The sequence below is a fragment of the Streptomyces sp. PsTaAH-124 genome, from assembly GCF_000373685.1.
GTDB lineage: Bacteria > Actinomycetota > Actinomycetes > Streptomycetales > Streptomycetaceae > Streptomyces > Streptomyces andamanensis.
Genome location: NZ_KB892184.1, coordinates 1 through 55,402, shown reverse-complemented (window position 1 = coordinate 55,402; position 55,402 = coordinate 1). Strand labels below are relative to the sequence as shown.

53 protein-coding genes and 2 pseudogenes (1 of these 55 cut by a window edge) are annotated in these 55,402 nt (G+C 73.1%); 34 read left to right on the top strand and 21 right to left on the bottom strand.

Translation table 11 applies throughout. The features are described from left to right. Positions 1-1,068, top strand: partial view of a TniQ family protein gene (locus B086_RS44705; RefSeq protein ID WP_324604697.1) — the 3' portion only. The gene continues 231 nt to the left of window position 1, outside the view; the window shows 1,068 of its 1,299 coding nt (coding positions 232-1,299); its start codon lies beyond the left edge, outside the window; it ends in the stop codon at positions 1,066-1,068. A 135-nt stretch (positions 1,069-1,203) separates the two neighbouring features. On the opposite strand, the gene B086_RS0126430 is transcribed toward B086_RS44705, so the two are convergent. Genes B086_RS0126430 through B086_RS45650 form a run of 4 tightly spaced genes read right to left on the bottom strand, consistent with a single transcriptional unit; the run spans position 1,204 to position 4,518 of the window. After that, positions 1,204-3,072 carry an ATP-binding protein gene (locus B086_RS0126430; RefSeq protein ID WP_018569453.1) on the bottom strand — a complete coding sequence of 623 codons (1,869 nt, stop codon included), beginning with the start codon at positions 3,070-3,072 and terminating at the stop codon, positions 1,204-1,206. Next, complete coding sequence (locus tag B086_RS0126425) at positions 3,065-3,526, bottom strand: ABC-three component system middle component 2 (protein ID WP_018569452.1); 462 nt, start codon at positions 3,524-3,526, stop codon at positions 3,065-3,067. Before B086_RS0126425 ends, B086_RS0126430 begins: the two co-directional genes overlap by 8 nt. Further along, positions 3,523-4,296 (bottom strand): ABC-three component system protein, encoded by a 774-nt coding sequence (locus tag B086_RS40825; RefSeq protein ID WP_018569451.1) that lies wholly within the window; start codon positions 4,294-4,296, stop codon positions 3,523-3,525. The genes B086_RS0126425 and B086_RS40825 overlap by 4 nt, the downstream gene beginning before the upstream one ends. Before the next feature lie 18 nt (positions 4,297-4,314). Continuing rightward, positions 4,315-4,518 carry a restriction endonuclease gene (locus B086_RS45650; protein ID WP_234029368.1) on the bottom strand — a complete coding sequence of 68 codons (204 nt, stop codon included), beginning with the start codon at positions 4,516-4,518 and terminating at the stop codon, positions 4,315-4,317. A gap of 608 nt (positions 4,519-5,126) precedes the next feature. Here B086_RS45650 and B086_RS0126415 point away from each other — a divergent pair. Continuing rightward, the gene (locus B086_RS0126415; RefSeq protein WP_018569449.1) at positions 5,127-8,249 is read left to right on the top strand and encodes a restriction endonuclease; all 3,123 of its coding nucleotides are present in this window, start codon (positions 5,127-5,129) and stop codon (positions 8,247-8,249) included. 138 nt (positions 8,250-8,387) lie between these two features. On the opposite strand, the pseudogene B086_RS0126410 reads toward B086_RS0126415, so the two are convergent. Next, positions 8,388-8,594 (bottom strand): annotated as a pseudogene (locus B086_RS0126410) (hypothetical protein); the annotation flags it as partial. A 400-nt stretch (positions 8,595-8,994) separates the two neighbouring features. Between B086_RS0126410 and B086_RS44700 the strand changes: the two are divergent. From B086_RS44700 to B086_RS0126385, 5 genes are all read left to right on the top strand, one after another. Next, on the top strand, positions 8,995-9,378 hold the full coding sequence (locus B086_RS44700) for a hypothetical protein (RefSeq protein WP_158690421.1): 384 nt from the start codon (positions 8,995-8,997) through the stop codon (positions 9,376-9,378). Between the two features lie 488 nt (positions 9,379-9,866). Continuing rightward, positions 9,867-10,076 (top strand): hypothetical protein, encoded by a 210-nt coding sequence (locus B086_RS0126400; RefSeq protein ID WP_018569446.1) that lies wholly within the window; start codon positions 9,867-9,869, stop codon positions 10,074-10,076. Between the two features lie 77 nt (positions 10,077-10,153). After that, on the top strand, positions 10,154-10,843 hold the full coding sequence (locus B086_RS0126395) for a restriction endonuclease (RefSeq protein ID WP_051115923.1): 690 nt from the start codon (positions 10,154-10,156) through the stop codon (positions 10,841-10,843). A 246-nt stretch (positions 10,844-11,089) separates the two neighbouring features. Beyond that, entirely contained in the window at positions 11,090-11,410 is a 321-nt protein-coding gene (locus B086_RS0126390; RefSeq protein WP_018569444.1) for a hypothetical protein, read from the top strand. Positions 11,411-11,895: 485 nt separating this feature from the next. Continuing rightward, positions 11,896-12,450: an RICIN domain-containing protein gene (locus B086_RS0126385; RefSeq protein ID WP_018569443.1), complete on the top strand. Its 555-nt coding sequence runs from the start codon at positions 11,896-11,898 to the stop codon at positions 12,448-12,450. Positions 12,451-12,636: 186 nt separating this feature from the next. Here B086_RS0126385 and B086_RS0126380 read toward each other — a convergent pair. After that, positions 12,637-13,349 (bottom strand): annotated as a pseudogene (locus tag B086_RS0126380) (penicillin acylase family protein); the annotation flags it as partial. 139 nt (positions 13,350-13,488) lie between these two features. Between B086_RS0126380 and B086_RS0126375 the strand changes: the two are divergent. Then, complete coding sequence (locus tag B086_RS0126375; protein WP_018569442.1) at positions 13,489-14,997, top strand: fatty acyl-CoA synthetase; 1,509 nt, start codon at positions 13,489-13,491, stop codon at positions 14,995-14,997. A 15-nt stretch (positions 14,998-15,012) separates the two neighbouring features. Continuing rightward, on the top strand, positions 15,013-15,612 hold the full coding sequence (locus B086_RS0126370; protein WP_018569441.1) for a GNAT family N-acetyltransferase: 600 nt from the start codon (positions 15,013-15,015) through the stop codon (positions 15,610-15,612). On the opposite strand, the gene paaK is transcribed toward B086_RS0126370, so the two are convergent. Then, on the bottom strand, positions 15,584-16,876 hold the full coding sequence (gene paaK / locus B086_RS0126365) for a phenylacetate--CoA ligase PaaK (protein ID WP_018569440.1): 1,293 nt from the start codon (positions 16,874-16,876) through the stop codon (positions 15,584-15,586). The two genes, B086_RS0126370 and paaK, sit on opposite strands and share 29 nt — an antisense overlap. Positions 16,877-17,045: 169 nt before the next feature. On the opposite strand from paaK, the gene B086_RS0126360 reads away from it, so the two are divergent. The 5 genes from B086_RS0126360 to B086_RS0126340 all read left to right on the top strand — a co-directional run bounded on the left by B086_RS0126360 (position 17,046) and on the right by B086_RS0126340 (position 21,779). Beyond that, a complete protein-coding gene (locus B086_RS0126360; RefSeq protein WP_018569439.1) occupies positions 17,046-17,912 on the top strand; it encodes an alpha/beta fold hydrolase in 867 nt (288 codons plus the stop codon). 37 nt (positions 17,913-17,949) lie between these two features. Beyond that, positions 17,950-18,672 (top strand): alpha/beta fold hydrolase, encoded by a 723-nt coding sequence (locus tag B086_RS0126355; RefSeq protein ID WP_018569438.1) that lies wholly within the window; start codon positions 17,950-17,952, stop codon positions 18,670-18,672. Positions 18,673-18,781: 109 nt separating this feature from the next. Continuing rightward, positions 18,782-19,024, top strand: a complete 243-nt coding sequence (locus B086_RS0126350) for a DUF397 domain-containing protein (protein WP_018569437.1) — start codon at positions 18,782-18,784, stop codon at positions 19,022-19,024. A 135-nt stretch (positions 19,025-19,159) separates the two neighbouring features. Beyond that, entirely contained in the window at positions 19,160-20,074 is a 915-nt protein-coding gene (locus tag B086_RS0126345; RefSeq protein ID WP_018569436.1) for a universal stress protein, read from the top strand. A gap of 1,207 nt (positions 20,075-21,281) precedes the next feature. Next, positions 21,282-21,779: a hypothetical protein gene (locus B086_RS0126340; protein WP_018569435.1), complete on the top strand. Its 498-nt coding sequence runs from the start codon at positions 21,282-21,284 to the stop codon at positions 21,777-21,779. Between the two features lie 67 nt (positions 21,780-21,846). Here the strand turns inward: B086_RS0126340 and B086_RS0126335 are convergent, their stop codons facing one another. Then, positions 21,847-23,847, bottom strand: a complete 2,001-nt coding sequence (locus B086_RS0126335; RefSeq protein ID WP_018569434.1) for an N-acetylmuramoyl-L-alanine amidase — start codon at positions 23,845-23,847, stop codon at positions 21,847-21,849. 278 nt (positions 23,848-24,125) lie between these two features. Continuing rightward, a complete protein-coding gene (locus B086_RS0126330) occupies positions 24,126-25,265 on the bottom strand; it encodes an aminoglycoside phosphotransferase family protein (protein WP_018569433.1) in 1,140 nt (379 codons plus the stop codon). Between the two features lie 234 nt (positions 25,266-25,499). Here B086_RS0126330 and B086_RS0126325 point away from each other — a divergent pair, with 234 nt between their 5' ends. Together B086_RS0126325 and B086_RS0126320 are read left to right on the top strand one after the other, a co-directional pair. Continuing rightward, positions 25,500-26,993, top strand: a complete 1,494-nt coding sequence (locus tag B086_RS0126325; protein ID WP_018569432.1) for a hypothetical protein — start codon at positions 25,500-25,502, stop codon at positions 26,991-26,993. 849 nt (positions 26,994-27,842) lie between these two features. Further along, complete coding sequence (locus B086_RS0126320; RefSeq protein WP_018569431.1) at positions 27,843-28,256, top strand: SsgA family sporulation/cell division regulator; 414 nt, start codon at positions 27,843-27,845, stop codon at positions 28,254-28,256. A 61-nt stretch (positions 28,257-28,317) separates the two neighbouring features. Here the strand turns inward: B086_RS0126320 and B086_RS0126315 are convergent, their stop codons facing one another. Both B086_RS0126315 and B086_RS0126310 read right to left on the bottom strand, forming a co-directional pair. Beyond that, positions 28,318-29,343, bottom strand: coding sequence for a Gfo/Idh/MocA family protein (locus B086_RS0126315; RefSeq protein ID WP_018569430.1), 1,026 nt, complete (start codon positions 29,341-29,343; stop codon positions 28,318-28,320). A 124-nt stretch (positions 29,344-29,467) separates the two neighbouring features. Then, the gene (locus B086_RS0126310; protein WP_018569429.1) at positions 29,468-30,568 is read right to left on the bottom strand and encodes a hypothetical protein; all 1,101 of its coding nucleotides are present in this window, start codon (positions 30,566-30,568) and stop codon (positions 29,468-29,470) included. Between the two features lie 342 nt (positions 30,569-30,910). On the opposite strand from B086_RS0126310, the gene asnB reads away from it, so the two are divergent. Continuing rightward, a complete protein-coding gene (gene asnB, locus B086_RS0126305) occupies positions 30,911-32,752 on the top strand; it encodes an asparagine synthase (glutamine-hydrolyzing) (RefSeq protein WP_018569428.1) in 1,842 nt (613 codons plus the stop codon). Here the strand turns inward: asnB and B086_RS0126300 are convergent. After that, positions 32,742-33,257 carry a DUF4232 domain-containing protein gene (locus B086_RS0126300; RefSeq protein WP_018569427.1) on the bottom strand — a complete coding sequence of 172 codons (516 nt, stop codon included), beginning with the start codon at positions 33,255-33,257 and terminating at the stop codon, positions 32,742-32,744. The genes asnB and B086_RS0126300 overlap by 11 nt on opposite strands. 157 nt (positions 33,258-33,414) lie before the next feature. Next, complete coding sequence (locus tag B086_RS0126295; RefSeq protein WP_026252782.1) at positions 33,415-35,040, bottom strand: alpha/beta hydrolase; 1,626 nt, start codon at positions 35,038-35,040, stop codon at positions 33,415-33,417. Between the two features lie 264 nt (positions 35,041-35,304). Here B086_RS0126295 and B086_RS0126290 point away from each other — a divergent pair, with 264 nt between their 5' ends. From B086_RS0126290 to B086_RS0126280, 3 genes are all read left to right on the top strand, one after another. Beyond that, the gene (locus B086_RS0126290; protein ID WP_086024275.1) at positions 35,305-35,982 is read left to right on the top strand and encodes a chaplin; all 678 of its coding nucleotides are present in this window, start codon (positions 35,305-35,307) and stop codon (positions 35,980-35,982) included. Positions 35,983-36,179: 197 nt separating this feature from the next. Then, positions 36,180-37,034, top strand: a complete 855-nt coding sequence (locus B086_RS0126285; RefSeq protein WP_018569424.1) for a GNAT family N-acetyltransferase — start codon at positions 36,180-36,182, stop codon at positions 37,032-37,034. 83 nt (positions 37,035-37,117) lie between these two features. Beyond that, on the top strand, positions 37,118-37,897 hold the full coding sequence (locus B086_RS0126280) for a GNAT family N-acetyltransferase (RefSeq protein ID WP_018569423.1): 780 nt from the start codon (positions 37,118-37,120) through the stop codon (positions 37,895-37,897). 107 nt (positions 37,898-38,004) lie between these two features. On the opposite strand, the gene B086_RS0126275 is transcribed toward B086_RS0126280, so the two are convergent. Continuing rightward, on the bottom strand, positions 38,005-38,271 hold the full coding sequence (locus B086_RS0126275) for a hypothetical protein (protein ID WP_018569422.1): 267 nt from the start codon (positions 38,269-38,271) through the stop codon (positions 38,005-38,007). Between the two features lie 188 nt (positions 38,272-38,459). Between B086_RS0126275 and B086_RS45100 the strand changes: the two genes are divergently transcribed. The 8 genes from B086_RS45100 to B086_RS0126235 all read left to right on the top strand — a co-directional run bounded on the left by B086_RS45100 (position 38,460) and on the right by B086_RS0126235 (position 44,125). After that, on the top strand, positions 38,460-38,627 hold the full coding sequence (locus tag B086_RS45100; protein WP_018569421.1) for a hypothetical protein: 168 nt from the start codon (positions 38,460-38,462) through the stop codon (positions 38,625-38,627). Between the two features lie 126 nt (positions 38,628-38,753). Beyond that, positions 38,754-38,837: a putative leader peptide gene (locus B086_RS46280; protein ID WP_381738261.1), complete on the top strand. Its 84-nt coding sequence runs from the start codon at positions 38,754-38,756 to the stop codon at positions 38,835-38,837. Positions 38,838-39,196: 359 nt separating this feature from the next. After that, entirely contained in the window at positions 39,197-39,751 is a 555-nt protein-coding gene (ssuE, locus tag B086_RS0126260; protein WP_018569419.1) for an NADPH-dependent FMN reductase, read from the top strand. 102 nt (positions 39,752-39,853) lie between these two features. After that, positions 39,854-40,996: an LLM class flavin-dependent oxidoreductase gene (locus B086_RS0126255; protein ID WP_018569418.1), complete on the top strand. Its 1,143-nt coding sequence runs from the start codon at positions 39,854-39,856 to the stop codon at positions 40,994-40,996. Between the two features lie 140 nt (positions 40,997-41,136). Then, on the top strand, positions 41,137-41,508 hold the full coding sequence (locus tag B086_RS0126250) for a BlaI/MecI/CopY family transcriptional regulator (RefSeq protein ID WP_018569417.1): 372 nt from the start codon (positions 41,137-41,139) through the stop codon (positions 41,506-41,508). Continuing rightward, the gene (locus B086_RS0126245; protein ID WP_018569416.1) at positions 41,505-42,440 is read left to right on the top strand and encodes a M48 family metalloprotease; all 936 of its coding nucleotides are present in this window, start codon (positions 41,505-41,507) and stop codon (positions 42,438-42,440) included. The genes B086_RS0126250 and B086_RS0126245 overlap by 4 nt, the downstream gene beginning before the upstream one ends. Before the next feature lie 148 nt (positions 42,441-42,588). Continuing rightward, entirely contained in the window at positions 42,589-42,984 is a 396-nt protein-coding gene (locus B086_RS0126240) for a VOC family protein (RefSeq protein ID WP_018569415.1), read from the top strand. A gap of 70 nt (positions 42,985-43,054) precedes the next feature. Continuing rightward, on the top strand, positions 43,055-44,125 hold the full coding sequence (locus B086_RS0126235) for an adenosine deaminase (RefSeq protein ID WP_018569414.1): 1,071 nt from the start codon (positions 43,055-43,057) through the stop codon (positions 44,123-44,125). On the opposite strand, the gene B086_RS0126230 is transcribed toward B086_RS0126235, so the two are convergent. From B086_RS0126230 to B086_RS0126220, 3 genes are all read right to left on the bottom strand, one after another. Further along, positions 44,107-44,622 (bottom strand): mycothiol transferase, encoded by a 516-nt coding sequence (locus tag B086_RS0126230; protein ID WP_018569413.1) that lies wholly within the window; start codon positions 44,620-44,622, stop codon positions 44,107-44,109. The two genes, B086_RS0126235 and B086_RS0126230, sit on opposite strands and share 19 nt — an antisense overlap. A 27-nt stretch (positions 44,623-44,649) precedes the next feature. Beyond that, positions 44,650-46,155: a carotenoid oxygenase family protein gene (locus tag B086_RS0126225; protein ID WP_018569412.1), complete on the bottom strand. Its 1,506-nt coding sequence runs from the start codon at positions 46,153-46,155 to the stop codon at positions 44,650-44,652. 68 nt (positions 46,156-46,223) lie between these two features. Further along, positions 46,224-47,147 carry a LysR family transcriptional regulator gene (locus tag B086_RS0126220; RefSeq protein WP_018569411.1) on the bottom strand — a complete coding sequence of 308 codons (924 nt, stop codon included), beginning with the start codon at positions 47,145-47,147 and terminating at the stop codon, positions 46,224-46,226. 153 nt (positions 47,148-47,300) lie between these two features. On the opposite strand from B086_RS0126220, the gene mgrA reads away from it, so the two are divergent. Next, on the top strand, positions 47,301-48,293 hold the full coding sequence (mgrA, locus tag B086_RS0126215; RefSeq protein ID WP_018569410.1) for an L-glyceraldehyde 3-phosphate reductase: 993 nt from the start codon (positions 47,301-47,303) through the stop codon (positions 48,291-48,293). Positions 48,294-48,399: 106 nt separating this feature from the next. Here mgrA and B086_RS0126210 read toward each other — a convergent pair whose 3' ends face one another. Next, complete coding sequence (locus B086_RS0126210; protein ID WP_018569409.1) at positions 48,400-48,783, bottom strand: nuclear transport factor 2 family protein; 384 nt, start codon at positions 48,781-48,783, stop codon at positions 48,400-48,402. A 312-nt stretch (positions 48,784-49,095) separates the two neighbouring features. On the opposite strand from B086_RS0126210, the gene B086_RS0126205 reads away from it, so the two are divergent. Beyond that, entirely contained in the window at positions 49,096-49,509 is a 414-nt protein-coding gene (locus B086_RS0126205; RefSeq protein ID WP_018569408.1) for a hypothetical protein, read from the top strand. Positions 49,510-49,558: 49 nt separating this feature from the next. Here B086_RS0126205 and B086_RS0126200 read toward each other — a convergent pair whose 3' ends face one another. Beyond that, positions 49,559-50,854: a streptophobe family protein gene (locus tag B086_RS0126200; RefSeq protein WP_018569407.1), complete on the bottom strand. Its 1,296-nt coding sequence runs from the start codon at positions 50,852-50,854 to the stop codon at positions 49,559-49,561. 160 nt (positions 50,855-51,014) lie between these two features. On the opposite strand from B086_RS0126200, the gene B086_RS0126195 reads away from it, so the two are divergent. Both B086_RS0126195 and B086_RS46135 read left to right on the top strand, forming a co-directional pair. Continuing rightward, positions 51,015-51,470 carry an ATP-binding protein gene (locus B086_RS0126195; protein ID WP_026252781.1) on the top strand — a complete coding sequence of 152 codons (456 nt, stop codon included), beginning with the start codon at positions 51,015-51,017 and terminating at the stop codon, positions 51,468-51,470. A gap of 129 nt (positions 51,471-51,599) precedes the next feature. Continuing rightward, positions 51,600-52,211 carry a helix-turn-helix domain-containing protein gene (locus tag B086_RS46135; protein WP_018569405.1) on the top strand — a complete coding sequence of 204 codons (612 nt, stop codon included), beginning with the start codon at positions 51,600-51,602 and terminating at the stop codon, positions 52,209-52,211. A 30-nt stretch (positions 52,212-52,241) separates the two neighbouring features. On the opposite strand, the gene B086_RS0126185 is transcribed toward B086_RS46135, so the two are convergent. Together B086_RS0126185 and B086_RS0126180 are read right to left on the bottom strand one after the other, a co-directional pair. Beyond that, positions 52,242-52,844, bottom strand: a complete 603-nt coding sequence (locus B086_RS0126185; protein WP_018569404.1) for a ClpP family protease — start codon at positions 52,842-52,844, stop codon at positions 52,242-52,244. A 2-nt stretch (positions 52,845-52,846) separates the two neighbouring features. Next, positions 52,847-53,482 (bottom strand): ClpP family protease, encoded by a 636-nt coding sequence (locus tag B086_RS0126180; RefSeq protein ID WP_018569403.1) that lies wholly within the window; start codon positions 53,480-53,482, stop codon positions 52,847-52,849. 238 nt (positions 53,483-53,720) lie between these two features. Between B086_RS0126180 and B086_RS0126175 the strand changes: the two genes are divergently transcribed. Then, entirely contained in the window at positions 53,721-54,203 is a 483-nt protein-coding gene (locus B086_RS0126175; RefSeq protein ID WP_018569402.1) for a VOC family protein, read from the top strand. A gap of 145 nt (positions 54,204-54,348) precedes the next feature. Further along, positions 54,349-55,146: a VOC family protein gene (locus tag B086_RS0126170; RefSeq protein WP_037873951.1), complete on the top strand. Its 798-nt coding sequence runs from the start codon at positions 54,349-54,351 to the stop codon at positions 55,144-55,146. The last annotated feature ends 256 nt before the right edge of the window (positions 55,147-55,402 follow it).

The following is a 55,402-nucleotide window of genomic DNA, read 5'->3' as shown; positions in this document are numbered from 1 at the left end:
CTCGGTCTGAAACCGAAGACCGCCCACGCGTTTCGTCTCGCACGCCACACCGCTGAACTGACGGTTACCGCCGCCACGTCGCTGCACGCCGGAACGGGACTGAGCCCGGAGGCCCTGCGCGACATGACGCTGTTCGGCTTCGTCAAGGAGAGCGAAGGCCGGCTCAGGCGTCACCCCGAGTACGACTGGGCTCCGGAAGAAACCTGGTCCTTCTGCCCACCCTGCCTCGAACCCCCCGCCCGATGGCCGTTGCGGTGGTATCAGTCGTGGGCAGTGATGTGTCCCGACCACGGTCGCTATATGGCGTCCCACTGCCCCGGCTGCGGCTCTCCGTTCTCTCCGTCGATCCTGCGCTCGGACGCGCCGGGACGGTGCCCGGGGTTCCTCGACCGCGACGATGAACCGTCCAGGATCCCGTCGAACGCCAAGCGCCGTTCCAAGCGCAAGCGCTGCGGCCGGCCCCTGTGGGAGATGGATACGCCGCCGGTCACCGACCCCGTGGTGCAGCGCACCCATCAGCGGCTGACACGGCTCATCGCCCCCGGCTCACCCACTGACGAGGACGAGCAGTGGTACACCGACCTGCGGGCCCTGCGGACGCTTCTCGAAGACCCAAACGCTCTGCGGGTCCGGGACTTCACCTGCCCGGACCCGGCCCTTCAGGAACGCTTCACCACCGCCGAGGAGGACATTCCGCCCCGGGAATGGGGTGAGACCGACCCCGTGATCACCTGGCAGCCGTCCGGATCGGGATTCCTCTCACCGATGCGTCGCACGACATCCGACCCAAGGTTCGGAATCGTCTGGGAGGGGCAGCGTGATCCGGTGACCCAGGCGGCCAAGCTCCATGTGATCGGCACGGTCCTGGAAAGCCAGGATGTGGCCGCTACCGTGCAGGAGGTCTTCTCCGTGGTCAGCCAGGCACGCCTTCGGGACTTCGGCGAGCGTGTGCCGTCGTACCTGGGCGAAGTCAGCCCTCAGCTGCACGAGCTCATCGAACGAGCGCTAGCCCCAGACGCGTTGGCCCGGCTCCACGGCACCCATCCAGACGGTCACATCCGTGGCTGACACTGTTCTCTACCCCCTGGCGGGTGCGAGAGATTGCGGCGGCGAGGCCTCTTCCGCCCAGACGATCACGTCTCGTCGTCGGCCGGGGCTTCGGAGGTGACGATCAGGGTGAGGGGGACTCGCGCGGCGGTCTGTTCAGAGCGAGAGCGTGTCAGCCTCTGTCTCCTGGAGGTTTGCGGGGAAGAAGCCATGTCTGCCTGGCCCTGTTCCGGTGAAGCGGTAGACGCGAGCTTCGGACAGGACATTTAGAGGCGGGTCACCGTTCTCGATGATGACGACCTGGCCGGGAAAGTCGAGCATGTCTGCATAGAAGTGGTCGACGACGTGCGAGGTGAGGTCCACGTCCTCGCCGACCGGTTCGTCGTCCAGGATGGGGTCCCGATAGGTGACCACCGGTGAGTCGAGAACGATGAAGCCCGGGTGCGGTCTGCCGTTGTCCAGACAGAACTGGGCCAGCGCGGTGGTGAATGCGGAGTGCAGGACGGAGCGCACCCCCTTGCCTCGGCTGGACCGAGCGCGGCCGCCGGCTCGGATATCCATGGCGTACTGGTCGTACTCGGCGAAGTCCACCGAGGGGACCTTCCAGGCTTCCAGAGTGCGGCGCAGTGCCTGGTCGAACGCCGTCAGGATCCGGTTGGGGACGTAGTCCGCCGGCCGCGGGGCCCCTCCTATCGTTTCTCCGTCCAGATGTGAGCGTCGCTGTTCCAGTTCGTCGATCCGCTCGTGGAGTTCGAGGTTTCGCTCGATCTCGGAGCGGGCGTGCAGATGCTCTTCCATGCGGGCGCGCATGGGGGCGAGCTGCTCCTGAGTGGCGGAGATCTCCTGGTCCATGCGGGCGGTGTCGTGCAGCAGGGATACCCGGCGCTGAGTGAGCGTCTCGAACTGGCCGAGCAGATCCTCGATCGTGGGCAGCAGGTCGGCGAGCAGGCTGGTGGTCTTGACGGTCTCGTTCTGGACGGCGAGGTGAAGCTGCGTCGTCTCGTGCTCGCTGTGCCCGGGGTGCTGGTGCTCGGGCTCGGCGCCGCAGAACACGCAGGTTCCCACCCGGAAGTAGCCCAACAGGCTGCCGGCCTCGGCCACCATCTCAAGGCGGTCCAGGTCGGAGCGGTACTGGTCCTCCAGCAGGCGGAACCGAGTCACCAGATCGCCGGTCTCCGCGAGGCGGGATTCCACCGTGGCCAGTTCTTCGGCTGCCTTCATTCGGGTGGTGACGGCCGTCAGGTGCCGGTCGGTGATCACTCTTAAGGTCGTGGAGTGCTCGTCGATGGATGCCTGCAGACGCACCTGGCGGTCCCGCAGATCCCTGACGTTCTCGTTCGTGGTCAGCTTGCTCTGCAAATCGAGGATGATCTGGTCGAGCAGAGTGATCTTGCCTTTATTGACCCGGCGCTGTCCCGCGTTAAGGCCGGTGTCCACATCCGGATCGCTCTCACCGGTCAGCAGCAGCCGCATGACCGACGCTGCTGCGGTCTTGCCGCTGGCCGCGGCCGAGGACAGGACCGGGGACAGCGGGGCGACCATCCGTGTTTCGGGGATGACGGCGAGGTGGATGAGATCGCGCAGGGTCAGGGTGCGGCTGGCGCCGGCTTCGTTCTTACGGATCCGCAGGTCGGCCAGCGCGAGTTCGTTCAGGAGGAACAGCGACAGGCTGTTCTTGCTGCGTGCGGTGTGAGCGGCTGTGACCTGGGTGTCGGCAGGAGCTGTCACCATCGAGCGGTGATCGCTGCGGTAGAGGTGGATGGTGCCGCCGTGAGGAGCCCTGAGCAAGGTCAGCGGGGAGCCGCCCGGAAGCTGCAGTCCCAGGAGGATCTGGCTGTAGCCGTCGGCTTCCGGCACCTCGGGGGCCTGGCTGCCGCCGAGCATGTAGTCGATGGATTCAGCGATGAACGACTTGCCGGTGTCGGACGCCCCGTAGATCACGGTGAGGTCCGGGCCGAATTCTACGCTCGCGGTGGGCTTGTTCATGCCCGCATAGGTGAGGTGGACCAGACGCAGTTCACTCATGGCAGGCTCCGCTGCGGGCGAGTTCAGCAGAGGCCCGTTCGATGATCTCCTGTGTCACGGCCCGGGCGTCCGACCGCGCCGCGAAGCGGTGCACCGCCCACTCGGCGCGCTCCCGCAGGGACTCGACGTAGGAGGCCTCCAGCACGTCGACGAAGACCGGCCCTCGGTCGGTGGCCCGGTACATGAGACCTCCACTGTCGTCGACGATGCCGGCCAGGCCGGCACGGATCAGCACGAGCAGCGCCTCTTCCAGGACAGCCCGTTTCATCCCGAGCTCGCCCCCACGCGCCGGCAGGGTGGGATGAAGGCTGGGCGGTCCGTCGAATTCGCCGCTGTGGAGCACCACGTGGTCCAGGGCGACCAGTCGCGCCACGTCCATGGGCTCGGGATGGCTCTCGGCCAGAAGGACGAGCGCGCGGACACCGACTTCGAGGGGGCTGTTGAGCGGGTTCACTTCTCTCCTTCCCGGCACCATGTCAGACGGTCCTCGTTCGCCAGGTGATGACATACCCCTTTGCGGGCCTTTGTTTCGACGAAGGGGGTGAGGACGGTCGGGGTCAGCTGGACGGTGCCAGCCACGCCCATGACCGCACCGTGCCGCTCCCAGCCGTCCGGATAGGAGCGGGCTGCGACCTCCACGACGATGTCGTAAACGTCCTTCTTCACCTGTTCGAAGTACGCCGGCTGCGTGGCATCGCGAGCGAACACGCGCACCGCCTCGGCGGCGTAGAAGGCCTCGCGCTGCCGCTTAAGGTGCTCATCCGCCTCCTCGATAGCGGGCACGTCCTCCAGGCCGCCGATCGCACCCGGGAAACGCTCGCGGTACACGTCCACGAGGCGCTGAACGTAGCGGGCTTCGTCCTCATGGTGCTGTGACGGCGGAAGGAGCTGCTGGGGCCCTCCTTCGAAGGGCGCGTAGGGGAAGCGGTCCACGTAGTGCGAGGTCGTCTTGTGCAGCTCGAGCATCTCGTCCAGGTCCACGCACTCGAACAGGGAGAAATCAGTGTCTGCCGCCAACTTCTCGACGGCTTGCCGCTGTTCATCGCCGAGCTCGGTCACGAGCTTGTCCCGGGTGGTGGACAGCTCCTGCAGGAACTTCGTCCGGCACTCGGTGGGCTTTGCGAATTGCCGGGGCAGGCTGCGCGAGATCCTCGGGGCGACGAAGACGTACCGGGTGGGGACGGTGAACTCACCGGCTGCCGCGGCCACGAACATCTTGCGCATCTCCCCGGCCGCCGTGCCTCAGGACAAGGCAGCGGCATACCGCTTGCACTGGTAGTTGTGCCACGGCCCCTCCAGCCTCTGCTGCGACAGGTAGCCAGCCACGTCAACCCCGTGGTCGCCCGAGCCGCCGTGGCGTTCGACCAGGACGTACCTGGAGTCCAGCGCCGGAACCCACTCCTTGACGAACTCCTCGAACTGGTCGGGATCGTAGAAGGACACCATCTGCTTGGGTGAGGGCATCGGCGCCATGCGCAACGAAGGAGCCAGCACGGTCAGCAGCAGCGGCGGCTCTGCGCCCGCGGACCCAGCACTGTACGAATTAGACACCCCGTTATCCCCCCATTGCTCCAGGTGACAGCACGACCGCGTCCGTCCTGAGCAGACGCGATTCATACCCCTGGCCCCACCCACCAAACGACGCGTCCGGTCCGCCGTGTGCGTGCCTTGGGAAATGGCTGACGGGCGAGGGTCCATGGCGAAAAAGGGTGCGCGTGGCAGGGTGCGCCGTGCGCCCGCCGCCCGTCCCGGCTAGCCAGGTCCGGACCCGTTCGCAGCCTGGGGCCAGAAGGCTTCACGGGCCCCGACACCGTCCGTAGGGCAGCTGACCGGCGCGCTGTGCCCTGCGTCGGCGGCAGGCGACGACTTGGCGTCGACCAGGCTGCCTTGACCTGCCCAGCTTGCCGGAACTGAGGTGTCAGCTCATCGCTGCTATGCCGCGTGGTGTGGGCGTGCTGCAGGGTGAAATCCCCTAAGCGCGCCGTCGTGCCGTGTGACGGGCTGCACAATGAGGTCCCGGGCCGGGAGCAGCGTCGAGCCGGAGGAGATCCAAGGTGGCCGATATCGAGCACGACGTTTGGGTCGGTGAGCCCGGCTGGGAGCTGATTTATGGCAGCCATGAGCTGTCCGGCCCGCCGCCCAAGATCGCCAGAACTCTCCCGGCAACAGCCCCTCTTGCACTGCCGACGGAGTACCTAACGTGGGAGTCGTTCGAGCATCTCGTGGCCGCGATCACCCGAGAGGTAGAGGGGGCCTACGAGGCCCACGTCTACGGACGGCGCGGACAGAAACAGCACGGAATCGACGTCGTCGGCTTCTTCGACAGCGAAAAGCCCCGGGTCTACCAGGCCAAGCACTACAAGACCTACTCGGCTGCCAAGCTGACGAAGGCGGTCCAGACGTTCTTGGACGGCAAAAGGCCCTTTGGATCGTCGTACCTAGTCGTGATGACAACGGCCGACGTCAGCGACACAACGATCAAAGACGAGCTTCACACGCTACGAGAGGCCAACCCGGACCTCACGATTCGCCTGTGGGGAAAGCAGGAGCTGTCCGACAAGCTCCAGGAGCACCCGCTCATCGTCACCCGCTTCTTCGGCCCAGAGACCGCCCGCCTGGTCTGCCCCAAGCTCCAACAGCCGAGTGCTGAGGCAAAGACGGCGGCCGTCGCCTCCGACGCGATGGTCCGGGGACCAGTCCAGCACCTCGACTTGCACAACGATCTGGAAGCAGCCCGCGCACTGCGCCCAGAACAGCCCGCGCGAGCGGCAGCAGAGTTTCAGCGCGTGGCCAAGGCTCTGGAGAAAGCCGGCTTCGCTGCCCACGCCCTGCAGGTTCGCCGTTCCCAGTCCGAAGCCCTCCACGAGGCCAAGGACACCGCCGCGGCCGTAGCCGTAGATCTGACGATTATGGCTGGTGAGCTGGAGAGCGGAGAACCTGGCCTAGCCCTGTCCGTGGCCCGCCGCCTGGAGATACAAGACACGGACGTACCCGAGACGTTCGCTCGTGGGCTACAGGCCCTGGGCGCACTCGCGGCGTACGAGCACGATCACGACGTCACCCTCGATGACGTCGCCGACGCGGTCGACGCCCTCCAGGACGGGGATGCGGGACTCGCTTCGGCCTTCATGATGTTCGCTGAATGCGCGGTGGCCGAGAACCGGCTCGAGCTGATCACCGATCGCGCTGAACGGTTCGAAGCCGCCTGCCGCTCGACGTCTTCCGGATCCCAGGAACACGCCCGCCTGCGCGCCTGCCTGGCCGACGCGGGTGTCGATGAAGGCTGGGAAGACCTGCAGCACACCATCCGATCCAGTTGGAAGCCGCAGCTCGCCGCGCTACTCATGGCCCGGCTCGGACGGAGTCTGGTCTTGCGTCAGAAGGCCCCTGCGGCTCTCGCCCGCTACGACGACGCCATTGCCCTTGCCACCGAGGCGGGTGCCATCGACGACGCGGTGAACTGGTTGCAGACGCAGAGCCTCATCCGTGTCCGCTTCGGCCTGACCCAGCCCCTGAGCATGAATGAGGGCTATCGCCGCATCCTGACCCTGCGTGCTGCCGGTGACGGCGGCAGCGTCCTGCCCACCGGTGTGCGCTTCAGGGAGCGGGCGCTGTCCCGCATGCACAAAAAGCGGCTTGCCGATGCCTCTCAAGCTCTCATCGCCTACCGGTCGCGCTCTGCCGTCACCGCCGACTGGTCCGGGGAACACGAGGCCGAACACCTCCTCGGGCTGCTGCACCAGAAGGCACAGCAGCCCGAACAGGCTCTGCGCCACCACTTGGCCGCCGGCGATGTGGACGAGCTGGCCGATGTGGCGGAGCTCCTGCCGGAGGAGTCTCTGTCGTTCGCGCCCGACCCCGACCTCGTCAGCATGCCCAACTGGTACCGCGTCAGTGCCCTGCGCGCGGCGGCGGCAGCAGCCGATCTCGTGCCCGACGACCAGGCCAGGAAATGGCTGGACGCAGCCCTGAAGGAAATCGGCCTCGACCTCCCCGCCCCGCCACGTACGGCAAGTGCCGTCCATGCGGCCTTCGCCGCGGCGGCCGCCTTTCTGCGGGCCTCCACGGCCGAGCAGGCCCAGCAGTTCCTCTCCCTGAGCGACTCGCGCCTGGACCGTGCTCCTGGTACCCATCGCCGGACCGACCGTGAACACATGCAGGCCCTGATCGCCATTGCGCACACCCACCCGACCGTGCGCCAGGCGGCCGTCCGCTCAATGTGCCGGGCACTGTTGTGTGCCGAGCACCTCGCGGCGTCGATCCTCAACCAGGGTGTCGATGCCCTGGCCCTGTGCCCGGACATCGTCGCCGAGCAGTGCGTGCAACCAGCCCGGGACAGCAACATCTACGCGGCCCTGGCACTCGTCCTTACCGGCACGCACACCGCTGACGCCGCGCCTGCGGCCCGAAGCCAACTGCCGCTTCCGCTGCCGGGAGAAGAGACCACAGAGCACCCGCGCACAAGCCCCGGCACACTCGCGCTGCTGGCTGCCGCCGTGGACATGCCGGACCGGCAGGCTTTGGCCGACAGCCTCATCGCTCACGCCCTCAACCGTGAGGACGCCGCCTTCCAGCGCCGCGACGCCCTGCACGCCATAGCCACCCTTGCACCACACTTGGACCACGGCACGCGGGCACGGCACTTCACGACCGCGATGGAATTCGCTCAAGGCGACCATGACGGCAGCGCCGACGACGACCTCCCCCACACGTCCTTCGACCGCATCAGCTTTGGGTTCGGCCCGGCCACGCTGCGTCATGATGGCCTTCTGGCTGCGGCATGCCTGGCAGACACCAGCCCGCAGGCAGCCGATGTAACCGCACGTGCCCTTCACCTCCTCCTGTCCGATCCCGACGCGGACCGGGCCACTCTGGTGCGCGCGTTGTTCCAGCTATCCCCATCGGATGTGAATCTGGATCCGATGCTGCTGGCCATTCATCCAGATCACCTCATCCGCCTCCTCGCAGCGGCCCTGTGGTGCGCCAGCAAGGACGCCGACCCGGTCACCGGCCAGTCCCTCATCACGGACCGGCACAGGCTGGTGCGCCAATACATGGCGTCTCACGCATGCAAGGCAGACCTCGTACAAGCCCTGGCGACCGACCCGCGCCGCTCCGTCCGTTGCCGCGCCCAACAAGACCAAAGGCCCGACAGCGAGACCGGCTACACACAGTAATCGCACTGAAGCCTTTGATGCGCCACTGAAGTCTCTACTGAAATGAATACTGCGCTACTGAAATCTCCAGAGCCACCCGACAACGGCGGCCAGGCGGCCCCCGCCCCGCACGCGGACGTCACCCACTTATGCGCCGAGCACAGCCGCGTGGCCGCCGTGCGCCGGGTACCACGCCGACTCGGCCTTGTTCCACACGCCCAGCGCCTCGGTGCCGCCCGGCACCGGGACGCGCTCGCCGTCGCGCACGACGAACTGGTGCTCCCCGAGCGGCGTGCCGAGCGCGCCCCGGCTGCCGGTGCGCACCGTGCGGTCCCAGCGCGCGAGCACCCGGCAGGCGTCCCGCACGGCGAAATGCTGCCGCGGGAGGTCCGCCCGGAACGCGCTGCACTCAGGTGACGGCAGCGCAGTCGTGCCGTGCGACGTTTCGGCCATGGGCAGCAGCACTGCACAGTAGTCGGGAGGGAGTCGAACAAAGGGTGAGCGGGCTTCGCCGCGAAGACCGGTCCATCAGGTGGAACATCCTCTGAGCTCGGCGTTTGCCGCCTCCGGGCGGATGGCTCTCGGACTTGATCGCTTCGGAGCGATGTGACAGGGGAGTCGTTCCGGGGCCCGGGGGTTTTTCCGCTGGCGTCGAAAGGGGTAGAAACGGTTGGTGGCACCGGGCCGACCGACCATCGGCGCGCTCGCACGCGCGGGCATCAGGTGCCTCTCGGACCACCAGCAGGTCGCCTACAAGGGGGATTTCATGCGTCAGTGGAACAAGGCAGCCGTCACAACGGCGGCGTTCCTTGCCGTCGGCTTCACTGTCACTGCCGCGGCCGAGCCTGTGTCAGCGACACCTGGGCCCGCCGCGTCCGCCCGTCCGGCTTCGGCAGGCACCATCTACTGCCCGCACGACGCCGACTTCACCGGAACGGGCATCCGTATCCGGTCAGCCCCGGACCTGGGCTCCTCCACCAGGGGCTATGGGAACCATCACGACTGCTTCACCGGGGGCTTCCAGACCACCGGCGCGAGTGTGAACTGCGGGACGAACTCGACCAACCAGTGGCAGTACGGAACGAACCGCCGCACCGGGGTCACCGGATACGTCAGCTGGTGCTACCTGGAAGTCGATGGGACCGGCTGACCTGTCGCCCAGCCAACGCCCCAGGCACAGGAACTGGTGTGCAACACGGCTACGGTTCCCAGGAGGTGCTGAGGGCCGCCAACTCCGTCCGTCTCGCGGCCCTGGTCCTGGCCCTGTGCCCAGCCGCCAACGCTTACCGTAGGGGCGGGTGTCGGTGACCCCGACAGCCTGCTCCGCACGCCAGGTGGTGGGGCCGCCGAAGACGGACTCCCCGCCGCGCCTGGGTATCCGGCCCACCCATCGGGGGCCAGGCAGACCGCCTGTCGCCGTGTCAGCGAGATGATCAGCCAGCCGCGGAGCGCGCCGACAGCAGCACCGTGCATGTCCACGACTGATCCACTGCGCGGGATCCGGCCAGGTCCGATGGCTTTGTGCCATTCGTCAGCAACCCGTCTCCAACATCACCAAGACGCCGCTACACAAGAAGACTGGACGGCGTTCCGCCGTGCCGGTGTGGTGGTGGCTGGTCGGTGGGGAGGTCTGGACGGTTGCTGACCATCGACGTGGCGGTGCTGCTCGCGGTCATCGTCGTCTGGCGACTGCGGCGGCGTACGGAAGCCCGCAGTCGCTTCGACGAGAAGATGACCGGCGTCATCGTCCTGGTGCTGGGCGTCCTGATCGCCCCCACCCCGGCAGGCCATGGGATCTTGAACATTCTGGGGCAGCTCGCGAGCGGCGTCACCCAGGCCAGCCGGTGAACCCCCGCCACGCGCACGGGACGGACGGAGCCCACGGGCACCCACCGCGGGCCACTCTCCGTAGAAGTGGGGGAGCGATGGCAACACGCCGACGGCGGCGACGCCTGAAGAAGCGGACCCGCAGGCAGTTGCAGAGCTGGGGCGCGGTGGTGGCACTGGCCACCGTGGTGTGGGCGGCCGGGCACTGGTCGGTGGTGTGGCCGGTCCTGGTGGCCATGGTCGCCGCGGTCGTGGTGGGCGCGGCCGGATGGGCGCTGTGGCGGGCGCACCGATCGGCGGTCGGCCGGGACCGCGCGTGGCGGGCGCAGGAGGAGGCCCGAGCCCGCGAGTTGTCGATGACCGAGGTCGACGCGCTGTCGTGGCAGGAGTTCGAGACGTACGTCGCCGAGTTGTGCCGGCGGGACGGCTGCACGAAGGTTGTCGTCAGCGGCAAGAGCGGCGACCTGGGCGCGGACGTCGTCGGCTACCTGGCCGACGGCCGCAAGCTGGTCATCCAATGCAAGAAGTACGCGCCGCACCGGAGCGTGTCCTCACAGGACATGCAGAAGTTCGTCGGCACCGCCCGCCTCGAACATGGCGCCGACGTCGCCTTGTTCGTCACCACCTGCCGCACGTTCACGAAGGCCGCACTCGGCCTGGCGCTGCGCCAGGACATCGTGGCCCTGCACCGCGATCTGCTCGGCTCCTGGGTCAAGGGCGCTCACCTGGAGACCCTGATCCCGCTGAACGGCAGCGGCGGCGGTACCAGGCGACGCCCCTCTGCCTGACTGAACAGGCAGACCGGCCCCGGCGGGTCAGCGCGAGTACGGTTCGACTCACTCGTCCTGGGCGCTCGAAGGTGGCCGTGGATCGGCTCATCGGCCGCCGCGATGTCCATCTGCGGGGAAAGACGCGCCAACCAGGTTCCTTTCAAGTCAACTTGTAGCAGTCTTGTCGCCGCTGTTCCTCCCTGCAAAACAGACTGGCACCGGTCACCACGGGGGTGGCCGGGGTAGTCCGGACGGAGCTGGGCAATGGTGTTCCTGGATGTGTCGGGGATCGATCGTCGGGTGCGGAACGAGGTGACAAAGCGGGGCCTGTTCCTCGTCTCGCCCGAGGAGGACGACAGGGATGTCTATGTCTTCGTGTGTACCGATCCGAACCCGAACGACTGTGGGTTCACCAGGGTGGGACAGGTGGTCGGGACGGGGACGTCGGGCGAGCTCTGCAAGCCTTATGTGATGGACGGCAGGGACACGGAGCCGCCGGTGTCGCTCACGATGCTCCGGGGGGTCTTCAGGAACTGGGAGGACGGGATCAAGGCCGTGTTCGATGCGTACGACACGCGGACGTGAACCACGTGCCGTAATCGCCCGAGCTGGCCGGGACCTACACGAGTAGCGCCACTCGGGGCTGACCAGACTCCTCGCGCCCGGTGACGCCCAGCGCTGAGTCACCAGCCTCGGCCGAACGGGCGACCCGGCTCGGTCTGCCGCCGACGCCCCGGCTCCATCCCCGTTCGACCTCAGGGGTGACCCGGGCTGCCGGACGGGTCACCCGCCTGTGCGAATCCGGCCGTATTTCTCCTCCTCCGGTGCGGGTGACCGGGGTCTGCATGCCGAAACGATTCCCTCCGTGCCGGACCTGTGTCGCGGAGCGGAGGGAGAGCGGCTGAGCGTCTGTTCCGTCGCCTCCTCGGCCTCACACGGTGCCCGGTCGCGGGCTCCATGCTGAGCAAGTGGCGCTGGCCGGTACGACCACGGTTCGTTCCTGGCCGACTCCAAGCCGACGCCGTGAAACGTGATTGCCGAAATGCTGCCTTTTGAGGAGAACGACGCCCATGTTCCGCCCCCTCCGGACCCTCACCGCGGCCGCAGCCGCGGCCACCCTCCTCGCCACCTTCGGCGCGGGAAGCGCCTCGGCGGCCAACCGCACAGGCCAGGATCTGATCAACCGGACTGACGGGAGCCGCCTCGCGCTGTACGGCGACTCCACGGCGGACGGCGCCACCGCAGTCTCCCTCCGCGACCCGGGGTGGAAGCACAAGACCGAGGCCTGGGACGAAGTAGACGGCAGGTGGGAGGGCAGCCGCTACACACTGACCTTCAAGAACAAGGCCGCCGACAAGTGCCTCCAGCCGGCCGACGCGAAGCCCGCCCGCGGCACCACGATCGTCGTACGGACCTGTGACGGGTCCGACCTCCAGCGCTGGGTCCTGCGTCCCGAGGGCGACAACAACTCCCGCTGGTGGATCTGGCAGCCCAAGATCGACACCGACCTCGCCATGACCCTCAACCGCTACAACGACGGCAGCTGGAACACCCTCTACCTGGACACCTCCTACCCAAGCGCCGACCGCCTCTGGCACCTCGCGGACGACAACACCAGCTGGTGACGACAACCCCCAAGTTGTCCGGCGATCGCCGACGACGCCGGTGCGTGGGGCACATGACGACTTAGCAGGGGGAAGACACGGCGGCCAGCCCCGCCGTCGACGAGGAAGAGACGACCCGGCGCGCGGTGGCGGCCCAGATGTCCTGGGACGCCCTGGATCAGGAGCCGGGCAAGCCGTGTCCGTGCGGCCCTGCCACGGGTAGTGCGGGTTGCCCAGCAGCAGCCCACGCCCACCGGCGGTTCTCGCGCCGCTGAAGGCGACCGGGTTGGAGCCCATGTCCGCGTCCTCGGGCGAGAACGACGCGCGGGCCGCCCCGCCGAGCACCGCGAAGGCCAACAGCCGTGCCGCCACGTCGAGTTCGCTCACCGGGCGTACCCAGGCGGCGCCCCGGCAGGCCGGGTCGTTGACGCGGTGCTGCTGCCGCAGCCAGGCGTTGTACCCGACGGCGAAGCCGCGGTGGAGAAGTCCTTGGCCGCGCGGCTCGGCCCGCGCGGCGGCGGGTCCGCCGAGTAGCGCTCCACGGTTCCCGACTGCCGCACCTCGCGGAAGAACAGGTCGCTGGAGCGGTTGGCGGAGACCGAGGAGAGCGAGAAGTCGGGCGCCGCCTTCGCGCCGGACCAGCGGGAGCGTTCGCCGTGCACGGTAACGAACCCGTCGGCCAGGGTGCACCCCTGGTCCGCGGCCTGTGCCCGGCCGGTGCCGAACCCGAGGTGCGCGCAGTCCCCGGCGACGATGTGCGGGATGCCGTACTCGGTGTACCGGATCACGGCGGACAGCCCGCCGTGCGAGGTGTGTTCCTGGCGGCCGTGCTGCGAAGCCGCGGCGGCCGGCGACGCCGCGGATCCGGTGAGCAGGGCGACGGCCGCGACGAGGAGTCTTCTGATGCGGGTGGTACGCATCGTGCCTCCCGGCGTCAGGGTCGGACGAAGCGGGCGGGCGAGCACGCCGACCGGGCGGGTGGCCGCGCCGAGCACCCCGGCGGAGCGGGGAGCGCGCGATGCTTGACCTCCTCCGGCGGCGGACCCAGGATCATGTGCCATGACGCCTGGACACCGCAGCACGGTCGACGGGGTCCTGCGGCGCAGCGCCCGGCGCACGCCCGCGCGGACCGCCGTCGAGTACGGCGACCGCTCCTGGTCGTACGCCGCACTCGACGACGCCGTCTCCCGGGCGGCCTCCCTGCTGCGCGCCCGCGGCCTCGTCCCCGGCGACCGGGTCGCCGCCTACGGGCACAACTCCGACGCGTATCTGATCGCCTTCCTCGCCTGCGCCCGCGCGGGCCTGGTCCATGTGCCCGTCAACCAGAACCTCACCGGCGACGATCTGGCCCACCCCGTCCGGCAGTCGGGCAGCGCGCTGGTCCTGACCGACCCGGACCTCGCCCACCGGCTGCCCGGCGGCACACCGTCCTGGGCGCTGCGCGACACCGACGGCTCGCTGCTCGCCGCGCTCCCGTCCGCACCGCCCTACGACGGCCCCGTGCCGCACGCCGAGGACCTGGTCCAACTGCTCTACACCTCGGGCACCACCGCCCTGCCCAAGGGCGCGATGATGACCCACCGGGCCCTCGTCCACGCCTATCTGAGCGCGATCACCGCCCTCGACCTGTCGGCGGAGGACCGGCCCGCGCACGCGCTGCCGCTCTACCACTCGGCGCAGATGCACGTGTTCCTGCTGCCCTACCTCGCCGTGGGCGCGACCAACACCGTCCTGGACGCGCCCGACGGCGACCGCGTCCTCGATCTGGTGGAGGCCGGGCTCGTCGACAGCCTGTTCGCCCCGCCCACGGTCTGGATCGCCCTGGCGGGCCGACCCGACTTCGCCGACCGGGACCTCACCGGTCTGCGCAAGGTCTACTACGGCGCCTCCGTCATGCCGGTGCCCGTCCTGGAACGGCTGCGCGCGCGTCTGCCGCACCTCGCCTTCTACAACTGCTTCGGCCAGAGCGAGATCGGCCCGCTGGCCATGGTGCTCGGCCCCGGCGAGCACGAGGGGCGGCTGGACTCCTGCGGCCGGCCGGTGCTCTTCGTGGAGGCCCGCCTCGCCGACGAGCACGGACAGGACGTGCCGGACGGCACACCCGGTGAGATCCTCTACCGCTCACCGCAGTTGTGCGAGGGCTACTGGGACCGGCCCGAGGAGAGCGCCGAGGCGTTCCGGGACGGCTGGTTCCGCTCCGGCGACCTGGCGGTGCGCGACGCCGACGGCTTCCACACGGTCGTCGACCGGGTGAAGGACGTCATCAACTCCGGGGGAGTGCTGGTGGCCTCCCGCCAGGTCGAGGACGCGCTGCACACCCACCCCGCCGTCGCCGAGGCCGCCGTCGTCGGCCTGCCCGACGCGCAGTGGATCGAGGCCGTCACCGCCGTCGTCGTCGCGCGCGGCGAGGTCACCGAGGCCGAGCTGATCGCCCACGCCCGCGCACGCCTCTCGCCGTTCAAGGCGCCGAAGCGGGTGGTCCTCGTGGACGCCCTGCCGCGCAACGCCAGCGGGAAGATCCTCAAACGCGAACTGCGCGACCGGCTTCGCGACGACGCACCGCTGTAGGGCACGATGAGCCGTATGCCGACGCGCCCGCCCTCCCCCGAGTCCACCGGCCGTCCGGAGGCACCGGCGACCGCCACGGCGCCCGCGCTCCTGCTGCGCCCCTGGCGCGCGGCGGACGCCGCCGAACTGGCCGTGCTGTACCGCGACCCGCTCCTGCGCCGCTTCCTCAGCCACTCCATCCCCGACGAGGCGGGCGCGCTGCGCTGGATCGACGGGCAGCGGTGGCGGGAGAGCGGTGACCGGTTCGCCTTCGCCGTCGTGGAACGCTCCGGGGCGGCGGAGCGTCTGGCGGGGCACGTGGTCCTCAAGGGCCTCGCCCCCGGCTCCCCGTCCGCCGAGGTCGGCTACTGGACCGCCTTCCACGCGCGCGGCCGGGGCGTGGCGCCCCGGGCGCTCGACGCGCTCACCGGCTGGGCCTTCACGGCGTTCGCCGCCCGGGGACCGGCCCGGCTCGTCCTGCGGCACCAGGAGGACAACGCGGCGTCCTGCCGGGTCGCGGCCAAGTGCGGCTACGAGCTGACCGGGACGCTGCCCGCCGCGCCACCGGCGTACCCGCACGCGGGACATGTGCACACCCGCGTCCGGGTCACGGACGCAGGTCCACGATCCGCCTGATCTTGCCCACCGACCGCTCCAGGGACTCCGGTTCCACGATCTCCACCCCGACCGACACCCCGACACCGTCCTTGACGGCCGCCGCGATCGAGCGGGCCGCGGCCTCCCGCGCCTCGGGCCCGGCACCGGGGCGTGCCTCGGCACGGACCGTGAGGGCGTCCAGCCGGTCCTCGCGGGTGAGCCGGAGCTGGAAGTGCGGCGCGACGCCCGGGGTGCGCAGCACGATCTCCTCGATCTGCGTCGGGAACACGTTCACCCCGCGCAGGATCACCAGGTCGTCGCTGCGGCCGGTGATGCGCTCCATCCGCCGGAAGGCCCGCGCGGTGCCCGGCAGCAGCCGGGTCAGATCCCGGGTGCGGTAGCGGATCACCGGCATCGCCTCCTTGGTGAGCGAGGTGAACACCAGCTCGCCCGCCTCGCCCTCGGGCAGCACCTCGCCGGTGAGCGGGTCCACGATCTCCGGGAAGAAGTGGTCCTCCCAGATGTGCAGGCCGTCCTTGGTCTCCACGCACTCCTGCGCCACCCCCGGCCCGATCACCTCCGAGAGGCCGTAGATGTCGACCGCGTCGATCCCGAGCCGCTCCTCGATCTCCCGCCGCATCTCCTCGCTCCACGGCTCCGCCCCGAACACCCCCACGCGCAGCGAGGTGCCGCGCGGATCGACGCCCTGCCGCTCGAACTCGTCGAGCAGCGTGAGCATGTACGACGGGGTGACCATGATGATCCGGGGCTCCAGGTCCTGGATCAGCTGCACCTGACGGGCCGTCATGCCGCCCGAGGCGGGCACGACGGTGCAGCCGAGCCGTTCGGCGCCGTAGTGCGCGCCCAGGCCGCCGGTGAACAGCCCGTAGCCGTACGCCACATGGACGATGTCGCCGGGCCGGGCGCCCGCTGCCCGCAGCGAACGGGCGATCATGTCCGCCCACATCGACAGATCGCCGTCCGTGTAGCCCACGACGGTCGGGTGCCCGGTGGTGCCGCTGGAGGCGTGCAGGCGGCGCACCCGCTCCCGGGGCACGGCGAACATCCCGTACGGGTAGTGCGCGCGCAGGTCCTCCTTGGCCGTGAGGGGGAAACGGGCCAGGTCGGCGAGCGAACGGCAGTCGTCGGGGTGCACCCCGGCCGCGGCGAAGGACTCCCGGTGGAAGGGGACGTTCTCGTACGCGTGCCGCAGCGAGGCGCGCAGCCGCTCCAGCTGGAGCGCGCGCAGTTCCGCCACGCCGAGCCGTTCCCCCGCGTCCAGCAGACATGCCGCATCCGCCATCGGGTCTCTCCCTCACCTACTACGAAAAGCATGACAATCGGGTCAACTGAACGACCGATCATTCGGTCGAGATGTTGGAGATCAGTAATCCAGGCCGGGGCGCCGCAGGCAAGAGCCCGGCGGGGAAAATCCCTGGCGGCCCGCCCTTCCCACCGGCCAGGATCGGCCCATGCCGACCTTCACCGCGCCCGACGGAACCCGCCTCGCCTACCGGCTGCGCGGTCAGGGCGACCCTCTGGTGGTGCTGCCCGGCGGGCCGATGCGGGCCTCCGCCTACCTCGGGGACCTGGGCGGGCTCACCGCACACCGCCGATTGGTCCTGCTCGACCTGCGCGGCACCGGCGCCTCGTCGGCCCCGGCCGACCCGGCGACGTACCGCTGCGACCGGCAGACCGACGACGTCGAGGCACTCCGCGTCCATCTGGGCCTGGAGCGGCTGGACCTGCTCGCGCACTCGGCCGGCGGCAGCCTCGCCGCGCTCTACGCCGCCCGGCGGCCCCGGCGCGTCGGCCGCCTCGCCCTGATCAGCGCCGCCCTGCGCCCGCTCGGACTGAGCCCGGCCCCCGCCGACCGGCTCGCCGCCGCCCGGCTGCGCAGCGGCGAACCGTGGTTCGAGCGGGCGTACCCCGCGCTGGCGGCCTGGCTCGCGGGCGAAGGACCGTACGACGACGTGTTCACCCCCTTCTTCCACGGCCGCTGGGACGAGCAGATCCGCGCGCACGCCGACACCGAGGAGGCGCAGACCAACGAGGAGGCCGCCGACCGCTACTTCGCCGACGCCCGGTTCGACCCGGACGCCACCCGCGCGGCCCTCGCCGCGCTGACCGCGCCCGTCCTCGTCCTCGCCGGGGAGCTCGACGGCGGCCCCCGCCCGGACCTGGCCCGCCGCGCCGCCGCCGCGTTCGCGCACGCCGAGTTCGCCCTCCAGCCGGGCGCCGGGCACTACCCGTGGCTGGACGACCCGCGGTGGTTCGTACGGCGCGTGGCCGCCTTCCTTGCCGGAGAGCGGGCCGCCGCTTCGCCGTCGGCAGAATGACGGCGCCGCCGCCGTCCGTCCCGGCTACCGTCCCCGCATGGACACCGGACCGCACACCGCCGACGTCGACGGCGTCACGCTCGCCTACCGCGCCTGGGGCCCGGCGGACGCGCCGCCCGTCGTCCTGCTGCACTGCCGGGGCGCCGACGGCGCCGACTGGGCCCCGGTCGCGCGCCGCCTGGCGGGCGGACCGCGCCCGCGCCGCGTCTACGCCCCGGACCTGCGCGGCCACGGCGCCAGCAGCCGCCTCGGAGCCCGGCCCGGCGCCTACGCCCACGAGGCGCTGCGCGACGACGTGCTCGGCCTCCTCGACGCGCTCGGCATCGAACGGGCCGACATCGTGGGCCACTCGCTCGGCGGCGCCGTCGCCTGCCTGATCGCCCAGCACGCGCCCGCGCGCGTACGGCGGCTCGTCCTGGAGGACGTGCCCGCGCCCGTCCCGCTGGACCCGCCCCGGCCGCTCGCCACCCGGCCGCGCGGCGAACTGCCGTACGACTGGGAGATGATCCTGGCCACCGACCGGCAGCGCAACGCGCCCGACCCCGCCTGGGCCGCGGGCATGGGCCGGATCACCGCGCCCGCGCTGCTGGTCGCGGGCGGGCCGTCCAGTTCCGTCCCCCAGGACCAGGTCACCGGCCTGGCCGCGCTGATCCCCGGCGCCCGCGTCGTCACCGTGGACGCGGGGCACCTGGTGCACGAGAAGCGGCCCGAGGAGTTCCTGGCCGTGGTGACGCCCTTCCTGACGGACCTCCCCGCCTGACCCTCCCGGCCCTCCCGACCGGCCGGACGCCCCGCGCGGATGGCCTGTCGGCGATGCCACCCGATCGCTAGGCTGAGCCGCGGACGACGGAATCGGGAGGAGCACGGACGTGGCCGAGAGCACTGTCCAGCAGCACCCGCTCGCGGGATGGGACAAGCCCGAGCTGGACCTCACCAGCGCCGAGTGGCAGTCGAGCAGCCGTGGCCTGGGGGATGTCCAGATCGCGTTCGTCGAGGGGTTCATCGCGATGCGCAACAGCCGTCGCCCGGAGAGCCCCTCGCTGATCTTCACCCCCGCGGAGTGGGGCGCGTTCGTCTCGGGAGCACGGGAAGGGGAGTTCGACCTCACCTGAGCGGGGGCGCCGGAGGCCGAACCGGGGGTGTTCCCGCCGGTTTTCCGGACACGCGACCTTCAAAGCCCCGTCCGCGCCGACGCCTTTGCCAGGCTGGCGCGGCAGGGAAGGCCGCCCTCCGGAGATGAGGTACCCATGAGCACTCCGCCGGTCGTCGCAGCGGTCGACGGCTCCGACGACAGCCTGCGCGCCCTCGACTGGGCGCTGGACGCGGCCCGGCGCCGCCGGGCGCCGCTGCGCGTCGTCCACGTCCGTCAGTACGCCCCCTGGACCCAGCCCGACGTCCTGGTCACCGGGCCGCCTACGGACGCCGGGGACGAGGTGCTCGACGCGGCCCGCGCCCATGTGGCGGCGCAGGGCGACACCGGGACGGACGTCGGGTACGACGGACTCGACGGGCTGCCCGGCGCCCTGCTGCCCGAACTCGGCGCGACCGCGCAGCTGCTGGTGCTCGGCTCCCGGGGCCGCGGCGGCTTCAGAAGCCTCCTGCTGGGCTCCAACGGCCTGGCCGCCGCGCGCGACGCGGAGTGTCCGGTCGTCGTGGTGCCCCGGCCCGGACGCGAGGTCGACGACGACGAGGCCCCGGCCGTCGCCCCCGGGCCGCGGGTGGTGGCCGGTCTGAACGTCGACAGCCCCGACGACGCCGTGCTGGCCTTCGCCTTCGCCGAGGCCGCCCTGCGCGGGGCCCGCGTCCAGGTGGTCACCGCCTATCCGTGGCCGGTGCGCACCTGGGGAGCGGCGGCGGGGGAAGTGCCCATGCCGGTGATCGCCCAGGACGAGGTGGAGAGCGAGGTCGGCACCCTCGCCGACGGCTTCCTCGCCCCGCACCGGACCCGGCACCCCGACGTACCGGCCGAAGTACAGGTTCTCCCCGGTGACGCGGCCGGCCGGCTGGTCGGCGCCTCCCGCGACGCCGAACTCGTCGTGGTCGGCCGCCACCGCCGCCGCCTGCTGGCCCCCGCGCGCATGATGGGCTCCGTCACCCAGGCGGTCCTGCTGCACGCCCCCGGCCCCGTCGCGGTGATCCCGCCGTCCCCGCCCGAGGAGTGACGCGCACCGCCGGGCTGCGCCGCTGCGGCGGCCGGGCGAGGGCGGCCGGGCTCCGCCTTCCGCCGCCGTGGGCCGGGGCCCCGGCCCACGGTGACGCGTCACGCGGGGCGCCGTGCGGTGACGGCCGTGCGGTGACTTCCCGCCCCGGCCGGGCGGCCGGGGCGGGCGTGCACCGGGAGGTGGCGCGATGAGGCGGGGCCGGGTGCCGAGGTCCGCCGCACGGGCGGAGGACCGGCGGACGGGCGGAGGACCGGCGGACGCCGGGGCCGCGGGTTGGTCCCGGACCGACCGCGGGGGACACCGCGCCACCGACCGGGAGGCGCGGCGGGCCGCTGTGCACCACGCCCGGCGGCCCGGCGGCGGCCGGATCGCCGGGCGCATCCGTACGGTTCGACGGGCACCGGACTGCGGGGCCGGGGCCGGTCCCGGCCCGGTCGGCGGGGTACACCGTGCCACCGACCGGGAGGCGCGGCGGGCCGCTGCGCCGCGCCCGGTGGCCCGGTGGCCGGCCCGGCACCGCTCGCCGGACCGGCGGGCGCATCCGGTCGGATCAACGGGCACCGGCCCGTCCACCACCGCCCGCACACAGGAACCGCCCGGCAGGGACACCCGTCTCGTGCCCGATCTCGTGCTGACCCTCCGTTACGACGGCGTCGGCGGTGTCCTGGACGAGCCCGCCGACGCCGCCGGGCTCGCCGCCCGGGTGCGGGGCCGTCCGGACGTCCTCCCGGGCGCCGGGGCGTACCCCGCCGACGGCCGCCGTGCGGGCGCTCTTCGCCCCTCCGGTCTGCCGCGCCCCGCCCCTCCCCGCCCTTCCCCGCCGACGCCACCCGGCTGCTGCCCGTGCCCGGAGCGGTCGAACGGTTCGACGCCGCCGCGCGCACCCCCACCATGCCCGTCCCGCACCGGACCGCCGGACCGCCGAACCACCGGACCGAGCACGGGGGCCCGTTCCTCGCCCGGTGCCCTGCGCCGGGCCCACGGCACCGGCCGACCTCACCGCGGCGCTCGCCCAGGCCGCCGCCTCCTTCCTCGCGGACCCCGACCGCGCACCGCCGCGCGTCTGCCCCGCCCCCTCCGCCCCGTCCGCCCCCCGGTCACCACCGGCGGCGCCGCGACGGCGGACCGGCCGGTTCCGGGTGAGGTCCGCCCCGGACGGAGGCCGCCCGCACGTCGCGCGGCACGCCGGGGCACGTACCATGGCGGCATGTCGTTCCTCCGTCGCCGCAGCGCCACGCCCGCCGGGCCCGACTTCGACGTTCTGGCCATGGACCCGGGCGACTGGCCCGGCAATCTCGGCGCCGGGCTGCTGCCCGCGCCCGACGGCACCTGCCAGGGTGTGTTCCTGCGCTACGACCTCTTCGGCGGCCGCGGCACCGCGATGATCATCGGGAATCTCCCCGAGGGCTCCCCGGCCCGCGAGGTCCCCGAGGGCGAGGTGCCCTTCGAGGTGGCCCAGCTGCTGCTGGCCCTGGAGAACGACGAGGAGATCACCGTCGTCGGCACCGAGGACATGCCGGTGCTCCAGGGCGACAATCTGCTGATCGTGCGCCGCCTCAAGCTCTCCGAGAGCCGGATCTCCTGCGTCCAGTTCGACCGCAGCGACGGCGTCCTGGTGACCATCGCCGCCTGGGACCGTCCGATCACGGACGACCTGTACGCGCTGCTCAAGCCGCTGCCCGCCGAGCTGTTCCAGCAGGGCTGAGCAGAGCAGCCGACCGGCACACCCGTGCGGGGCGGCCCCCTCCCGGAGGGGGCCGCCCCGCACGCGGTCACCGGCCCGAGGGCCGCACCTGTACGTCCGCCGCCCGGACGAACGCCACCCGATGGCCGAACTGGATCTCGTAGTACAGGTCCTTGCCGACCACCACCCGGTGCGAGTCGGTGGTGAACGTGACCGAGTAGAGGTACTCGCCGGGCACCGCGTCCCCGACCACGTACTCCTGGCCGGCCGGCAGCGTGTACGGCAGTGGTGTCACGGCCTGCACCGGCACCCCGGCCGGATACGCCTCCTTCTCCGGGTACGCCCTGCCGTACACGGGCACGTCGGCCACGCCCGGCTTCGGCGTGACCACCAGCCCGGCCGCGTTCACCGCGGTGGCCTGCCGCGCGGGGTTGCGGAACCAGGCTTTCTGGCCGAGGTACCAGATCGCCGTCCAGTCGCCCTGCCGCCCGGCCACCGCGTACTGCTGGCCGGTCTCCGCCCGCGAGGCCACGTCGTTCACATCGGTCGTGGAGTCACCGCCGCCCGGACGCAGCCCGATGTCCTTGACCAGCGGGGCGGACGCGTCCGGCCGGGTGTACAGCCGCACCTCGTTGGAGCCGTGCGCCGCGCACGGTGTCCCGGCGGTGACACAGCCCGTGTACTCCGTCCCGTTGGCCGCGTAGTCCGGGCGGATCGTCACCAGACCGCCGCCGCTGCCCGCGGTCGGCACGAAGGGGCGGCCCAGCAGCTCGAAGTAGTGCCGCCAGTCCCAGTACGGGCCGGGGTCGGTGTGCATGCCCGGGATGGTCCCGGCGGTCGTCCCCGGCACCGTGTCGTGCCCCAGGATGTGCTGCCGGTCCAGCGGGATGCCGTACTTCCCGGCGAGATAGCGCACCAGCCGCGCCGACGAGCGGTACATCGCCTCCGTGTACCAGGCGTCCGGATCGGCGAGGAAGCCCTCGTGCTCCAGCCCGATCGACGTGGCGTTGACGTACCAGTTGCCCGCGTGCCACGACACGTCCTTGTTGTTCACGTGCTGGGCGATGTGCCCGTCGGTGGAGCGCAGCGTGTAGTTCCACGACACATAGGTCGGGTCCTGGACCAGATTGAGGACCCCGTCCCAGCGGCCCTCTGTGTCGTGGATGACGATGTACCGGATCCGCTCGGACCTCGGCCGGTCGCCCAGGTCGTGGTTGCCGTAGTCGTCGGTGCCGAACTCCTGGTACGGCGCCGGGACCCACTCGCAGGACACCGAGGCGGGGCACTCCGTCCCGGCCGAGGAGGCCGGTGCGAGGCCGGTCCGCGCCAGCAGGGCCCGGTCGGGGGCCAGCCGCGGCCGGGCCGTGAGCACGACGCGCTGCCCGGCGTCCGTGGTACGCCGCTCACCGGAGCGGATCACGGAGTACACGTCGTCGGCGTAGGCCGCCGCCGTGCCGCTGTCCTGCGCGCCGGAGAACCGGGCCACCGCCCCGTACCAGGCGGCGGGGTCCGCGCTCAGCGGCTCGCCCAGCCGCCGCTGCGCGTCGGCCAGCAGGGCGGCGCCGCCCGCGATGTTGGCCGCCGCGTCCGCGCGCAGCCGCTCGGCGGGCGTCCCGGTCAGGGTGGCCGCCCGGGTCAGGGTCTTCAGCCGGTCCGGCAGCGCGGAGTCCGCCGGTACGGCGGCGGGCGCCGCCGGGTGCAGGGCGGGGCGGGCACCGTCACCGCGCGGGTCCTCGTCCCCCGTGCCGTGGTGCTCCCCGGCGCGGGCCAGCGCCGTCCGGGCGTCGGTGAGGTGCATCGGGCCGTAGCCGCCGCTCACGCTCGGCGCCCCGGCATGCCCGTCCCAGCGGGACTGGAGGTAGGAGACGCCCAGCAGGACGCTGAGCGGTACGTGGTAGCGCCCGGCCGCGGCGGAGAACGCCCGCTGGAGCCGGCCGGTGTCGTCCGCGGCACCCGCGGACGGGGCGCCCAGCAGCGGCAGCAGCAGCGCGGCGCAGGCGAGGGCACCGCCCGCCGTACGCGCGGCGGCCCGCCCCGGCGTGGCTCTGCGGCCCCTGGTGGCGTCGGAGTCGCTGACGGATCCTCGCAATGCTGCCTCCTGGGGCGCTCGGGCGTGCGTGACGGGGCGTGCGGGGCCGGCGTGGGTCAGTGGTACCGGCTGTCCGACGATCCGTCAATCATGCGCGCGAGGCGGCGATTTCCCATGTCAGGCCGGGGCCCGGCGAGTTTCGCCGCGGCGCCGCGCGGGCCTGCGGCGCGTCAGTGGCGTACACCTGTGATCGGCGTACACCTATGCCGCTGTGCACACGAAAGAGGTCCGCGGCACGCCCGTCCCGACGGGGTGCCACGGACCTCCCTCGTGCACTGTCAGCGGGTGCCGACCGCGGCGCGCACGGCCCGGCGCGCCAGTTGGCAGTCGTCGTGCAGCCGCCGCAGCAGCAGCCGCTGCTCCTCGCCGGCCGGGGCGGCGGCCGGGTGGGGCAGGCCCGGCGCTGCCGGGGCCGGGTCGTGCATCGAACGCTGCACGGCCGTCTCGTAGGTGCGGATCTCCCGGGTCAGCACCAGCATCAGGTTCACCAGGAAGGCGTCCCGCGCCGCCGGTCCGGCCGCCTGGGCGAACTGGCTGATCTGCCGCCGGGCCTCGGGCGCCTGGCCGAGCACCGACCACAGCGTCGCCAGGTCGTAGCCCGGCAGGTACCAGCCCGCGTGCTCCCAGTCCACCAGGACCGGTCCGGCCGGGGAGAGCAGGATGTTGGCGAGCAGCGCGTCGCCGTGGCAGAACTGGGCCATGCCCTGCCGGCCCGCCGCGTGCGCGATGCCGTGCAGCAGCTTCTGGAGGTCGCCCATGTCGCGGTCGGTGAGCAGTCCCAGCTCGTGGAAGCGGGCGATCTCGGCGGCGTAGTTCAGCGGGGCGTCGAACGTCCCTGCGGGCGGCCGCCAGGTGTTCAGCCGGCACAGCGCGCCCAGGGCCGCGCGGATGTCCGCCCGCGGCGGCGTCTGCGACGGGTGCCGCTGGAGCGCGGCCACCCGGCCCGGCGCGCGCTCGATGACAAGGGTGCAGTTGTCCGGGTCCGCCGCGATCAGCCGGGGCACACGGACCGGGGGCCGGTGCCGGACGAACGAGCGGTAGACCGCTATTTCGTGGCGGTACCGCTCGGCCCACTCGCGGGACGGGTCCAGTAAGCACTTGGCGACCGCCGTGGCGCGCCCGGTCGTGCCGACCAGGAGCACCGAGCGGCCGCTGCGGCGCAGCACCTGGACCGGGGCGAACTCCGGACAGATCCGCTGCACCGAGGCGAGGGCGGTGCGCAGGAGGGCGCCCTGCGGGCCGGACAGGTCGAGCCTCCCGCTGAGGGGTGGTGTGCCGAGCCCCGCGGCGCGCCGCGGCCGGCCCACGCCGAGCACGGGGGCCGCCGGACGCGCGGGGTCGAGGAGGGGGCCGCCGACGCCCGGACGGGGACGCAGCGGCCGGGGCGGGGCGGACACGGAGGACGATGCTGCGTACATGGGCGAGACAGATCCCTTCGTGTGCCTGCTGCTCGAAGTGCGCTGCCCGGCCCGGACGCCCGGGTGCACCCTGGGGAATGTCCCTGGCGACCGGGTCGGGGTGGCGCTTTCCTACCTGACACCGGTCGCCCCGTGGCACACCATGTGGCGTGCCCTGGCGAACCCTGGCGAATAGTCGCCCGGCAACTCTCACCGGGGCTACTGTCAACTCAGCCGAGTACCTGGGGGCTTGACGTGACAGGACAACCCAACGCCCGTCTCGCGGATCTGTTCGGCCTGGCCGGCTGGTCCAAGGGGGAGCTCGCGAGGCTGGTCAACCGGCAGGCGGCGGCCATGGGCCACCCCCAGCTGGCGACCGACACCTCCCGGGTACGGCGCTGGATCGACATGGGAGAGATCCCGCGCGATCCCGTGCCACGGGTGCTGGCGGCCCTGTTCACCGAGCGTCTCGGCCGTGTCGTGACCATCGAGGATCTCGGTCTGGTACGGCACGGGCGCACAGGGAGACGGCAGGGCGACGGGGAAGCGGAACATCCCGACGGCATGCCGTGGGCGCCCGAGCAGACCGCCGCGGTCCTCACCGAATTCACGGGAATGGACCTCATGCTCAACCGACGCGGCTTGGTGGGCGCGGGTGCCGCGCTCACCGCGGGATCAGCACTCAGCGGTGCCCTGCACGACTGGCTGCACACCGAACCGGCCCTGACGGGCGACGCCCCCCCACTCGACCACCCCCTCAACGCCGACCCCGCCGGATTCGACCGCTACGACGCCGCCCCGGTCGGGGCGGAGGAGGTCGAGGAACTGGAACGCTCCGTGGAGGTGTTCCGCGCCTGGGACGCCGCCCGCGGCGGCGGCCTCCAGCGCAAGGCGGTGGTGGGCCAGCTCAACGAGGTGGGCGGCATGCTCGCCTACCGCCACCCCGCCCATCTCCAGCGGCGCCTGTGGGGCGTCGCCGCCAACCTCGCCGTCCTGGCCGGCTGGATGTCGCACGACGTCGGCCTGGAACCCACCGCCCAGAAGTACTTCGTCATCGCCACCCACGCGGCGCGCGAGGGCGGCGACCGGCCCCGCGCGGGCGAGGCGCTGTCGCGCGCGGCCCGCCAGAAGGTGCACCTGGGCCGGCCCGACGAGGCGCTGGACCTGATGAAGCTCGCGCAGTCCGGTTCCGGTGACCGGCTCCAGCCGCGCACCAAGGCGATGTTCCACACCATCGAGGCCTGGGCGCAGGCCGCGATGGGCAAGGGACAGGCCATGCGCCGCACCCTCGGCCGGGCCGAGGACCTGTTCGTCGCCGACAGGGGCGACGGCGAACCGCTGCCCTGGATGCAGACCTTCAAGGCCGAGGACCTGTACGGGATGCAGGCGCTCGCCTACCGCACCCTGGCGGAGTTCGACCCGGACGCGGCCGTGCACGCCCAGCACTACGCGGAGAAGGCGCTCGCGCTGCGGATCGACGGCCGTGAACGGTCGAAGATCTTCGACCATCTGTCCATGGCCTCGGCCTGCTTCATCGCGGACGACCCCGAGCAGGCGGACCGCTACGCGCGGCTGGCCCTGATGTCGATGGGGTCCAACTCCTCGCGGCGCACCTGGGACCGGCTGCGCGAGATGTACCGGCTCACCGCCCAGTACGCCGGATATCCGGGGATCCATGAGCTGCGCGAGGAGATCCGCCTCGCCATGCCCCGGCCCCGGGGCAAGGGCGCGGGCGGCACGCCGGTGTAGCGCACGGGCCCGGCCGCGTCCGCCGTAGGGGCGGGTGCCGGACCGATCCCACCACCGTCACGCCGGCCGGGAGGTCATCCGGGTGGCGAGCACACCGGTGCCGTCCTCGCGCACGCTCGCACCGGACTTCTCCGGGACCGCCCGCAGGCGCTGCCGTGCGTCGCGCGCGGCGGCGGACCGCGGCGCCGGTACCGGCGGCCGCCGGCCCCTGGCCGCCGTCCGGGCGTGCCCCGGCAGCGGAGCGCGGCAGAGGCAGGCCGCGGGGCCGGAGGGTGCGTCCGGCGTGCGGTACCGCCGGGCGCTCTCCCGTCCCCCGCCGGTCCGGGCGCTCCCCCGGCGGTGGGCCGGGGGAGCGGTCCGCGGACAGGGGGGACGGCATGGCGCACTCCGATGCGGGGACGGGGATCGCGCGGGAAGAGCGGAAAGAGGCGGGACGAGACGGCAGACGCGGGAAGCGACGGGCCCGTGAAGAGAAGGACCCGCTACGACTGTGGCACAGCGGACGGCGGCCCGTAAGGGATTCGGCGATACCCGATACGGTGGTGCTTCTGGCATATGCCACAGTCTTTTCGGAGCGGCTCGGCCTCCGTCGTCCGCGTACTGCACCCGATGGCTTGAGCGTATGCCGTCTACGTCTTTTGACGGACCGTCGAGCTGCCGGAGGCGCCGTTCGTGTGTGCGTTCGACAGCTCGACACCCCCCGCCGGTGGCGTGCGGGAGTCCGGCACGGCCGGAGTGACGCAGGTCACATGAATTGGGGGGCGGTCAGGCGTAATGCGAACGGCACCTGCGGGCTCCTAAGAACACACGGCAGAACGGCCGACCTCCGACCCGCAGGGGAGACCGACCATGGACATCACCCTCGAACAGTCCGCCCGCGCCCGTCTGATCACCGCGGACGGGCAGGAACTCCCCGTCCCCGCCACGCTCCGCTACGCCTCCGTGGACCCGCTGGCCGTGCACGTGGACTTCCCGCCCGAGGCGTCACTGGACGGGGAGGAGGTGACCTGGACCTTCTCCCGCACCCTGCTCGAAGAAGGGCTGGGCCAGCCGGCCGGGGCGGGCGACGTGCACTTCTGGCCCTGCGGCGACGCGCGTACGGCGGTCGAACTGCACTCCAGGTCGGGCATGGCCCTCCTCCAGTTCGACACCCCGGCGCTCCACCGCTTCCTGCTGCGCAGCTACGCCGTCGTCGCGGCCGGCCAGGAGGACGTCGGCGCGGCCGTCGACCGGGGCCTGACCGCGCTGTTCGGCGCGGTGTGAAGCGCGCCGGACAGCGCGGTGCCCGCGCAGCGCACGGCGCCCCCGCGCGGCGTGCCCGCGCTCAGCGGCCGCCCGGCCCGTACAGTCCCGGGCGCGGGGCGAGGGCGACCGGCACCCGGCCGCCGCTCTCCAGCGAGCGGACGCCCGCCTCGGCGACGACGGAGGCGGCATAGCCGTCCCACGCGCCGGGACCGGTGACCCGCCCGCCCCGCGTGGCGTCGACCCAGGACTGCACCTCGCGGTCGTAGGCGTCGGCGAAGCGCACGAGATAGTCCTGCGGCACCTCCTCGTGTGCCCGGCCCCGCGCCGTGACGAGCATCCCGTGGTCGTCGCCGATCCGCGCGCTGCCCGTCTCGCCCACCGCCTCGCAGCGCACCTGGTAGCCGAATCCGCAGTTGACGAAGACCTCGACGTCCACCAGCGCGCCCCGCTCCGTCTCGAAGAGCACGAACTGCGGGTCCGCCAGCCCTTCGGGTGACCGGGCGGAGGACGCCGGACGCAGCACGGTCACGGCGGTCAGCTCCTGCCCGAGCAGCCAGCGGGCCGCGTCGATCTCGTGCGACACCGAGCTGTTGATCAGCATGGCGCTGGTGAAGTGCGGCGGCGAGGAGACGTTGCGGTGCGTGCAGTGCAGCATCAGCGGGCGCCCCAACTCCCCGCTGTCCAGCAGGGCCTTGAGCCGCAGATAGCCGGTGTCGTAGCGCCGCATGAAGCCGATCTGCGCCAGCCGCCGCCCGAGCTGCGCCTCCGCCTCCACCACCCGCAGGGCTCCGGCCGGGTCCGGCACCATCGGCTTCTCGCACAGCACCGGCAGACCGCGCGCGAAGGCCGTGAGCAGCGCCTCCTCGTGCGCCGGACCGGGTGAGGCGATCAGTACGGCGTCCACCCCGGGCGCTGCCAGCGCGGCCTCGGCCTCGCCGTGCACCGAGGCGCCCCCGATGCCGCACAGTGCCGCTTCGGCCCGCGCGGTGTCGGGGTCGGCCACGGCGGCGACCCTGGCTCCGCTCACCACCCGGTCCAGACGCCTTATGTGATCGGCGCCCATGTGTCCGGCACCCAGTACGGCCACCCCCAGCAGCTCGCCCATGTGCGCTCCCTCCTTGTCGGCCCTAGTCGGCGCTTGTCGGCGGATTCCGCCGTAGCGTAGACGCCCGCAAGGAGGGACCTGAGGGGAGCCGGGGGTCGCTGGTCCAGTGGCCCGGGGCCGCTGTTCAGTAGCGCAGCACGGCGGCGATGCGCTGCTCCTCGCCGAGGGTGCCGTCCGGGACGAAGCGCACCTCGGCCCCGGTCTCCAGGCACTGCTCGACGATCTCGTCCACGATGTCCTCGCGGGCGTCGAGGTCGCCGCCCGCCGCGGGGATCAGATGGTCCCCGGCGTCGTCGCGCACGGTCACCCGGTAGTTCTCCTCGACGACCAGCAGCCGCACCCGCCCCTCGCGGGCGCTGCGCCACAGCTCGTCGACACCGGCCGCGAACTCCTTGCGCCCGCGGGCCGCCTCCAGCTCCTGGGTGACGGCGCCGGTCTCCTCGCGGGCCCGCGCCCGGAGCACCGGTTGCAGCGCGCGCCGCACGGCCTCGGGCGTGGCGTGCGCCAGCCCCCCGTGCGGGACGTGCACCGCGTGCCGGGCGACGCCGCCGCACTCGTCGAGGACCGCCAGCGCGCCCGGCTCACCGGTGACGTAGAGCGGGCGCGGACGCGCGCGCAGCACCGCGCCCAGCGCGGCGTCCGCCTCCCGCAGGAACCGGCGGGTGCGCTCGTCGCGGAACGTGCTCGGCGCGTCGCCGGTCCGCTCCTGGCGCTCGGCGTCGAAGTTCTCGGTGAGGTCCCGGGTCAGCGGGAAGCCGCCGGTGCGGGCCTCGGTGACCCGGCCCCCGCCGCCGCTCCACAGGGTCATCCGGTCGGCGGAGACCGACAGGACCCAGAAGGGGCTCCCGGCGGCGTTCGCGGAGACCAGGTTGCGGGTGAGGAAGGTGTCCGAGAGCACCACCCGCTCCGGCACGCTGCGGCCCAGCGACCACACCTGGTGCTCCCCGGGGGCGGCGAAGATCAGCAGTCCGTCCTCCGCGTAGGTCAGGTCCACCTCGGCCAGGGCCTCGTCGAGCTGGCGTTCGACGTCGGCGCGGCGTTCCCGGGTGACCGCCGGATCGGTCTCCAGCTGCTTCTTGGCCTCGGCCACGGCATTGCGCAGCCGGACCCGGTCCTGGGCGTTGTCGGGCTCCCTGCGGTGTGTCGGCGTGAGCACGGACACGGCGGGGTAGCTGCGCGGGCGCCGCAGCTCGGCGAGGGTCGCGGGACTCAGATCGTGCTCCATGACAGCACCATAGGGCCGATTCACGTATCGGGCATTTGGAGTAATCAGGTGCCGGTCGGGGGTAACTCGTCGCTCCGGGCTCCCGCTTGCCCGGCCGTCCGCCGGATCGCATACGGGCGGCTGGCCGAGGGTGCCGTTGGAGAAGTCTTTGCCGGTGGCCGGTTCCCGGTGGACCACCCCTGGCGGCACGTGTACCGGCGGGCCTCGCGAAGGCAAAGTCCGGCCGAAAGCGCGGGGGTGGCCCGGCCGCCCGGACGACGGCCGCGTTGACCGGCCCGGGGTGCGTGAAACACGCTCGTCATATAGGTGCTTGCTACAACTGCTTCGCCTGGAGGTAGGGACATGTGCGGTATCACCGGCTGGGTCTCCTTCGACCGCGACCTGCGTTCCGAGGCGGCGGCACTGGACGCGATGACGGAGACGATGGCCTGCCGCGGCCCCGACGACCGGGGCACGTGGGTGCAGGGCCCCGCCGCCCTCGGACACCGCCGGCTCGCGATCATCGACCTGCCCGGCGGACGCCAGCCGATGAGCGACACCACCGCGGACGGCACCGTGGCGATGGTCTACTCGGGTGAGGCCTACAACTTCACCGAACTGCGCGCCGACCTCGCCGCGCGCGGCCACCGCTTCACCACCGACTCCGACACCGAGGTCGTGCTGCGCGGCTATCTCGAATGGGGCGACGCCGTCGCCGAGCGGCTCAACGGCATGTACGCCTTCGCGATCTGGGACGGCCGCCACGACAAGCTCGTCATGATCCGCGACCGCATGGGCATCAAGCCCTTCTACTACTATCGAACGCCCGACGGAGTCCTCTTCGGCTCCGAGCCCAAGGCGATCCTCGCCAACCCGCTGGCCCGCCGCCGGGTCACCCTGGACGGCCTGCGCGAACTGTTCACGTTCGTGAAGACCCCCGGCCACGCCGTGTGGGACGGCATGCGCGAGGTCCAGCCCGGCACCGTCGTCACCGTCGACCGCGAGGGCCTGCACACCCGCGTCTACTGGCGGCTCGACACCCGCCCGCACACCGACGACCGCGACACCACCATCGCCACCGTGCGCTCGCTCCTCGACGACATCGTGCGCCGCCAGCTCGTCGCCGACGTGCCCCGCTGCACCCTGCTCTCCGGCGGCCTCGACTCCTCGGCGATGACCGCGCTGGCCGCCCGGCAACTGGCCGAGCAGGGCGAGAAGGTGCGCAGCTTCGCCGTCGACTTCGTCGGCCAGACGGACCGTTTCGTCGCCGACGAGCTGCGCGGCACCCCCGACACCCCGTTCGTGCACGACCTGGCCCGCGCCGCCGACACCGACCACCAGGACATCGTGCTCGACGCGCAGTCGCTGGCCGACCCCGAGGTGCGGGCGCGCGTCCTGAGCGCCCGTGACCTGCCCATGGGCTTCGGCGACATGGACGCCTCGCTGTACCTGCTGTTCCGCAGCATCCGCGACCACTCCACGGTCGCCCTGTCCGGCGAGTCCGCCGACGAGGTCTTCGGCGGCTACCTCCAGTTCTTCGACGAGGAGGCCCGCCGCGCCGACACCTTCCCGTGGCTGGTGCGCTTCAGCCGCGACTTCGGCGACGACAGCGACGTGCTGCGCCCCGACCTCACCCGCGTCCTGGACCTCCCGGCGTACATCGCGGACGGCTACCGCACCGCCGTCTCCGGTATCCGCCGCCTCGACGGGGAGAGCGACTTCGAGTTCCGGATGCGGCAGATCTGCCATCTGCACCTGACCCGCTTCGTCCGGGTCCTGCTCGACCGCAAGGACCGGATGAGCATGGCGGTCGGCCTGGAGGTCCGCGTGCCGTTCTGCGACCACCGGCTCGTGGAGTACGTCTACAACACGCCCTGGTCCCTGAAGTCGTTCGACGGACGGGAGAAGAGCCTGCTCCGCGAGGCGACCGCGGACGTGCTGCCCAAGTCCGTGTACGACCGGGTCAAGAGCCCCTACCCCTCCACCCAGGACCCGGCGTACGCGCTCGCCCTCCAGGGCCATGTCAAGGATCTGCTCGCCCGGCCGAGCCACCCGGTCTTCGACCTGGTCGACCGCGAGCGGGTGCGCCGGGCCGCGCACGTCGACACCCCCGTCAGCACGCAGGCGGCGCGGCGCAGCCTGGAGAAGACCCTCGACCTGGCCGTCTGGCTCGACCTCTACCGGCCCGAGATCGTCACCGGCTGAGCCCGATCGCCCGGTCCGCCGCGGCGGCCGACGCCTGCCACCAGGTCGTCACCGGCTCCCACACCCGGACCGAGCCGCCCGCGCCCAGCTCCGAGGCGGTGAACGTCCGGCCCGGCAGCGCCGGGTCCGCCGCCACGGTCAGGGTGGCGACCCGGCGGGCCTCGGGGTCCGCCGGGTCGGCGACGGTACGCACCGCCGCGTAGGCCGTGCCCCCGGCGGCCAGCCGGTACGGGCCGCTCTCGCCCGGCGGCACCGGAGTCGCCGCGCCGTCCAGGTCCCCGAAGGTCACCGTGGGGATCCGGTCCACCGTGCAGACCCGCCCCCGGTTGGTGACCTGGAGGCGGACCACGGACGGCTCGGCGGGCACCCCCCGCGCCCGGACGGTCAGTTGCGAGGCGGCGCAGGCGGCGGGCGCGGGGGCCGCCTGACCGGGCGTGGCGGCCAGCAGCAGGGCGGCGACGGCGGCCGGAGCGGCCGACAGGGCGACGGCGGTACGGATACGCATGGTTCCCCCAGAGACGGTCGTGGTCGCGTACGGGAGCGGCGGACGACCGGCCCCGAGGCCGTCGCCCCGCCCACCCCTTCAGTGGGACCACTCAGGGACCCGTCCGGTTGCGTCCCCGCGCCCGAACCACCCGAACCGGTCATCGTGGCCGGTTCGCTCACCCGCCCGTGTCCGGCTCCCGGTCCGGCGGGCACGAACTGCCGTCGGCGGGCAGGGAACCGTAGAGCAGGAAGTCGTCCACCTTCCGGTGGACGCACCGCGACGACCCGTACCCGGTGTGCCCCTCGCCCCGGTTGTCGAGCACCACGGCCGAGGAGCCGAGGCGCCGCGCCGTCTCCACGGTCCAGCGGTACGGGGTCGCCGGGTCGCCCCGGGTGCCGACGAGCAGCATCTTCGCCGTGTCGACGTCCTTCACCCGCTCCCGGACGAAGTCGGTGCCCCTGGGGCGTCCGTAGCACATCAGCAGCTCGTTGAGCCGGTAGCGGCCGAAGACCGGGGAGACCTGCGTGTACTCGGCGCTCAGCCGGCCGAGGTCCCGGACGAGCCGCTCGGCGTCCGGGCGGTCCGGGTCGTCCGCGCAGTTGATCGCCATCATCGCGGCCGGCAGGTTGTCCAGCGGCACGGCCCCGTTGTCGGTGAGGCCGCCGCCGGACGCCTGCCCCGCCGCCCGGCCCGGCCCGCCGCGCGCCACCGGCAGCGCGATGCCGCCGGAGGCGAGGGACTGCACGGGCCGGGTGTCGCCGTCCTGCACCAGCGAGGCGACCGCGCGCTCCAGCGACGGCCACATCGCCTTGCTGTACAGCGCCTGGCCGACGGCGCCCACGAGCTGCTGGCCGGTCAGCCGTCCGCCCAGCCCGGTCGGCACCGGGTTCTCGTCCAGCGACCGGACGAGCTGGACGACCTGGTCGCCCGCCCGGCGCCGGTCCTGGCCGAACGGACAGGCGATGTCCCGCACACACCAGTCCAGGAAGTCGTCCAGCGCCGTCTGCTGGCCCTGCGCCGCCACCAGCCCCTGCTGCTGAGACGACTCGGTCAGCGTGTCCACGCCGTCCAGGGCCATCCGGCCCACCTTGCCGGGGAACTCCGCGGCGTACACCGCGCCCAGCCGGGTGCCGTAGGAGAAGCCCAGGTAGTTGAGCCCGCGGTCGCCGAGCGCCTGGCGGATCACATCGAGGTCGCGGGCCGCGTCGACGGTGCCTATGTGGGGCAGCACCGGCCCGGAGTGCCGGGCGCACTCGGCCGACACCCGCTTCCACTCGGCCAGCGCCTTGCGCGCGGCCCGCGCGTCGCCCAGGTCGACGACGGCGTCGCCCGAGCCGCCCTCCTGCGAGCCGCCGGCGTCGACACCGCAGCTGACCGGAGAGGACCGGCCGACGCCCCGCTGGTCGAAGCTCACCACGTCGTAGCCGTCGGTCAGGTCCATGAACTGCTTGCCGCTCAGCGCGAGTTCCGACACGCCCGGGGCGCCGGGCCCGCCGAAGTTCAGCACCACCGACCCCTGCCGGTGCCCCGTGGCCCGGTAGCGGGCCAGCGCCAGGTCGAGGGTGCCCGCGCCCGGACGGGCGTAGTCGACCGGCACGGTGACCTTGCCGCACTGGAGGTCCTTGGGCGCGCCCGCCTCGCACGCCGACCACGTCACCTTCTGCCGGTAGAAGCGGTCCAGACCCGGCTGCCCGCCGTCCGCTGCGGCCGCGGGCAGGCCCGCGCCGAGAAGGGCCAGCGTGACGGCTCCGGAGCAGGCGCAGCGCCGCGCCAGGGACCGCGTCGAGGGCTTGACCGGCATGGGCGCCTCCAGAGGCGCCGTGCCGCGGACCGGGACGACGCCCTCGCCCACCATAAGCGGGCCCCGAGCCCCCCGCCTCCCGGTGCCGGACCGTTGCGGCGCACGTACGACAGGTGCCGCGCCGTTCGAGTCCGAGCCCCGGAACCGGGCCGGGCGCATCGCCCGAAGGGGTGAAAGCCGCACAAGCCATAACTCGGATGGCCGACCCGCGTTCTACCCGGTGCGGGCGCGTGCCCGCGCCCCTTTCTGGAAGGCACAGGACCTATGAAACGGGTTACCCGAAATGGTGTGATCGCCCTCGCCGCCTCCGGCGCGGTGGCCATGGCGGTGCCGGTGTCCGCCGCGTTCGCGGCCGACGCGGACGGCGTCGCGGCCGGCTCACCCGGGCTGCTCTCCGGCAACGGCGTCCAGCTCCCGGTGGACGTCCCGGTGAACGTGTGCGGCAACACGGTGAACGTCGTCGGCCTGCTCAACCCCGCGGCGGGCAACCGCTGCGCCAACACCTCCTCCGCCGCCGCCTCCAGCGGTCACGGGACGCACGGGACGCGGTCCGACGGCGGCGCCACGGCGCACGGGGGCGCGAAGGACTCGCCCGGCGTGCTCTCCGGCAACGGCGTCCAGCTCCCGGTGCACCTCCCGGTGAACGTCAGCGGCAACAGCGTGAACGTGGTGGGCATCGGCAACCCGGCCACCGGCAACACGTCCGTCAACACCTCCACCGACCGGCCCGTCCCGCACCCGGTCACCCCGCCCGCGCGCCCCACCCCGCGCCCGGCGCCCCGGCCCGTCACGCACCCCGCGCCCGCGGCCGTACCGCACACCGAGGTGTCCCTCGCCCACACCGGCGCGGACCACACGATGCCCGCCGTCGCCGCGAGCGCCGCGCTCCTGCTCGGCGGAACCGTCCTCTACCGGCGCTTCCGGCCCGGGGCGGCCCGCTGACCCGGGCCAGGACGACACAGGGGAGTGTCCCACCGCGGCCGTCGGCCGTTCCCCCCACCGGTGGGACCCCCGGCACCTGCCCGCGCGGCCCGCGCACCCGCAGGGCGCCGCACGCGGCTTGATCCGGCCGTGGCGCGCCCGCCCGTGATCCGGAAGGATGCTGCGCGCACCCGCCCCCACGGAAATGGAGCGCACCGATGGCCCCGGAGGCCCACGACGACCTCGTCCTCACCCCGGCGACCCTGGAGGACTGGCCGGTCATCAGCGGCTGGGCGGCCGACGAGGGATGGAACCCCGGGCTGTCCGACGGCCCGGCCTTCTTCGCCCAGGACCCGGACGGCTTCTTCCTGGGGCGCATCGGCGGCGAACCGGTCTCCGCGATCTCCGTCGTCAACCACGGCCCGGACTTCGCCTTCCTGGGCTGCTACCTCGTCCGCCCCGACCTGCGCGGCCGGGGCCACGGCCTGACCACCTGGAAGACCGGCCTCGCGCACGCCGGAAGCCGCACCGTCGGGCTCGACGGCGTCGTCGCCCAGCAGGACAACTACCGGCAGTCCGGCTTCCGCCCGGCCCACCGCACCGTCCGCTACACCGGCCCCGCGCCCGCCACCACCGCCCCCGGCGGCGTCCGGGCGTTCGCCGCCGCGGACCTCGCGGACATCACCGCCTACGACGCCGCCTGCCATCCCGCCGACCGGCCGAGATTCGTCGCCCAGTGGCTGAGCACCCCGGGCCACCGCGGTCTCGTCCGCCGCGCCGCCGGCCGTGTCACCGGCTACGGCGTGCTGCGCCCGGCCCGCGACGGGGTGCGGATCGGGCCGCTCTTCGCCGACACCGCCGAGGACGCGCGGGCCCTGTTCGACGCGCTCTGCGCCGACGTCCCGGGCCGCCAGGTCTCCCTCGACGTCCCGGCGACCAGCACGGCGGGCGTCGCCCTGGCCGAACAGGCCGGTCTCGCCCCGTCCTTCGAGACCGCCCGCATGTACACGGGCCCGGTGCGGCCGTACGCCGGTGAACGGGTCTTCGGCGTCACCACCCTGGAACTGGGGTAGCAGCACGGCAGCCGGGGTGGCCGCACGGCGGCCGGCCGTCAATTCCGTTGCCCCGGACGGCCGGCTCTGATGAGGTCGGGCGCATGGATCACGCCACTGTTCTCGCCCGTTACGACCGGGAACTGCGCGAGCGCGCGCGCCCCGACAGCCCCGCCGCGCGCGTCGAGCGCGCCGGAAAGGTGGTGCGGCAGACCGGCCGCGGCGCACAGGACTGGAACGGCGTGCTGTGGTCGGCGCTGGACGACGCCGGAGCCGACGCGGAGATCGCCGCGCAGGTCGCCCACTTCGGCGCGCTCGGCCACCCCTTCGAATGGAAGCTGTACGGACACGACCGGCCCGCCGACCTCGGGCAGCGGCTGACGGCCGCCGGGTTCACCGCCGAACCGCCGGAGACGCTCATGGTCGCGGAGACCGCCGGGCTGGCCCTGAACACCGCGCTGCCCGACGGCGTGAGCCTGCACGCCGTCACCGACGAGGCCGGGGTGGACCTCATGGGCGAGGCCCATGCGAAGGCCTTCGGCTCGGACCCGGCGGACCTGTGCCACCGTGTCCTCACCCAGCTCTCCACCGCCCCGGACACCCTGGCCGCGTTCGTCGTCCTGGCCGACGGGGAACCGGTCAGCTCGGCCCGCGCGGAACTGCTGCCGGACACCCGGTTCGCCGGTCTGTGGGGCGGCGGCACCGCGGAGGGCTGGCGCGGCCGCGGCATCTACCGCGCCCTGGTCGCCCATCGCGCCCGGATCGCCGCCGAACGGGGCTACGCGTACCTCCACGTCGACGCCTCCGACGAGAGCCGCCCCATCCTCCGGCGCCTCGGCTTCGAACCGCTGACCACGACGACGCCGTACGTCCGTACGCCCTGACCCCGAGCCGGGCGCGTCGAGCGGTCCCGGGTCGGGGTCAGGGCGTACGCGGGCGGGCCGGCGCGCGGGGAAGCGGCGCCGGCCCGCCCCGGGCGGTTCCCGCGGAGTCAGCGCGCGGGCGACTTGGCCCGGTCCAGCGCGGCCACTCCCACCGCGGCGAGCGCGATCTGGATGAGCCACTCGATCCAGTCCACGCCCTTGGTGTCGTCCACGCCGAGCGCGGAGGCGATCGCCGCGCCGATCAGCGCGGCGATGATGCCGATGACGATCGTCCAGATGACCCCGATGTGCTGACGGCCCGGAACGACGAGTCGTCCCAGGACACCGATGATGATGCCGATGACGATGGCACTGATGATGCCGCTGATCTCCATCTTCGCCTCTCCGTGCCGTGGTGGTCGTTGTCCCCGCGCTGACCGGATGCCCGCTGGACGCGCGGCCACTCCACCCGGGCCGTCACCTGCCTTCGGCCGACATGAGCGCGCCCGCACGGGGCAGGCGCAGGAGGAGACGGTCGTACACGCCGCCGCTCCCGGCGGCCCGGCGCGGAGGTGAGCACACCATGGATGCGAAGGTGCTGGCACGTTTCCCGGCGGGCGGTCCGCGCGGGTCCTGGCCCGCCGAGGAGTACGCGGCGCGCCGCAGGGCCGAGGGCCGCTCCGCGACCGTGGTGATGGATCTGCGCACGGACGCCTTCCTCGTGGTGACGCCCGCCCGCGAAGAGGAATGACGGAACCCGTCCGCGGGACGAACGAAGGAAAATGAACGGGGATCGCGTATCGCGCCGGAGGTCCGCGATACGAGACCTGCCGGGTCCTTCTTGACTGCCCCACCGGCGGGTGTCAGGATCGTCGACATGAACACGCGACCGGACCTCACGCGGCGACGCCATGTCGACCTCGCCCGTGTCTCCAGCGCCTCCTGTCGCCCCGCTCTCTGAGCCGCCGCGCCTCGTCCGCGCCGCACCGCCCCGCGCACCGAGCCGTCCGGCCGACGACGCCCCGACCGCGCCGCGCATCCCGTCACGCTGAAGCCGCGCACCCGTCGTGAGCCACCGCGCGGCCGCGTATTCCTTTCTTCTCGGCTTCTTCTCCGCTTCTTCTTCGCATTCTCTGCTTTCTCCACTTCCTCTGCTTACTCCGCTCTCTTCTCCTCTCTTTTCTTGTTTTCCCCGTGAGCGTTCCGCGCGTATTCCCGCCCGCGGTCGCCGACGCGTTCCCCGGTGTTCCGGTCCGGTGATTCCCGGACCGTCCGGGACCGTCGGCCGCCGCTCGCTCCGCCGTGCCAGAAAGAGGACCCATGGCCACCGTCCTGTCCGTCTCCGGGAGCCCCTCCGCCTCCTCCCGCACCAACCGTCTGCTGCGCCATCTCGACCAGCGGCTGACCGCCCAGGGCCACGAGGTGGTCCCGCTCGACATCCGCACCGTCCCCGCCGAGGCCCTCCTCGGCGCGGACTTCCGCCACCCGGCGATAGTGGAGGCCACCGAACTGTTCGCCCGCGCCGACGGAGTGGTCGTGGGCACGCCCGTCTACAAGGCGTCCTACTCCGGGGTCCTCAAGGCGCTGCTCGATCTGCTCCCGCAGTACGCCCTCACCGGCAAGACCGTGCTGCCCCTGGCCACCGGCGGCTCCGTCGCGCACGTCCTCGCCATCGACTACGCGCTGCGGCCCGTCCTCAACTCCATGGGCGCCACCCACATCGTGCAGGGCTGGTTCACCCTCGACAAGGACATCACGGTGCACGAGGACGGGACGCTGACCGTCGCGCCCGCGGCGAGCGAGGCGCTGACCCAGGTGGTCGACCAGTTCTCGCTGGCCCTGGGCCGCGTCCCGCTGCTGGCCGCGGCGAGCTGAGCACCGCCCGCCGCACCGCCGCGCGCCCCCCGCCGTCCTCACCGGCCGCCCCCTCCCGCCCCGGACCCCCGCACCGTACGGGCACTCGCGAACGGAGACCCCGTGTCCCTCACCTTCCACTGGTTCCTGCCCACCAACGGCGACAGCCGCCATGTGGTCGGCGGCGGCCACGGTGCTCCGGGCGGAGCCGCCGGGCAGGACCGGCCGCCCACGGTCGCCTATCTGAGCCAGATCGCCCGCGCCGCCGAGGACCTCGGCTTCGCCGGTGCGCTCACCCCGACCGGTGCCTGGTGCGAGGACGCCTGGCTCACCACCGCCATGGTCAGCCGGCACACCGAGCGGCTGAAGTTCCTGGTCGCCTTCCGGCCCGGGTTCGTCTCCCCGACGCTCGCCGCGCAGATGGCGGCCACCTTCCAGCGGCACTCCGGCGGGCGGCTGCTGCTGAACGTGGTCACCGGCGGCGAGAGCCAGGAGCAGCGGGCCTACGGCGACTTCCTCGGCAAGGACGACCGCTACCGGCGCACCGGCGAGTTCCTGGAGATCGTCCGGGAGCTGTGGGCGGGCGGGACGGTCGGGCTGAGCGGCGCGCACCTGCGGGTCGAGGACGCCCGGCTGGTGCGGCTGCCCGACCCGGTGCCCGAGGTGTACTTCGGCGGGTCCTCGCCGGTCGCCGGAGAGATCGCCGCCCGGCACGCCGACGTCTACCTCACCTGGGGCGAGCCGCCCGCCCAGGTCGCCGGGAAGATCGCCTGGATCCGGGACCTGGCCGCCCGGCACGGGCGCGCCCTCCGCTTCGGCATCCGGCTGCACGTCATCGCCCGGGACACCGCCGAGTCGGCCTGGGCCGAGGCGCACCGCCTGCTGGCCGGCTTCGACCCCGAGACGGTGCGGTCCGTGCAGGCCGGGCTCGCCCGCAGCGAGTCGGAGGGCCAGCGGCGCATGCTGGCGCTGCACGGCGGCGGCCGGGACGGGCTGGAGATCCACCCCAACCTGTGGGCCGGGATCGGACTGGTGCGCGGCGGCGCGGGCACGGCCCTGGTCGGCAGCCACCGGGAGGTGGCGGAGCGGATCAAGGAGTACCACGCCCTGGGCATCGACGAGTTCGTCCTGTCCGGCTATCCGCATCTGGAGGAGGCGTACTGGTTCGGGGAGGGCGTCCTGCCGCTGCTGGCCGCCGAGGGGCTGTGGCGGCACCCGGCCGGGGCCCGGCAGGGCGGGCCGGTGGAGGCGGCGGCCGCGAGCTGACCCCGCCGCGTCCGCGCGGCGTGTTCCCCGCCCGTACGCACCTCCGGGCGCGGCCCGCGGGCGCGGCCGCCACCCGCTTGACTACTCTGGTGTAGACGGTTCACCGGAGTGCAGGCGAGAACGGGGTGAGGGACCTTCCCATGACGGACGCGAAGGACGAGCGCAGACCGGCCGGTGAGCTGGAGGCCGGTGTGCTGGCCGTCCTGTGGGCCGCCGACTCGCCCCGGACACCGGGCGAGGTCCAGCAGAGCCTGGCCGCCGACCTGGCCCGCACCACGGTGACGACGATCCTGACCCGGCTGCACGAGAAGGGCGTGGTCGGGCGGCGCCGCCAGGGACGCGGCTACGCCTACTACCCGGTGCAGGACGCGCACGGGCTGACCGCCCGCCGTATGCACACCGAACTCGACCGGGACACCGACCGCGAGACCGTGCTCGCCCGCTTCGTCGCCCAGCTCAGCCCCGACGACGAGCGGATCCTGCGCGATCTGCTGGAACCGGACGAGCGATGACCGCGCCGCTGCTCCTGCTCCTGCCGCTGCTCCTGCCGTGCGCGGCACCGGCCCTGGCCCGGCGTGCGGGCGACCGGCTCGCGCCCGGGGCGGCGCTGTGGGTGCTCACCACCGCCGCCGTGGTCCTCGCGGGCTGCTCGTCGGCCGCGCTCGGCGGCTTCGTCCTGACGGGACTGCTCAAGCTGCCCCTCTTCGCCGCCCTGGGCGAACTGGTGCACCCGCTGCGCATCGCTCCCGACGCCGTGGTCGCGCCCGCCGCCGTCGCCGCTGCCGGGGCGCTCGCCGTGTGCGCGGGCGCGCTGGTCCGTACGGTCCGCGCGGAGGTGCGGGCGCTGCGCGCGGCCCGCGCGCGGGCCGGACGCGTCCCGGCCGCCGGTGACCTGTGCGTCCTCGACTCGCCGTACCCGGACGCGTACGCCCTGCCCGGCCGCCCGCACCGCATCGTCGTCACCACCGCGATGCTGCGCAGCCTCGACGCCGCCGAGCGCGAGGTGCTGTTCGCGCACGAGCGGGAGCACAACCGCGGCGGTCACCACTGGTTCCTGGCCGCCGCCGAACTCGCCGCGCACTGCCATCCGGCGCTGCGCCCGGTGCGCGAGGCCGTGCGGCTCGCCGCCGAGCGGGCCGCCGACGAGGCCGCCGCCGCGGCCGTGGGGGACCGGCGGCTCGCCGCGCGCGCCGTCGCCCGCGCCGCTCTCGCCGGGCAGCGGTCCCGCTCGGCGCGTCCGCGCTCCGCGCCCGCCGCCGGCTCCGGACCGGTGCCGCGCCGGGTCACCGCGCTCCTGGTGGCCCCCCACGTCCCCGGCCGGGCCGCGACCCGGACCGCCGCGCTGCTGCTGGCCTGCGCCGCCCTCTCCTTCGGCGCCTCGGCCACCGGGGCGCTCGACGTCCACCACCGGGTGGAGGTCGCCCAGGGCGAAGTGTCCCGCTGACCTTCCGCCGCCTTCCGCCGCCTTCCGCCCCACCGCGCCGGGGCGACTGGCGCGGCGGTGGGTTTTACGTATAACCTCACCCGTCATCCGCCACCGTGGTCCGCCACCGGCCACCGCCACCGTGGTCCGCCCGCTCCGAAAGGCACCGATGAGACGCCTCGCCCTGGTCACCCTCGTCGTCGACGACTACGACGAGGCGATCCGCTTCTACACCGAGGCCCTGGGCTTCCGCCTCGTCGAGGACGCCCCGCGTCCGGACGGCTCCCGGTGGGTCGTCGTCGCCCCGGGCGAGGACGACCACGCGGGCGCCCTGCTGCTGGCCCGTGCCAAGGGGGACACCCAGCGGGCCCGCGTCGGCGACCAGACCGGCGGACGCGTCGGCTTCTTCCTGCACACCGACGACTTCGCCCGCGACCACGCCCGGATGCGGGCGGCGGGCGTGACCTTCCTGGAGGAGCCGCGCCACGAGCCGTACGGCAGCGTCGCCGTCTTCCAGGACCTCTACGGCAACCGCTGGGACCTGCTCCAGCCCGCCGCCCCGTGACCCTGCCCCGCACCCCCGCACCCCCGCACACCCCCTCACCCGCCCTTCACCCGCCGAGGAAAGACCGCCCATGACCGCCGCGCGCATCGACACCGAGACCCTCCGCAGCCTGCCCAAGGCCGTGCTGCACGACCACCTCGACGGCGGCCTGCGCCCCGCCACCGTCGTCGAACTCGCCGAGGCGGCCGGCCACACCCTGCCCACCACCGACCCCGACGAACTGGCCGCCTGGTACGTCGAGGCCGCCAACTCCGGTGACCTCGTCCGCTACATAGCCACCTTCGAGCACACCCTCGCCGTGATGCAGACCCGCGAGGGGCTGCTGCGCACCGCCGAGGAGTACGTGCTCGACCTGGCCGCCGACGGCGTCGTCTACGGCGAGGTGCGCTACGCCCCCGAGCTGAACACCAGCGGCGGGCTGAGCCTGCGCGAGGTCGTGGAGACCGTGCAGGAGGGCCTGGCCGCGGGTATGGCCAAGGCGGCCGCCGCCGGTACGCCCGTCCGGGTCGGCACCCTGCTGTGCGGCATGCGGATGTTCGACCGTGTCGCCGAGGCCGCCGACCTCGCCGTCGCCCACCGCGACGCGGGCGTCGTCGGCTTCGACATCGCCGGGGCCGAGGACGGCTTCCCGCCCGCCGACCACCTGGCCGCCTTCGAGCACCTGCGCCGCGAGAGCGTGCCGTTCACCATCCACGCCGGTGAGGCCCACGGGCTGCCCAGCATCCACCAGGCCCTCCAGGTGTGCGGCGCCCAGCGGATCGGGCACGGCGTGCGCATCACCGAGGACATCGTGGACGGCAAGCTCGGCCGGCTGGCCGGCTGGGTGCGCGACCGCCGCATCGCCCTGGAGATGTGCCCGACCTCCAACCTCCAGACGGGCGCCGCCGACTCGATCGCCGGGCACCCGATCACGGCGCTGAAGGACCTCGGCTTCCGGGTCACCGTCAACACCGACAACCGTCTGGTCTCCGGCACGACGATGACCCGGGAGATGTCCCTGCTGGTCGAGGAGGCGGGCTGGGGCGTCGAGGACCTGCGCACGGTCACGGTGAACGCCGTCAAGAGCGCGTTCCTCCCGTACGACGAGCGCAAGGCCCTCATCGAGGACGTGATCCTGCCCGGCTACGCGTCCGCGCTCTGAAGCAGCCCCTTGACGTAGGCGGCCTGTCCGACGTGCTGGAGATCGTCGGACAGGACGCTCACCAGGCGCACGCCCAGCGTGACCGGCGGGTCCCAGCGCTCGTCCACGACCCGTTCGAGGTCCTTGGCGGCCAGGCCGCGCAGCGCGCCCAGGCTCTGCTCGTGCACGGCGTCGTAGTACCCGGCCAGCAGGTCCGGTGACGCCACCTCGACCTCGGCCACCTGCTCCGGGCTGTGCCCGTAGCCGGTGTCCAGGCGCGGCAGGCCGAGGCCGAAGCGCTTCACCCAGCCCTGGGCGAGCCACACCTGCTCCAGGCCGAAGGCGTCCGCGACATGGTCGTCCTGGACCCGGGTGAGGTGCCACAGCAGCCAGGCCACGGAGTTGGCGCCGGGCGCGGGCTGCGCGTTGAGCTGCTGCTCCGTCAGACCGTCGAGGACCGCGTGGACCTCTTCCCGGATGCGGCTGTGGCCGTCGATGAGGATGTCCTTGGCATGCATACGTCCACCATGGCGCATCCGGCGCGCTCACGCGTCCGCGACCCAGCTTCCGTGGAAGCCGAGCGGCACCCGGCCGGGCAGGTGCACCCGGGCCACCGGCTTGCCGGTGAAGTCCTGCGCGGCGAGGATCAGCAGATCGGCGGCGCCCCGGTCCGGGTTGTGCACATAGGCGAGGGTGTACCCGTCGTCCTCGGCGGCCCGCCGGTCCGCCGCGTCGCGCGGCACGAACACCGCCTCGCCCGCCGCCGCGCCGGTCGGCAGCCGGTGCACCTGGGTGCACCCGCGCAGCAGGTCGTGCTTGATCAGCTCGTTGGAGAAGGCGCGGTCGGGCGGGTTGCCGTCCGGCGTCTCGTAGGCCAGCGTCATGTCGGCGGCCGCCGCCGAGTAGCCGTAGCGGTGCCGCCGGGACACCAGCGCCTCGTTCACCCGGGGGAACTCCTGCGGCCTGCCGTCCACGGTCACCCGGCGCACCTCGCCGCGGTGCGGGTCGACCGTCCAGCGCTCCAGAACCGGGTGGCCCGCCCCGTACGGACCGCCCGAGCCGAGCCCGGCGGGGTGGAAGGGCGCCGGATAGACCGTCAGGTCGACGATCACACGGCCGCCCTCGTCGTAGGCGTTCAGCGTGTGCGAGTAGTAGGCGGGGTCCGTCCCGATCCAGGTCACCTTTCCGCCCGCCCGGGGCATCAGGCCCACCCGCATGGGGTGCTTCCGGTTCCAGATGTAGGGCACCAGGTCGCCGCGCTCGGCGCCCGCCGGGTCGAAGGTGACCGGCGCGTCGATGATCACGACGTACTTCTCGGTGAGCGCGAAGTCGTGCAGCATCGGCGCGTCCGCCACCGGGATCCGCGTGGTGCGCGAGACCCGGCCCGCCGGGTCGACGACCAGGTGCCGCACATGGTCCCAGGTCGGGTAGTACGCGATGGCGTGCAGCTCCCCGGTGTGCGCGTCGAACTTGGTGTGCGCGGCGAACGCGCCCTCCAGGCTGCCGCGGAAGTCGTAGGTCCCCACCGTGTTCAGCTCGCCGTCCAGCTCGTACGGCAGCGGGCCGCTCTCCTGGAGCGCGAGGATCCGCCCCCGGTGCCCGATCACATGGGTGTTGCACGGGAAGTCGTCAGGCGGCACCGGACCCGGGTAGGGCTCACCGAGCTTCCGCGCCACCTGCGAGGAGCGCACCCACCGGTTGCGGTACCACTCGGCGCGTCCGTCGCGCAGCCGCACCCCGTGCACCATCCCCTCGCCCTGCATCCAGTGGTGCGCCCGCGGGTCCTCCAGGCCCAGCACATTGGGGCCGTTGCGCAGGAAGCGTCCGTTCAGCTCGCGCGGGATGCGGCCGGTGACCGGCAGATCGAAGGCCGTCAGCTCCTCGGTGACCGGAGTGAACGCCCCTTCCAGGAAGGGAAAGTGGCGCTCCGTCGGCTGCCGGTCCGCGTCGGCTGCCGCAGCCGCCGGGAGGCCCGGTGTGCCCAGCAGGCCCGCCGTCGCCGCGACCGCCGCGCCGCCGCGCAGTACGTTCCGCCGTGTGTGCTCCGCCATCGTCCTTGCTCCTGAACGCCGTTGCGGTGAAGGGACGTTCCCGAGTCTGTCGTGCGGCGGCGGTGCGATCAGGAGGGCTGGAACCCCGTCGGGGGTGTAGCCAGCCCCCCTGTTCCCGGGGAACCGAGCAGCGCGATCAGCGCGCGGGCGGCCGGACTCGTGGCCTGCTCGGCGGGGAGCAGCGCGACCGTCTCGTACCGCGTGCCCCCGGCGCCCTCGAACGGCAGCGCGGTGAGCGAGGGCCGCTTGTGCCGGAAGTGCCGGGGCACCACCGCGATGCCCAGGTCCTCGTCGACCAGGTCGAGCAGGCTGTGCACGTCGTTGACCTCCAGGGCCACCGTGCGCCGCACACCGGCGAGCGCGAAGGCCGCGTCCGTGGTGCGGCGCGGGCCCCAGTCCGGGTGGAAGTCCACGAACACCTCGCCGCACACCTCCTCGGGGGTGAGCGGGGCGCCCGCCGCCGCGAACCGGTGGCCGGGGTGGCACAGCACGGTCATCGGCTCACCGGCCAGCGGCACCGCGCGCGGCCCGTCGCCCTCCGGCTGGGTCCGGTAGGCGAACGCCAGGTCCAGCCGGCCCGCCGCGACCCCCTCGGCCAGCGCCCCCGAGCCCGCCTGCCGCAGCCGGACCTCCACATCCGGATGGCGCCGCCGGAACGCGGCGAGCAGCCCCGCCACATGCACCCCGGCGATGCACTGCTCGGTGCCCAGCGACAGCGTGCCGCGCAGCACGCCCTGCACCGCGGCCACCGCCTCGTGCGCGGACCGGACCTGCGCGAGGATCCGCTCCGCCTCACCGAGCAGCGCGCGCCCGGCCTCGGTGAGGGTCACCCGGCGCGTGGTGCGCACGAACAGCGGCGCCCGCAGCTCCCGCTCCAGCGCCCGGATCGACGCCGACAGGCCCGACTGCGAGACCATCAGCCGCTCCGCCGCCCGGGTGAAGTGCTGGTCCTCGGCGACGGCGACGAAGTGCTGGAGATGGCGCAGTTCCATGACTGAGAAGCGTAATCGCTGAATCCGATCGGATTCTCCTGTTGGACCGCTGCCCGCCGCTCGCGCGAGAGTGGGATTCCGGTTCCGCGCCCGGAGGAAGCTCCGCACCCGGAGGAACCGGTCGCCCCGTGCCCCACCCCTCAGGGAGTCGTGTTGTACACCGCCCACCCCGACCGCTACGCCGACCTGCCCTACCGGCGCACCGGACGCAGCGGACTGAAGCTGCCCGCGCTGTCGCTCGGCCTGTGGCACAACTTCGGACCGGACCGCCCGGCCGCCACCCAGCGGGCCATCCTGCGCCGCGCCTTCGACCTCGGGGTCACCCACTTCGACCTGGCCAACAACTACGGCCCGCCGCCCGGCGCCGCCGAGAGCGCGCTCGGCGAGGCGCTGCGCGCCGACTTCGCGCCGTACCGCGACGAACTGGTGATCTCCACCAAGGCCGGCTATCTGATGTGGCCCGGCCCGTACGGCGAATGGGGCTCGCGCAAGTACCTGCTGTCCTCGCTCGACCAGAGCCTGCACCGCATGGGCCTGGACCACGTCGACATCTTCTACTCGCACCGCTTCGACCCGGAGACTCCCCTGGAGGAGACGATGGGCGCCCTGCACTCGGCGGTGCAGCAGGGCAAGGCGCTCTACGTCGGCGTCTCCAACTACTCCGCGGAGCAGACCCGCGAGGCCGCCCGCATCCTCGGCGAGCTGGGCACCCCGCTGCTGATCCACCAGCCCCGCTACTCGATGCTCGACCGCCGCCCCGAGGACGAGGGCCTGCTCGACGCGCTCGACGAGCTCCAGGTCGGCTCCATCGCCTACTCCCCGCTGGAGCAGGGCCTGCTCACCGGCCGCTACCTCGACGGCATCCCCGAGGACTCCCGGGCGGCGAGCGACAGCCCCTTCCTGAACTCGGACGCGGTCACCGGGGAACTGGTGGGCAGGCTGCGCGCGCTGAACGAGATCGCCGCCTCCCGCGGCCAGACGCTGGCCCAGCTCGCGCTGGCCTGGGTGCTGCGCGGCGGCCGGGTCACCTCGGCGCTGGTCGGCGCCAGCAGCCCGGAGCAGCTGGCGGACAGCGTGGCGGCGGCCCGCAACCTCGGCTTCGACGCGGACGAACTGGCCCGGATCGACGCCATCGTGCGCCCGTAGCCCGTAGCCCGTAGCCCGTGCGCAGAGCGCGTCGGTGTACGGCGGCCGTCCGCTCCCCGGAGGCGGACGGCCGCCGCGCCGTGTGCCGGGGCTCCCGGCACGCCGTTCACGCCCCGGCGGGCACCCGGTCGAGGAAGCCCAGCACGGACCTGATGCGGCCCTCGCCGTCCAGGGTGACCACGTCGAACCCGGCGACCGGGGCGGAGCCGTCCGCCTCGCTCACCAGCTCCCAGGAGAAGCGGGCCGTGTCGTGGTGCCCGTCCACGGCGCCGCTGAGCCGGAAGACGAACCCCGGGAACTGCTCGTGCGCCCCCGTGATCAGGGCCGCGATCTGCTCGTGGCCGCGCACCTCGGCCAGCGGGTCGGTGTAGCTGCCGTCCGGCGTCCAGGCGGCGGCCACCGCCTTGCCCAGGGCCTCGGGCCCGCTCGCGTTCCATGCCTCCAGGTAACGGGCGGCGGCGCTCTCGTAACGGTCGGTCTGCGCGGACATGGGAAATCAGCCTCCATCGAGGGCGTCGGTTCTGGTCGGGACCCGGACCCCGGTGACCGGTGGTCCGATGGCTCCACCCTGCCCGGTCTGCGGCGCAGCGGTCGATTACCCGGGAGGTCATGCCGGAGCGGCGGCGAGGGCGCGCGATTCTGGCCATGCGACACGCGGAATATGCCAGGAGACTGGCCAAAAAGTCATGGTGACACTGTTTCAGGAGTCAACATACTCGACCTCAGGGACGCACCACCGCACAGGAGCCGTACGGGGAGCCAGGCAAGAACAGCACGCGGACCACCCGACGGGGGAGGAGCAGTGCACGACGAATTCCTGTGCCATGTCACCGGGTACGGCGTGTGCGGCGGCCGCCGCATCGGCGTACCGCTCGGCACCTACCGGGCCCCCACCCTGGCCCTGGCCCTGTGGTGGCTGCGCGACCGCGCCTCCTGGATCGCCGAACGCCTCGACCCCCTCCCCGGCGCCACCCCGTACGTCCCGCCGGGCGCCCTCGTCCCGGTGCCGGACACCGTCCCCGACGTCCCCGGGATCCTGCGCGCCTGGTGCGCCGACCCCCTCCGGCAGGAGCAGGTGGCCGACGAGCTGGCCGGCGGACGCCTGGTGCGGATCGCCGCGGGTGACGAGACCACCGAGTACGAACTGCTCGCCGAGTCGGTGGACGCCCTGCGCATGCAGCGCACCATCCCGGCGCTCCTGCTCCCGATGGGCTGACCGGCCGCCGCGCACCCGGGGGCGCCCGCGCGCAGAAGGCGTGCCCGGACTACGCCCGCCCGCCGTCCGGCCCCCGGTCCGGCCCGCCCGCCCCGCGGCGCCGCACCCACCGGGCCGCCGGTGCGCCCGCGAGCCCGGCGGCCAGGCCCCACAGCGCGGCCAGACCCAGCGCGCCCCACAGCCGGGGCCGCAGCAGCAGTTCCCCGGACAGCCCGCCGCCCACGTCCCCGATGCCCAGCAGGGACAGCCCGTAGTGGGCCGAGACCCGGCCCGCCAGGCAGACCGTCAGCACCGTCAGCACCAGACCGGCCGCCATGCGCAGGGCGTGCTGCCACGCCCCCGGCGGATCCGGGGACAGATACGCCGCCAGGAACGCGGCGGCCGCCAGCAGCACCACGCCCGCGACCAGCAGCCACCACACACGGCCGTCGTGCTCCGCGAGCGTGCCCAGGTTCAGCGTGGACACGTCCGGTGTGCGCAGCACCTCCTCCAGCACCCGCGGCACCGGAAGCCCGAACGGCCCGTCCACCCGGCCGTTCCAGGTGGCGCCCAGCCCCAGGGTGAAGGCGAGCCAGGCCAGGTTGGGCAGACCGAGCAGGATCAGCGCGAAGGTCCGCGCCGGATGCCCCCGGGTGCCCGCCACCACCAGCGCGACGACCAGCGCCACGGCGACGTACACCAGCAGCAGCGCGACCAGGGCGTGCGCCACCGGCCGGACCCGGGCCGCGAACCACGGCGGCCGCGCGGGCACCGGCGCCGTCCGGGCCGCCAGCAGCGCCAGCGCCAGCACACCCGCCAGCCACAGCAGCCCGAAACCGAGGGTGGGCACCACCCGGGTGGTGAACCCGACCTCCGGTTCGGCGCCGAACAGCCGGCCGACCTCGCCGAGCACCCCGTCCCCGAGGTCCACGGCGAACCGCTGCCGGGCGGCGAACGCCAGGCCGGTCAGCGCCGCGAGCCACAGCACGGCGATCCGCGCCGCCCAGCCGGCCGGCTCCCGCGCCCCGAGGGCCGCCCGGCCGCGCAGCGGGCGCAGGAAGCCCGCACCGAGCACGAGCGCGCCCACCAGGGTCACCGACAGGGGCATCACCGTGACCCCGGCGTGCGTCTGCGCCAGCGCCCCCGCGTTCCCCGCCAGGCGGATGCTTCCGCCGACCGCCGCCACCACCGTCGCGGCGGTCACCCGGCCGAAGGCGTTGTCGGGCAGCTCGGTGGCGCCCGCCGCCCACAGCCCCAGCGCGGCCACCACCAGCATGGAGACCAGCGCGGCCAGCACCACGGCGAGGGCCGCCGCCCAGCCGTGACGGGGGGCGGTCGGCGAAACGGAGGACGGCGGCGGGCTCACGGTGCCACGCTAAGCAGCGGCCCCGGTGGCGCGCTCCCCGGAAGGTCCGTCCGCGTCGCCGCGCGGTCCGGACCGCGCGGTGAAGACTGGCGGGCGCGGCACTGGGTATCAGCACTGATGCAGTAACGTCCGGTCGTACCGGCTTCCGAGAGAGAAACGCATGATCGATGACCCGGGCGGGGCAGTGATACCCACTGGTGTCGACATCCCCGTGGAACCGCTGCGGCGGGCTGCCCACTACACCGGTGAACCCGGCTGCATCGCGGACGCGCGCTCCTTCGCCGCGCTCTTCCTCGACCAGCTCAGGAACGAGTGGTGCGCCGAGATCGGCCGCCGCTGCGAGGAGGCGCTGCTGCTGGTCGTGAGCGAGCTGGTCACCAACGCCGACCGGCACAGCCAGGGCCCGTACATCCTCGAACTGGAGGGCACGGACGGCGCGGTGGCCGTCTGCGTGTACGACAGCAGCGCCGCGCTGCCGCGGCGCTATCCGCGCGACCCCGAGCGGATCGGGCGGCACGGTCTGGAGATCGTGCACGCCCTCGCGGCCGAGGTCGGCGCCGAGCGGGTCCCGGTGGGCAAGCGGGTGCGGGCCGTGGTGCGCCTCGGAGGCGACTGAACCGCGGCGGACCTCGGCCGCCCGGTCCGTCCCCCTTCGTTCCGATCTCCTCCCGTTGCGGGCCGGTGATTCACCCAGGGCGAAATGCCGCCCCCTTCCGCGGACGGCCAGGGCTCCTAGGCTGAAGCGGTGACCGACCAAGCGCCGAACCAAGCCCGTGTCGTCCCGCTGCGTCCGCCGGCCGCGCACCCGGCGGCCGCCCGGCCCGCGCCCGCCCGCGCCCTGCCCGGCCGCCCCGCCGCCGCGCATCCGGCGCCGGGCCGCCCCGCGCCGAGCCGCCCCGGGCCCGGCCGTCCGGGAGCGGACCATCCGGCCCCCGACCGCCAGGTGCCCGGCCGTCCGGCCGGGCCGGCTCCGGCCGGGCGGCCCGAGCCCGCCGCCGCCCGCGAACCGCTCTGGCGCGACCTCGTCGGCGACGTGCTGCGCCGTGAGCGGCTCGCCCAGGAGCGGACCCTCAAGGACGTCGCCGACGCCGCGCGGATCTCCATGCCCTATCTGTCGGAGATCGAGCGCGGACGCAAGGAGGCGTCCTCGGAGGTGCTGGCCGCCGCCGCCCAGGCCCTCGGCCTCGGCCTCGGCGGGCTGCTGGCCCGGACCCAGGGCGAGCTGGTACGGCTCACCTCCCGGGCCGCGGGCCGCGGCCGGGGCACCGCCGCCCGGCCGGTCACGTCGGTCACCTCGGCGTCCGCGGTGTCCGCGGCGCCCGCCCCGCGCGTCGACGGGCTGTGCCTGGCGGCCTGACCGTCCGGTCCCACCGCCCGGCCCGGCGCCTCAGACCGTCGCGAGGCGCCGGGTCAGCACCTGGTCGGCCAGGCCGTACGCCACCGCCTCCCGGGCGGTGAACACCTTGTCGCGGTCCATGTCGGCGCGCAGGGACGCGGCGTCGTGGCCGGTGTGCCGGGACAGCACCTCCTCCACCTGGGAGCGGATCCGGACCATCTCCTTGGCCTGGAGCGCCAGATCCGAGACCGTGCCCTGCCGGCCGCCGCTGGCCGGCTGCCCGAGCAGCACCCGCGCGTGCTCCAGCACGAAGCGGCGCCCCGGGTCGCCGCCCGCCAGCAGCACCGCCGCCGTGGAGGCGGCCTGCCCCACGCAGAACGTGGAGATGGGCGACTGCACGAACGTCATCGCGTCGTAGATCGCCATGAGCGAGGTGAAGGAGCCGCCGGGCGAGTTCAGATAGACCGCGATCTCCTGGTCCGGGTTCGCCGACTCCAGATGGAGCAGCTGCGCGATGACGACATTGGCCACACCGTCGTCGATCTCCGTGCCCAGGAAGACGATCCGCTCGTTCAGCAGCCTGCTGAACACGTCGTAGGACCGCTCGCCCTGCGCGGTGCGCTCGACCACGTACGGAACCGTGTACGACCCCATGGTCACCACCCGGCCCGTCGCCGCGCGGCGGGGCGGACGTCGGCCAGCGACTCCACCACCTGGTCCACCATCCCGTACTCCTCGGCCTGCTCCGCGGTGAACCAGCGGTCCCGGTCGCCGTCCCGCGCGATGGTCTCCTCGCTCTGCCCGGTGTGCTCGGCGGTGAGGCGCTCGATGGTCCGCTTGGTGTGCTCCAGGTTCTGCGCCTGGATCTCGATGTCCGCGGTGGTGCCGCCGATCCCCGCCGACGGCTGGTGCATCATGATCCGCGCGTGCGGCAGCGCGAACCGCTTGCCGCGCGTGCCCACGGTGAGCAGGAACTGCCCCATGCTCGCCGCGAACCCCATGGCCAGCGTCGACACGTCGTTGGGGATCAGGCGCATCGTGTCGTAGATGGCGAGGCCCGCGCTGACGGACCCGCCGGGACTGTTGATGTACAGGCTGATGTCGGCGCGGGGGTCCTCGGCCGACAGCAGCAGCAACTGGGCGCAGACCCGGTTGGCCGACACCTCGTCGACCTGGGTGCCCAGGAACACGATCCGCTGCGCGAGCAGCAGGCTCGCCAGATGGTCGTCGAAGCGGCTGGGCGGCGTCTCGCCGTCCTGGGCGCGCGGGGGCGGGGCGGTGCGTGGAGTCATCGCGTCTCCTGCTCGTGGTGGGGATGCCGTCCGCTCCACTGTCGGCCGCGGGCGGGGCGCCGCGGCCCTTTCTCTGCCGGTGGCAGATTCGCCACGGGCAGAGCGGACCGGGCCGCCGGGGACCGGCGCGGGCCCCGGGGCAGATCCGGCGGAAAGAAGTCCCGGCCGAGCGATGAGTTCCGGGATGCCGCACGGTCGATACAGACGACCGCGTTCCCGCACCCCCAGGAGGAGACCCGTGAGCACCGAAGGATTCACCACCTGCCTCTGGTTCGACGGCACGGCCGAGGAGGCCGCCCACTACTACGTCTCGGTCTTCAAGAACTCCGGCATCGGCCGGATCAGCCGCTCCACGGAGGCCGGGCCCGGCCCCGCCGGTTCGGTGGTCGCCGTGGAGTTCACCGCCCACGGCCACCGGTTCCTGGCGCTGAACGGCGGCCCGCAGTTCACGTTCAGCGAGGCGATCTCCTTCCAGATCCACTGCGCCGACCAGAAGGAGGTCGACCACTACTGGTCCAGGCTCACCGACGACGGCGGTGAAGCGGGCCCCTGCGGCTGGCTCAAGGACCGGTACGGGGTCTCCTGGCAGGTCGTGCCGGACGGGCTCGTCGACATGATCGGCGACCCCGACCCGGAGAAGGCGGCCCGCACCACCCGGGCCATGCTGGCGATGGGCAAGCTCGACATCGCCGCCCTGCGGCGGGCCCACGCGGGGGAGTAGCGGCCGGCCGCGCGGTGCGGGCCGTCTCGGCGCGCGGCCCACCGCCGCTCTGGCTAGCGTGAGAACCCGTACGCACGCGCGCCCACGCGCCCGTGCCCGTGCGCCCGCGCACGCACCCGTCACCGAACCGGAGAGGGCGGCAGCCATGCCCGTACGACCTGAGGGAACCCCCTGCTGGGCCGACGCGATGTTCAGCGACGTCGAGGCGGCCAAGACCTTCTACGGGGAGGTTCTGGGCTGGACCTTCGGCGAGTCCTCCGCGCGGTTCGGCCACTACACGCAGGCGTACGCGGACGGCGGGGCCGCGGCGGCCGTCGTCCCGCCGATGCCCGGCCAGGAGGGGCAGTCGCAGTGGTGCCTGTACTTCGCCTCGCCCGACGCGGAGGCCACCGCGCGCCGCATCCGCGAACACGGCGGCGATGTGCTCCTGGAGCCGATGCGGGTCGGTGACTTCGGCACCATGTGCCTGGCCCGCGAGCCCAGCGGCGCCGTGTTCGGTGTGTGGCAGAGCGGCACCCACGAGGGCTTCGGGGCCACCGGCGTCCCCGGCGCCTACTGCTGGGCCGAACTCTTCACCCGCGAGCCGGAGAAGGCGGACACCTTCCTCACCTCCGTCTTCGGCTACACCGCGCGGCGGATCGAGGACGAGGCGATCGACTTCAGCGTCTACGACCTGAACGGTGAGACGGTGCTCGGCCGGATGCGGATGACCGACGACTTCCCGCCCCAGGTGCCCTCCTATCTGAACGTGTACTTCACGGTCGCCGACTGCGACGCCGCAGTGTCCGCCGCGACCCGCCTCGGCGGCGCGGTGCGCTTCAGCCCGACGGACACCCCCTTCGGCCGGTTCGCGGTGCTCGCCGATCCCCAGGGCGCCCTCTTCTCCGTGATCGACATCACCCGAACCCAGGGGGAGAAGCCGCAGGTCGAGGACGCTCTCTAGGGCCTGTCCGGCCGATCATGGCGAAGACGCGGGGTGGGGCACGCACATCCGCCGCGTTGTCGTCGGTTGCCGACGCTCCGCGTCGACGCCCTCCTCCGCCTTGCGGCTGCACGCACCCCACCCCGCTCACCCGTGCCCACAAGGCACTGTTGCCTCCCTCCACCATGATCGGCCGGACAGGCCCTCGGTCCACGGGCGACGGCACGGGGCCGGTCCGGACCGTGGCATCATCGAGCCCATGCGTGAACGAGTGGTG

What these genes read in the sequence shown, in the direction of transcription:
- B086_RS0126430 (WP_018569453.1), bottom strand. Translation starts at nt 3,072, where the DNA reads ATGAGTGAACTGCGTCTGGTCCACCTCACCTATGCGGGCATGAACAAG.
- B086_RS40825 (WP_018569451.1), bottom strand. Translation starts at nt 4,296, where the DNA reads ATGCGCAAGATGTTCGTGGCCGCGGCAGCCGGTGAGTTCACCGTCCCC.
- B086_RS45650 (WP_234029368.1), bottom strand. Translation starts at nt 4,518, where the DNA reads ATGGTGTCCTTCTACGATCCCGACCAGTTCGAGGAGTTCGTCAAGGAG.
- B086_RS44700 (WP_158690421.1), top strand. Translation starts at nt 8,995, where the DNA reads ATGCGTCAGTGGAACAAGGCAGCCGTCACAACGGCGGCGTTCCTTGCC.
- B086_RS0126395 (WP_051115923.1), top strand. Translation starts at nt 10,154, where the DNA reads ATGGCAACACGCCGACGGCGGCGACGCCTGAAGAAGCGGACCCGCAGG.
- B086_RS0126390 (WP_018569444.1), top strand. Translation starts at nt 11,090, where the DNA reads ATGGTGTTCCTGGATGTGTCGGGGATCGATCGTCGGGTGCGGAACGAG.
- B086_RS0126385 (WP_018569443.1), top strand. Translation starts at nt 11,896, where the DNA reads ATGTTCCGCCCCCTCCGGACCCTCACCGCGGCCGCAGCCGCGGCCACC.
- B086_RS0126375 (WP_018569442.1), top strand. Translation starts at nt 13,489, where the DNA reads ATGACGCCTGGACACCGCAGCACGGTCGACGGGGTCCTGCGGCGCAGC.
- B086_RS0126370 (WP_018569441.1), top strand. Translation starts at nt 15,013, where the DNA reads ATGCCGACGCGCCCGCCCTCCCCCGAGTCCACCGGCCGTCCGGAGGCA.
- paaK (WP_018569440.1), bottom strand. Translation starts at nt 16,876, where the DNA reads ATGGCGGATGCGGCATGTCTGCTGGACGCGGGGGAACGGCTCGGCGTG.
- B086_RS0126360 (WP_018569439.1), top strand. Translation starts at nt 17,046, where the DNA reads ATGCCGACCTTCACCGCGCCCGACGGAACCCGCCTCGCCTACCGGCTG.
- B086_RS0126355 (WP_018569438.1), top strand. Translation starts at nt 17,950, where the DNA reads ATGGACACCGGACCGCACACCGCCGACGTCGACGGCGTCACGCTCGCC.
- B086_RS0126345 (WP_018569436.1), top strand. Translation starts at nt 19,160, where the DNA reads ATGAGCACTCCGCCGGTCGTCGCAGCGGTCGACGGCTCCGACGACAGC.
- B086_RS0126340 (WP_018569435.1), top strand. Translation starts at nt 21,282, where the DNA reads ATGTCGTTCCTCCGTCGCCGCAGCGCCACGCCCGCCGGGCCCGACTTC.
- B086_RS0126330 (WP_018569433.1), bottom strand. Translation starts at nt 25,265, where the DNA reads ATGTACGCAGCATCGTCCTCCGTGTCCGCCCCGCCCCGGCCGCTGCGT.
- B086_RS0126320 (WP_018569431.1), top strand. Translation starts at nt 27,843, where the DNA reads ATGGACATCACCCTCGAACAGTCCGCCCGCGCCCGTCTGATCACCGCG.
- B086_RS0126315 (WP_018569430.1), bottom strand. Translation starts at nt 29,343, where the DNA reads ATGGGCGAGCTGCTGGGGGTGGCCGTACTGGGTGCCGGACACATGGGC.
- B086_RS0126310 (WP_018569429.1), bottom strand. Translation starts at nt 30,568, where the DNA reads ATGGAGCACGATCTGAGTCCCGCGACCCTCGCCGAGCTGCGGCGCCCG.
- asnB (WP_018569428.1), top strand. Translation starts at nt 30,911, where the DNA reads ATGTGCGGTATCACCGGCTGGGTCTCCTTCGACCGCGACCTGCGTTCC.
- B086_RS0126300 (WP_018569427.1), bottom strand. Translation starts at nt 33,257, where the DNA reads ATGCGTATCCGTACCGCCGTCGCCCTGTCGGCCGCTCCGGCCGCCGTC.
- B086_RS0126295 (WP_026252782.1), bottom strand. Translation starts at nt 35,040, where the DNA reads ATGCCGGTCAAGCCCTCGACGCGGTCCCTGGCGCGGCGCTGCGCCTGC.
- B086_RS0126290 (WP_086024275.1), top strand. Translation starts at nt 35,305, where the DNA reads ATGAAACGGGTTACCCGAAATGGTGTGATCGCCCTCGCCGCCTCCGGC.
- B086_RS0126285 (WP_018569424.1), top strand. Translation starts at nt 36,180, where the DNA reads ATGGCCCCGGAGGCCCACGACGACCTCGTCCTCACCCCGGCGACCCTG.
- B086_RS0126280 (WP_018569423.1), top strand. Translation starts at nt 37,118, where the DNA reads ATGGATCACGCCACTGTTCTCGCCCGTTACGACCGGGAACTGCGCGAG.
- B086_RS0126275 (WP_018569422.1), bottom strand. Translation starts at nt 38,271, where the DNA reads ATGGAGATCAGCGGCATCATCAGTGCCATCGTCATCGGCATCATCATC.
- B086_RS45100 (WP_018569421.1), top strand. Translation starts at nt 38,460, where the DNA reads ATGGATGCGAAGGTGCTGGCACGTTTCCCGGCGGGCGGTCCGCGCGGG.
- B086_RS46280 (WP_381738261.1), top strand. Translation starts at nt 38,754, where the DNA reads ATGAACACGCGACCGGACCTCACGCGGCGACGCCATGTCGACCTCGCC.
- ssuE (WP_018569419.1), top strand. Translation starts at nt 39,197, where the DNA reads ATGGCCACCGTCCTGTCCGTCTCCGGGAGCCCCTCCGCCTCCTCCCGC.
- B086_RS0126250 (WP_018569417.1), top strand. Translation starts at nt 41,137, where the DNA reads ATGACGGACGCGAAGGACGAGCGCAGACCGGCCGGTGAGCTGGAGGCC.
- B086_RS0126245 (WP_018569416.1), top strand. Translation starts at nt 41,505, where the DNA reads ATGACCGCGCCGCTGCTCCTGCTCCTGCCGCTGCTCCTGCCGTGCGCG.
- B086_RS0126240 (WP_018569415.1), top strand. Translation starts at nt 42,589, where the DNA reads ATGAGACGCCTCGCCCTGGTCACCCTCGTCGTCGACGACTACGACGAG.
- B086_RS0126235 (WP_018569414.1), top strand. Translation starts at nt 43,055, where the DNA reads ATGACCGCCGCGCGCATCGACACCGAGACCCTCCGCAGCCTGCCCAAG.
- B086_RS0126230 (WP_018569413.1), bottom strand. Translation starts at nt 44,622, where the DNA reads ATGCATGCCAAGGACATCCTCATCGACGGCCACAGCCGCATCCGGGAA.
- B086_RS0126225 (WP_018569412.1), bottom strand. Translation starts at nt 46,155, where the DNA reads ATGGCGGAGCACACACGGCGGAACGTACTGCGCGGCGGCGCGGCGGTC.
- B086_RS0126220 (WP_018569411.1), bottom strand. Translation starts at nt 47,147, where the DNA reads ATGGAACTGCGCCATCTCCAGCACTTCGTCGCCGTCGCCGAGGACCAG.
- B086_RS0126210 (WP_018569409.1), bottom strand. Translation starts at nt 48,783, where the DNA reads ATGTCCGCGCAGACCGACCGTTACGAGAGCGCCGCCGCCCGTTACCTG.
- B086_RS0126195 (WP_026252781.1), top strand. Translation starts at nt 51,015, where the DNA reads ATGATCGATGACCCGGGCGGGGCAGTGATACCCACTGGTGTCGACATC.
- B086_RS0126185 (WP_018569404.1), bottom strand. Translation starts at nt 52,844, where the DNA reads ATGGGGTCGTACACGGTTCCGTACGTGGTCGAGCGCACCGCGCAGGGC.
- B086_RS0126180 (WP_018569403.1), bottom strand. Translation starts at nt 53,482, where the DNA reads ATGACTCCACGCACCGCCCCGCCCCCGCGCGCCCAGGACGGCGAGACG.
- B086_RS0126170 (WP_037873951.1), top strand. Translation starts at nt 54,349, where the DNA reads ATGCCCGTACGACCTGAGGGAACCCCCTGCTGGGCCGACGCGATGTTC.